We start from the raw sequence: 41,529 nt of genomic DNA, 5'->3' as shown, positions 1-41,529 counted from the left end.
ACAAAATCAAAAGACTCGCAGCCTGCGGCAGCTCCTACAGGGATTACTGCACCGGGAGGAAATTCAGGAACAGCAGGCTCTGCGCGTAGTTCAGGCCAATGCGCCGGTAGCGCTCATCAAGCATCTGCGCCAGCAGGTCGAGCCGCGCGACGATCTTGCCGAACTCGGTGGCGAAACTCAGGTTGCTGCCCTCCTCCGAGATTTCGTTGGAGAACAGCAGCGGCTGTCCCTCCTTGTTCTGCCGCTGGGCCAGAATCCACGTGGCTTTCTCGATATTGCGCGCGGCGTTGTGGACGAAGGTCGGGTTGATCGCATCAGTCATGTAGAACTCGATGCGATTGCCGTGGGCGGTGACCAACATGCTGCCGATGGCATAGATAAAGGCGCCAACCCGATCCCCGAGAAACTCCGGACTCATCGCGTAGCTGAGCGCCGCCAGATCCTTGCGCCCGCCCAGCACCGGCAATGGTTGCTGCTGTTCGACGGCCAGGCGCACCTGTTTAACGGCGGTGTTGATGTCGAGGAATCCCGATTTGCGCAGCTCTTCCGGGTTGCGCAAATACAGCTTGCCCATCAACCGATAAAGGCTGTTGAGGTTGTCGCGCATCGCCAACGTGGCCATGCGATCGACGCTGGTCTGCAGGAATTCCTGCGGTTGACCGTCACGCATCTGAGCGATGAAACCGTTGCCGGTCTGGTGCGTGCAACCGCTGGCAAACAGCAATGACAGACAGGCCAGCAACAGGCACGGGCGGCGAAAAAATCGGGCGATCGGGTGAAAAGCTCTCGGCATGAATTCTCGAACAGGCACATTCCTGTGCGGCGGGCGTCGCCGCATCCTGGCCATGGATAGAGCCGCCGAATCCGGAAAAGTGCAGCGCTGGCACGATTTCCCGACCTTCGGCAACTATTTAGTATGACTTTATATTTGCACTAAACCTTTAACCGACTATAAATTCTGACTCAATTCACAATTAGCATGACTATTACCCTGTTTTGAAAACAACAACAAAAAGGAAGGTCAACCATGCTTCAATCACGTCACCTGCTCTCCGGCCTCGGACTGTCCCTGATGATCGCCACCCTCTCCGCCAACGCGGCCGGCCTCAGCGCCGAACACAAAGCATTCGGCAAAACCAATGACGGCACGCCCGTCGAGCAATACATCCTGCGCAACAGCCACGGCATGCAGGCGACCGTCATCACCTACGGCGCCACCCTGCAATCGCTGCTGGTGCCGGACAAACACGGCAAAGCAGCCGATGTGGTGCTGGGTTTCGACGATGTTCAGGGTTACCAGAAAGGCACGGCGTATTTCGGCGCGACCATCGGCCGTTTCGGCAATCGCCTGGCCGACGGCGCGTTCGAACTCGACGGCAAACGCTATCAGGTGCCGCAGAACGACAAATCCAACGCCTTGCATGGCGGCACCCAGGGTTTCGACAAGAAGGTCTGGAAAGCGCAGGAAACCAAGGACAAGGATTCCGTCGGCGTGACCCTCACCTATCTGTCGGCAGACGGTGACATGGGCTTCCCCGGCAACCTCACCACGCAAGTGACCTACCGCCTGACCGACAGCAACGAACTGCGCATCGACTATCAGGCCAGCACCGACAAACCGACCGTGCTCAACCTGACCAACCACAGCTACTTCAACCTCGCCGGGGCCGGCAATGGCGACATCCTCAAGCAGGTTGCCACCCTGCACGCCAGCCATTACACCCCGGTCACCGGCAAACTGATCCCGACCGGCGAACTGGCACCCGTGGCCGGCACGCCGATGGATTTCACCAAACCAACGGCCATCGGCACGCACATCAAGGCCGATCATCCGCAACTGAAGTTCGCCGAACCGAAACAGGGTGGCTTCGATTTCAACTGGGTGCTGGATACCAAGGGTGATGTGAGCAAAGTCGCCGCCGAGGTCAGCGATCCGCAGTCCGGGCGGCATCTGCAGCTGTTCACCAGCGAGCCGGGGGTGCAGTTTTATACCAGCAACTTCCTCGATGGCACGGTCAAGGGCAAGGGTGGCAAGGTCTATCCGCACTGGGGTGCGTTTACCCTGGAAACGCAGCACTATCCGGATGCGCCGAATCAGCCGGATTTTCCGAGCACGCGGCTGGATCCGGGGCAGACTTACAGCCATAGCGTGGTGTTGAAGTTCTCCGCGAAATAGCACTTGCCTTGTGGTGAGGGGATTTATCCCCGATGGGTTGCGCAGCAACCCTGCTTCTTGGGGGCGCTGCGCGCCCATCGGGGATAAATCCCCTCGCCACAGGTTCATCGACCCCTGCGCTATCCTGCTGCCCACTAAGGTATCGACCATCAGCACAGGAGGTTTGAATGCGTACCCTTGAACTGGCAGGCGTGCAGGTTCCAGTGATCGGCCAGGGCACCTGGCGCATGGGCGAAGATCGCTCGGCGCACCCGCGTGAAGTGTCCGCGCTGCGCCAAGGCATCGAACTCGGCATGACTCTGATCGACACGGCGGAAATGTATGCCGAGGGCGGTGCCGAATCTGTCGTCGGCGAAGCCATCGCCGGTCTGCGCGACCAAGTGTTTCTGGTGAGCAAGGTCTACCCGCACAACGCCAGTCGCACAGGCATCCCGCAAGCCTGCGAGCGCAGTCTGCGCCGGCTCGACACCGATTACATCGACCTCTATCTGTTGCACTGGCGCGGTCAGTATCCGCTGGAAGAAACCGTCGAAGCCTTCGAACGTTTGCGCGCGGACGGCAAGATCGGCCGTTGGGGCGTGTCGAATTTCGATGTCGACGATCTCGAAGAACTGGCCTCCCCGGCCTGCGCCACCAATCAGGTGCTGTACAACCTCGAAGAGCGCGGCGTCGAATTCGATCTTCTGCCCTGGTGCCAGCAACAGCGTATGCCGTTGATGGCGTACTGCCCGATCGGCCAGGGCGGCGCGATGCTCGCCGAACCAGCGCTACAGCAGATTGCCGCTCGTCACAACGTGACCCCGGCACAGGTTTCGCTGGCGTGGATTCTGCGTCAGGATGGTGTGATTGCGATTCCCAAGGCTGTGCGACCGGAACACGTGCAACTCAATGCACAAGCGGCGCAGTTGCAACTGGATGCCGGGGATCTGGCGGCGCTGGACCAGGTATTCAAAGCGCCACAACGCAAGCAGCGGCTGGCGATGGTCTGAGTCGCTGGGCGCTGGCGAGGGCTTCGTCATGAGAAGCACTGATCAGTACGACCCGTTCAATCTGCAGCGTTTCGTCCAGGCGCAGGACCCGGTGTTCGAACGGGTTCAGCGTGAACTCGACGAGGGGCGCAAACGCAGTCACTGGATGTGGTTTGTGTTCCCGCAGTTCGCCGGGCTGGGCGGCAGCGAAATGTCCCGGCGCTTCGCCATTCAATCCGCCGACGAGGCGCGGGCCTATCTGGCCCACGATTTGCTCGGTGCGCGGCTGCGTACCTGCACGCAGTTGGTGCTGAACATCCGCCAGCGTTCGATTGCCGAGATTTTCGGCCACCCCGATGACCTGAAATTCCACTCCTCGATGACCCTGTTTGCGCAGTTCAGCGCCGAAGATTGCCCGTTCGCTCAGGCGCTGGAGCGCTACTTCCACGGCATCCTCGATGAATGGACCCTGCAACTGCTGGACTCAAAACAGGCCCAGTTGTCCCCCGATCAGGGTTGAGAAATCGTCATCGACGAACGGCAGAATCGCATCCGCCACCGGCTGCAGCTGGCGAGTGATGTAGTGGTCGTAGTCGATCGCGGCGCGGCGTACTTCCAGCGGTTCCGGCCCGGCCAGGGTGATCACGTAACTGATCCAGCCACCGTTCTGGTATTGCCGCGGGCGCCCGTGCTGCGCGTTGTAATCGTCGGCCAGCCGCGCCGCACGCACATGCGGCGGCACGTTGCGTTCGTAGTCGTCGAGGGTGCGACGCAGACGCTTGCGATAGACCAGGCGCTCATCGAACTCACCGGCCAGGGTCTTGCGCACGTAATCGCGCACATAATCCTGATACGGCTTGCGCTGGAAGATCCGCTCGTAGAGTTCCTGCTGGAACTGCCGGGCCAGCAGTGACCAGTCGGTGCGCACCGTTTCCAGGCCCTTGTAGACCATTTCTTCACTGCCGTCGGCGCGGCTCACCAGTCCGGCGTAGCGCTTTTTGCTGCCCTCCTCGGCACCGCGAATGGTCGGCATCAGAAAGCGTTTGTAGTGGGTTTCGTACTGCAATTCGAGGGCACTTTGCAGGCCGTATTCCTCACGCACGTGCTCGCGCCACCAGTCGTTGACATGCTTGACCAGCGCCTGACCGATCTGCGCTGCTTCTTCCTGCCCATGCGGCCGGCGGAGCCAGACGAAGGTCGAATCGGTGTCGCCGTAGATCACCGCGTGGCCCTGCGCTTCGATGAGCTTTCGCGTGCGCAGCATGATTTCGTGGCCGCGCAGGGTGATTGACGACGCCAGCCGCGTATCGAAAAACCGGCAACCGCTGGAACCGAGCACACCGTAGAAGGCGTTCATGATGATCTTCAGCGCTTGCGACAACGGCGCGTTGTGCTCGCGCTTGGCCGTCTCGCGGCCTTCGGCAACCCGCGCGACAATCGACGGCAGGCAATGCCGGGTGCGCGAGAACCGCGCGCCACGAAACCCCGGCACCGAATCGGCATCATCCGGGTGTTGCAGGCCTTCGATCAGCCCCACCGGGTCGATCAGAAAAGTGCGGATGATCGACGGATACAGGCTCTTGTAATCCAGCACCAGCACCGACTCGTACAGCCCCGGTTGCGAATCCATGACGAAGCCGCCGGGGCTGGCCTGTGGCGGGTTGGTGCCCAGATTCGGCGCGACGAAACCCTGACGGTGCATCAGCGGCATGTACAAATGGGTGAACGCCGCCACCGAGCCGCCGCTGCGGTCCGCTGGCAGGCCGGTGACGCTGGCGCGTTCGAGGAGAAACGTCAGCAACTCGGTCTTGGCAAAGATCCGCGTGACCAGCTCGCAGTCCTTGAGGTTGTACTTGGCCAGCGCCGGTTTGTCCTCGGCGAACATGCGGTTGATTTCGTCCATGCGCTGATACGGGTTGTCGATCGCCTTGCCCTCGCCGAGCAGAGTCTGCGCGACGTTCTCCAGGCTGAACGAAGGGAAACTCCAGGTCGCCGAACGCAGCGATTCGATGCCGTCGATGATCAAGCGCCCCGCCGCCGAGGCAAAGTAGTGCGTGCGACTGCCGTGTTCGCGCCACTGCATCTCTTCGCCGCTACGACCGATTTTCAGCGGCACACCGAGGCGTCGCGCGTGTTCGTGAAGGATGCGCAGGTCGAACTGGACAACGTTCCAGCCGATGATGGCGTCTGGGTCGTGCAGCGCGAACCAGTTGTTGAGTTTCTTCAGGATCAGCGTGCGTGAGTCGCAGTATTCGAGGTCGAAGTCGACAATGCTCGCGTCACCGTTAGGCGCGCCGAGCATGTATACCTGACGCTGGCCGCAGCCTTCGAGGGCAATGGAATACAGCTCGCCGGTTTCAGTGGTTTCGATGTCCAGCGAGACCAGGCGCAATTTCGGTCGGTATTTGGGGTCAGGTTTGAGCTGGGCGTTGAGCAGCACGCCATCAGCGTCGGCGCTACCGCCGAACAGCACCGGTGCGGTGATGAAGCGCTCCATCAGGTAGCGCTCGGGCGGGCGCACATCGGCTTCGAAGACATCGACGCCGGCGCGGGACAGCGCGGTTTCCAGGCGCATCAACTGGCCGTGTTGCTGGCAATACAGGCCCAACACCGGGCGATGTTCGAAATCCTGCAGGGCCAGTGGGCGCAGTTCGACGTTCTTTTCGTCATGCAGCACGCGTTCGGCCGCTTCACGCTGTTCGGCGGGGATAAACGCCACCGAGGTCTGCGGCGCCAGCCGCACACGGCGCGGCCCGGCGTCGGTCGCCAGCCAGAACTCGACTTCGGTGCCGGCCGAGGTATCGCGCCAATGCCGGGTCAGGACGAAGCCCTGCTGTAAATCCACCGCTGCAACCTCAGGAATTGAATCAGAGGGGCATTCTACGCGGCATCGTCCGAGATAACCCCATCCCCTGTGGCGAGGGAGCTTGCTCCCGCTCGGCTGCGCAGCAGTCGTAAAACCAGGCAATGCGGTGAATCAGGCAAGCCGAATGCTCAGGGTTTGGGCCTGCTCCGCAGTCCAGCGGGAGCAAGCTCCCTCGCCACAGGGTTGGAGACAGGCCGGAAAAACCGCCAAATGACGTTTTTTGCGTGCTATCTGCCGCTTTGCCACCTTGCCCTGCGCGCCAGCGTCTACGATGCTTGAAGAACAACGACAACACCTGAGTAACCGCCATGAAGACCGTCGCCCAACTGCTCAAGCTCAAAGATCAGAAAAATCAGGAAGTGCACCAGATCAAGCCCGATCACATGGTGCTCGAAGCGCTGATGAAGATGGCCGAAAAGAACGTCGGGGCCTTGCTGGTGGTGGATAACGACGAAGTGCTGGGCATCATCAGCGAACGCGATTACGCGCGCAAACTGGTGCTGCACGGGCGCTCGTCGGTCGGCACGCCGGTGCGCGACATCATGGTTTCACCGGTGATCACCGTGGACACCCACCAGACCGTCGACACCTGCCTGGGCATCATGTCCGACAAACGCTTGCGCCACTTGCCGGTGGTGGAGAACGGCAAGCTGATCGGCCTGCTGTCGATCGGCGACCTGGTGAAAGAGGCGATTGCCGAACAGGCTGAGCTGATCAAGCAGCTGGAGCAGTACATTCGCGGGGAATAAGTCCTTCCCTCCTTTAGGAGTGAGCCCTGTGGTGAGGGGATTTATCCCCGATGGACTGCGCAGCGGTCCCAGCTTTTTTGGGGGGGCTTCGCGCCCCATCGGGGATAAATCCCCTCACTACAGGATCTTGTGGTGGTCAAACCGGCCAATGCCGGGCGAAGACAGGCGCCAGCACCGGATGCCGATCAATACGCTGCAACCACGCATAAAACCCCGGACGGGTCTGGCGCAGATGCTCGCGGCTGCCCGCCCAACGCGTCACCACGGCCGCCAGCACGTCCAGCGCGCCGGGCGTTTCGTCGTCCAGGTACAGTTCGGCGGAAAACTGATCGGCAAACACTTCCCAACTCCAGTGCAAACGCTCCCGCGCGCCGGCCATCAGGTTCTGCCGTGAGGCTTCGTCCGGCATCACCAGCCAGCGCTCGGGGTAATCGATGACACCGATGGCCGCGTAGCAATTGCTGGCAATGTAGACCATGCCGCGAATCGCCTGATCGCGATCAGCCGCCTTGGCCGGCAACAGGCCGGACTCGGGAAAACTCAGGCCCAGATGAATCAGAATCGCCACACTTTCGGTGATCGCACTGCCATCGGGCAATTGCAGGGTTGGCACCTGTTTCAGTGGATTGAGACGCGCCAGTGCCTCGGCGGCTTCGCTTGAGGCTTCGATATCGATAAAGCGATAGGCGATCTGGCATAACTCCAGCGCCGCCTCGATGGCTGCGGCACCTGAATTGCGATGTCCGTACAGTTGATACATGCCCCCTCCTCGATCTCGACAGATCTGTGTAGCCCTATTTATAGCGGGTGTATCCGCTTTGGCACGTTTTTCCCATGCAATCGCGACTTGCGAATTCAAACCTCGCAAAACAGCGCTGGCGGTGCCCATCCCGCACCAAGAGCAATCATCGAACGCTATCCGCGTTCTTGTAAGGTGCGATACAGAGCCAAAAGTTCGCGTATCCGAGCTGGCAACAAGGAGTTCACCGCGTGAATCTTCAATCGTTCTGCAAAGCCTGTAGGTATTCATCGGTGCAAAACCGAGTTCGCCGTAACAGTCCCGGCAATCAATACCCTTACCTTATTACCTGAAGCCGACACTCATGCCCTGCGTTTGGCGCCATTGCTTGCGCCAGCGGCAGCACACTATTTATTTTTTAAATACAACCCATGAAGTTATTGCGCCAACAACAGTTCGAAGACCAATAGCAGGATTGTCGAACAATAACTTCAGATTTTTCCTTATTGCACCAAAAGCGCTCCACCGATCACAACTAACCAATATCAAGACATTGATTTCAATTGAACAAAAACAAGGAATACAACCTGTGACCCGCTAATTCATTGACCCGCACCAAATCAGTCCGCCGCGCACCAGCAAATGCCCCGGCAGACCCGAGCTCAGCGGCTCTATCCGGCGAATCTGCCCGATACAGCGCCAGGCCTGACTCGCCCGTAAAAAAGCCCCGAGATTTGGGGTCGTGGACAGTCATGCACTAAAGAAAACTCGGCCCGCCAATAAAATTTATATAAATGCGACATGGGTAACAGCCATGAAATAACCGCACTACATTTCGGCAACATTTGGCACAGCGGTTGCAAAACAAAATTTGCGTAATCAACTGTAGGAGCTGCCGCAGGCTGCGATCTTTTGATGTTGCCTATAAGGACAAAGGTCAAAAGATCGTCCGATCGCGGCCCGAGCCTGCGGCAGCTCCTACATAGAACAACACCAGGGAATGGCTAATGAACACTCGAAGTCGATGGCTCTAAGCCAGTAACTGTAAGCAAGCCCGGTTCAATAGATAGTTCAACTATCGGCCTGCGCACACCTTGAAGAAAGTTGCACCCACCCACTCGAACATCACCCCTATGTTCGGACGGCACCTTATTGCCCTTCATCAACCCGAGGGAGCTTTAATGAACGATGCGGTAAAGCACAGAACCCTGCCAGGGCCGTTACGGGAAGCGCCAATCCCGCCGCCGCCGGACAGGCCGGCCTTCACGGCCAACACTTCGCAGCCTGGCGGGTTGAGCAAGCAACAGATGCTGTTGCTGGTGGCGGTGTCAGCGCTGATACACGGCGGCGCCTGGTGGTTTTTCCAGCAGACCCGGCCCGAGCCACTGCCGACTCCGCCGCAGATTCCGGAAATGACCGTCGAGTTGACCAGCCCGACGCCGCCAGCACCGCCCACACCGGAACCGCCGCCTCCACCGCCACCGCCGCCCCCTCCGGAACCTGAACAACCGGTGGAAGACGAAGACGCGGTCAAGCCACCGCCAAAACCGGTAGAGAAACCCAAGCCGATCGAAAAACCGAAACCGGTCGAGAAGCCCAAACCGGTGAAGAAAGTCGAGCCGCCGAAAGCTCCGCCCGCCCCGGCACAACCGGCCGCTCCCGCTGCGCCGGCGACACCGAGCGCGCCACCGGCCCCGGCCGCCGCGCCTGGCCCGGTCAAGGAATCGGCCGCGATTTCCGGCCTCGCCAGCCTCGGCAACCCGCCGCCGGAATACCCGTCGCTGGCGCTGCGGCGCAATTGGGAAGGCAGCGTGGTGCTGCGCATTCAGGTGTTGGCCAACGGTCGCGCAGGCTCGGTGACAGTGACCAAGTCCAGCGGCAAGCCGCAACTGGATGACGCCGCCGTCGCGGCGGTAAAGAACTGGAAGTTCATTCCGGCCAAACGCGGTGACACGCCGATTGACGGCTTCGCCACCCAGACCATCGATTTCAAATTGCCGCAATAACGGCACAACCCGACGAACTCACAACCGACTTAATGCAAGCGAGGTGTAGCGATGAACAATTCACTGTCTTCGATGATTGTCCCCGGTGTGCTCTGGGGCCTGGTGCTGTTTTCCGTGGTCAGCTGGGCGATCCTGCTGGTCAAGTCGGCGCAATACCTGCGCCAGAAAGCCCAGAACAAACAGTTCAGCAAAGCCTTCTGGGGCGCACCGGATCTGCTCACTGCGGCCGAACACGCCAGCCAGTATCCGGGCTCGCTGGCACGCATCGCCAGCAGCGGTTTCGAAGCCTTGCTGGTGGAAGAATCGCCGCGCACCACGCAACAACTGGCGCACACCATCAACCGTTCCGATCGCCTGGAGCGCAACCTGCGCCAGCAGATCCAGAAAGAACGCCGCTCGCTGGAAAACGGTCAGGCGATCCTCGCCAGTATCGGCAGCACCGCGCCGTTCATTGGTCTGTTCGGCACGGTGTGGGGGATCATGGAAGCCCTGCAAAGCATTGGCGAAACCGGCTCGGCCAGCCTTGAAGCGGTCGCCGGACCGATCGGTCATGCACTGATCGCCACCGGCGTAGGGATCGCCGTCGCGGTTCCGGCAGTGCTGATTTACAACTTCTTCCTGCGCCGCCTGAAACTCGCCTCGGCAGACATGGATGACTTCGCCCACGACTTCGACGCCCTCGCCTCGCGCAGCGCGTTTTCCATCAGCCGTCAGGCCATCGCCAGTAAAACCACAGCCGCCGTGCGGGAGGCCAGCTGATGTCCTTTTCCACGCAAGACAGCGATGAAGTGCTCAGCGAAATGAACGTCACGCCGCTGGTGGACGTGATGCTCGTGCTGCTGGTGGTGTTCATCGTCACCGCACCGCTGATGACCAACGCGATCAAGGTCAACCTGCCGAAAACCGATGCCGTCGCCCCCGCCGAAAAGAAAGACCCAGTGGTGGTCAGCGTCGATCAGGACGGCAAGTTCTATCTGGCGAAAACCGAACTGGCGCCGGAGTCTTTGGAGGCCAGCCTCAAGGAGGTCAAGGCCAAGGACGCCGAAGTGCGCGTGCAGCTGCAGGCCGACGCCAACGTCAACTACGGTCAGGTGGCCAAGGCCATGGCGTCCATCGAACGTTCGGGCATCAGCAAGATTTCGGTGATGACCACCCACTGAGTGCGGTGCCGGGCGCGCGTTGAGAAGCGCGCCCGGCACCGCTGAAGCATCCCGTCGCAATCAGCCGACCGAAAAAACGCCAGGCGTCTTCGGAGGGGATCGGCTTGCTTGAAGAAAGTGGTTTTCCGCACGCGGTATCACCGAAAGCGGAGCAATGAGGGGCTCACAAGGCCATTTCGATAACGTCTGACAAGTCGGAAACAACCATGCTGATGAACACTCCACGCTTCACGCTCAAACCTTTGGTGGCAACGATCTCTCGTCACCGTTTTGTCCCGTTGTATCTGGTGGCCATGGGCATGGGCGCCGGGACTGTGCAAGCCGAGGATGACAACGCCGCCGTGCCCGCTGCGGCAGCGGTGGTGGCGCCGACCACGCAACTGCAACGGGTGGAAGTGACCGGTTCGGCGATTCGCCGGGTCGATGCGGAAACGGCGGTGCCGATCACCATTCTCAAGGCCGATGAGCTGCGCAAACAGGGCGTGACCACCACCGCCGAACTGGTGCAGCGGATCACCGGCAGCCAGTCGATCAACAACAGTGCCGGCTCGGTCGGCGCCGCCACCGGTGGCGCTTCGTTTGCCGACATGCGCGGCATCGGCGCGAACAAAACGCTGGTGCTGCTCAACGGTCGACGCCTGGCGAACAACGCCTTGTCGGGCACCAACTCGGCCGGCGGCGCGGTGGATCTGAACATGATCCCGTTTGCCGCGATCGAGCGCGTGGAGGTTCTGCGCGACGGCGCATCAGCCCTGTACGGCACCGACGCCATCGGCGGCGTGATCAACTTCATCACCAAGAAATCCCTGACCGACGGCCAGCTCACCCTCGGTGGCGAAACCCCGACCCACAGCGGCGGCGGTGCCAGCAAAGACATGAGCGCAAGTTGGGGCTACGGAGATCTGGAGCAAGACCGCTTCAACGTGCTCGGTGTATTCAACTACAACAAGCAGCAGAACCTCGATGCCAACGACCGCTCCTTCGCCCGCGACTATGTGCCCGGACGTGGTCTGGACCAGACCTCCGGCACCGCGTTCCCCGGCAACTACAGCCAGAACGGCAACGCCACCAACCCGTTGGCCAACAGCAATTGCAACGGCCCCAACCTGGTGGCCCGCGACGGCTTGTGCCGCTTCAGTACCCGTGAATACATCGACCTGATTCCGCAAACCGAAAAGACGTCGTTCTTCGGCAAGACCACCGGCAAGCTGGCGGATGACCACAACGTCAACCTCGAATACTTCTGGTCGCGCAACAACAACGCCACGGCGGTCGGCCCGGCCCCGCTCACCGGTTTGAGCCTGGACTCGTCGTCGCCCTACTACCCCGGCAACGGCATCACCCCCGGCCCGACCGGCTTCGCCCTCGACCCGACGCAACCGGTCGATGTCAACTGGCGCGAGACTGCTGCCGGCCCGCGTGAATCGAAAGACCAGAACACCAGTCAGCGCTTTCTGCTGAGCTTCGACGGTCTGGTCGGCGGTTGGGATTACAACGTCGGCGCCTCGTACAACCAGAACAAAATCGTCTCCAGCGTCACCAGCGGATATGTCAGCGATCAGGCGATGATCAACGGTCTGGCCAGTGGTCTGCTCAACCCGTTCGGCCCGCAATCGGCCGCCGGTCAGCAGTACATCGACCAGGCCATGTACCACGGCGCCTACTCCACCGCCGTCGGACGCGTCGCCGGGTTTGACGGGCGGGTCAGCCGCGAGATCGGTGACTGGTTCGGTGCCGGCCCCGCCGGTCTGGCGCTGGGCGGCGAGTACCGCAAAGAGAAATTCCATCAGGATTTCGAGCAGTTTGCCGGCGACATTCAGAGCCTCGGCATCGACCCGGCCGGCAGCGTCGAAGGTGACCGCAGCGTGAAAGCCGCGTACGCCGAAATCAACGTGCCGGTGCTCGACAGCCTCGAACTGTCCGCCGCTGTGCGTCACGACAAATACAGCGACTTCGGCAGCACCACCAACCCGAAATATTCGTTCCGTTATCAGCCGCTCAAGGAGCTGGTGGTGCGCGGCGCCTACAGTGAGGGCTTCCGTGCGCCGTCGCTCTACGAGCTGTATTCGCCGCGCAGCATCACCTACACCCAGGGCTACTACAACGACCCGGTGCTGTGTACCGGTGGCGTGGTGCAACCGGGTGGCAACGGCGGGCGCGATTGCGGTCAGCAGTTCCTCAACCAGATTGGCGGCAACGAAGATCTGGCCCCGGAGAAAGCGCGCAACGTGACCCTCGGCTTCGTCTATCAACCGGTCAGCAACCTGTCGGTGGGTCTGGACTTCTGGTGGATTCACATTTCCAACCAGATCCAGCCGTTCCCTGAATCCACCGTGTTCGATCAGGCCGGTAGCTACCCGGATCGCTTCGTGCGCAACGCCGACGGCACGCTCAACTACATCGTCACCGGCAATGCCAACCTCGGCATCGTCGAGACCAACGGTGTCGATGTGTCGCTGGACTACCGCTTCCCGAACACCCCTTACGGCCAGTTCGGTCTCGGACTGCAAGGCACCTACGTCGACAGTTACGACTTCCAGAGCACCATCAAAGGCCCGTTTACCGACAAGGTCGGCGACTTCGAAGGGGACGGCGTGATTGCGCGCTGGAAGCACAACCTCACCGGCAGTTGGACCTTCGGCGCGGCTCGCGCGTCGCTGACCAACCGCTTCACCACCGGTTACAACGACTACGACCGCGATACCCACGCACGCGTGGCGTCGTATTCGGTGTGGGACCTGTCGGCCGGCTACACCTTCAACAAGGTGCTCGATGTCGATGCCGGGATGAAGAACATGTTCGACCGCAACCCGCCGTTCTCCAACCAGGCCTACAACTTCCAGAGCGGCTATGACCCGCGCTACACCGACCCGCTGGGCCGCACGCTGTTTGCGCGCATGACGTATCACTTCTGACCGGAAACACCACAACCCCAATGTGGGAGCGAGCTTGCTCGCGAAGGCGTCGTATCAGTCAACACATCCTTCACTGAAACACCGCATTCGCGAGCAAGCTCGCTCCCACAGGGGGCCGGGTTCTTTCAGGGATTTTTGAGGAGTTACTTCATGAGTTTTTTGCGCAACATGGCTGGCCTGCTTTTGGGCAGTGCGCTGCTGTGCACTGGCACTTCGGCGCTGGCGGGCGGCGGTTATGCGTTGACGGTGTACGGCGAGGCGCCGAAGTATCCGGCGGGTTTCGAGCATTTCGATTTCGTCGATCCCGACGCGCCCAAGGGCGGTTCGCTCAGCCGGGCGTCGATGGAAATCGGCCAGTACAACTACATCACCCCGTATGCCGATCAAGGCATTTCCGTGGTGCAGGTCAACGACTGGGTGTATGCGCCGCTGGCGTTCCGTTCGCTCGACGAGCCCTACACCGTTTACGGGCTGGTCGCGCAACAGATGGAACGCGATTCCGCGGGCCTCTGGGTACGCTTCACCCTGAACCCCAAGGCGCGCTTCGCCGACGGCACGCCGATCACCGCCGAAGACGTGCGCTACACCTTCAACCTGCTGATGACCAAAGGCAGCCTCAGTTATCGCCAGCAATACGCCGACGTGCAGGACGTACTGATTGAAGGCCCACGGCAGGTGCGCTTCACCTTCAAGAACAACCTCAACCGCACCCTGGCGCTGGATCTGGCGACGCTGCGCGTGGTGCCCGAACACTGGTGGAAGACTCGCGATTTCGCCAACGGCGGCGGCTTCGAGCCACCGCTGGGTAGCGGCCCGTATCGGGTCAGCAAGGTCGATGCCGGGCGCAGCATCAGTTTCCAGCGCGACCCGGACTGGTGGGGCAAGGACCTGCCGGTCAGTCGCGGCATGTACAACTTCGACACGCTCACGGTGAATTTTTACGGCGACACCGACGTCGCGCGCCAACTGTTGCAGGCCGGCGCTTTCGACTACAACCGCGAGTTTTCCTCGTCCGGCTACGTGGTCGGCTACGACAGCCCGGCACTGCGTGACGGTCGCTTGCAACAGGCGATCCTCGCCCCGCAGAAACCGACGGCGGCCCAAGGCTTCGTGTTCAACCTGCAAAACCCGATTTTTCAGGATCGCCGCGTGCGTCAGGCGATCAGCCTGCTGTGGGATTTCGAATGGACCAACAAGCAGATGATGCGCGGCTTCTACGTGCGCCAGAACAGCTTCTGGCCGAAGAGTGAAATGGCCGCGACCGCCCTGCCCGACGCCGAGGAACTGAAGATCCTCGAACCGTTGCGCGGGCAGATTCCCGACGAGGTGTTCACCACGGTGTATCAGGCGCCGAAAACCGATGGCAGCGGTTACATCCGCGACAAGCAACTACAAGCCCTCAAGCTGCTCGCCGAGGCCGGCTGGACGCCGCAACACAGCCGACTGGTCAACGCCGCCGGTGAGCCTCTGGAGTTCACCTTCCTCGACGGCCAGGGCGGTTTTGATCGCATGCTGCTGCCGTTCAAACGCACCCTCGCGCAGATCGGTATCACCCTGAATCTACGGCGGATCGACTCGGCGCAATACGTCAATCGGCTCAACGCCCGCGACTACGACATGATCGTCACCAGTTTCCCGCGCAGTGGCGATCCGATCGTCTCTCCCGGCCGCGAGTTGTACAGCCTGTATGCCTCACAAAGTGCCACGCAAGTCGGCAGTTCGAACTCGATGGTGCTGGCCAACCCGGCGGTCGATCAACTGATCGACGGGCTGGTCAAGGCCGATACCCGCGACGCCATGGTGCATTACGCCCGCGCCCTCGACCGGGTGCTGCAATGGGGTTACTACATGATTCCCAACTACTACTCCAAAGGCACGCCGACGGTGTATCAGAACCGCTTCGGCACGCCGCCGGTGCAACCGGCGTACGACGAAGGCCTCAACACCTGGTGGGAGGTCTCGGCCAAACCGTTGACCACGCAACAGATGCACGCCCAGCTCGCGGGGGGCCAGTGACATGCTGCGTTATCTGAGTCGACGTCTGTTGCTGATCATTCCCACGCTGCTGTGCATTCTGGTGGTCAATTTCGTGATTGTGCAGGCCGCACCGGGCGGCCCGGTCGAGCAAGCCATTGCCCGCCTGCAAGGTTTCGGCGGGCACGGCATGGGCGGTGGTGGCGAAGTGGCCGCGATTGGCGGTGCCGGGCGCAGCAGCCGCGGCCTCGACCCGGCGCTGATCAAGGAAATCAAGCATCACTACGGTTTCGACAAACCGATGCACGAACGCCTGTGGCTGATGCTGAAAAACTACGCACAGCTGGATCTGGGCAGCAGTTTCTTTCGCGGCGCCAAGGTCACCGATCTGATCCTGCAGAAACTGCCGGTGTCGCTGTCGCTTGGCCTGTGGGCGACGCTGATCACCTACCTGATTTCGATCCCGCTGGGCATCCGCAAGGCGATCAGCAACGGCAGCGCGTTCGATGTCTGGAGCAGCACGGCGATCATCATCGGCTACGCGATGCCGGCGTTTCTGTTTGCGATGCTGCTGATCGTGGTGTTCGCCGGCGGCAGCTACGTCAACTGGTTTCCGGTGCAGGGCCTGGTGTCGGATAACTTCGACAGCCTCAGCACCCTGGGCAAGGTCGGCGACTACCTCTGGCACCTGGTGTTGCCGGTAAGCGCACTGGTGATCGGTGGGTTCGCCACCCTGACCATCCTCACCAAAAACAGCTTTCTCAACGAGATCAGCCGCCAGTACGTGATCACCGCGCGGGCCAAGGGTTTGACCGAGCGCCGCGTGCTCTACGGCCACGTGTTTCGCAACGCGATGCTGCTGGTGGTGGCCGGGGTGCCCTCGGCGCTGATCGAGGTGTTTTTCGCCGGTTCCTTGCTGATCGAAACCATCTTCAACCTCGACGGCCTCGGGCGCATGAGTTACGAGGCGGCGGTGTCGCGTGACTACCCGGTGGTGTTCGGCGCGCTGTTTCTGTTCACCCTGTTTGGCCTGCTGATCAAGCTGATCGGTGATCTCTGCTACACCCTGCTGGACCCGCGCATCGACTTCTCGGCGAGGACTGCCTGATGTTCACACTTTCTCCTCTGGGTCAGCGCCGGGTCGCGCAGTTCAAGGCCAACCGCCGTGGGCGCTGGTCGTTTTGGCTGTTCCTCGGGCTGTGCCTGATCTGCCTCGGTGGCGAACTGATCGCCAACGACAAACCGTTAGTGATCCGCTACCACGGCGCCTTGTACTTCCCGATCCTCAGCGAATACCTGGAAACCGATTTCGGCGGCGAACTGCCGTTCCAGCCGGATTACGCCAGCGCTTACGTGCACTCGCTGATCGAGGATCAGGGCGGCTGGATGCTGTTTCCGCCGATCCCGTTCAGCTACGACACGGTCAATTACGACTTGACTGAACCGGCCCCCAGCCCTCCCTCATCGAGCAATTGGCTGGGCACCGACGATCAGGCGCGGGACGTGTTGGCACGGGTGATTTTCGGCACGCGGATTTCAATTCTGTTCGCGCTGATCCTCACCGGCATCAGTGCGTTGGTCGGCATCGTTGCCGGAGCCTTGCAGGGTTATTACGGTGGCTGGGTCGACCTGCTCGGGCAACGGGTGCTGGAGATCTGGTCGGGGCTGCCGGTGCTGTATCTGCTGATCATTCTGTCCGGGTTTGTCTCGCCGAGTTTCTGGTGGTTGCTGGGGATCATGGCGCTGTTTTCCTGGCTGGCATTGGTGGATGTGGTGCGCGCGGAGTTTCTGCGTGGCCGCAATCTGGAATACGTCAAAGCCGCGCGGGCGCTGGGGCTGACCGACAGCGAACTGATGTTGCGGCACATCCTGCCTAACGCGATGACCTCCACCCTGACCTACCTGCCGTTCATTCTGACCGGCGCCATCGCCACCCTCACCGCGCTGGATTTCCTCGGTTTCGGCATGCCGGCGGGCACTGCTTCGCTGGGCGAATTGATCGGCCAGGCCAAGCGCAATCTGCAGGCGCCGTGGCTGGGGCTGACGGCGTTTTTTGCCTTGGCGCTGATTTTGTCGTTGTTGGTGTTCATCGGTGAGGCTTGCCGAGATGCGTTTGATCCACGATCTTGATCCGAGGAGCTGAGATGAGCGACAACCTGATTGAAATCCGCGACCTGCGTGTCGCCTTCGCCGGGCAGGAAGTGGTGCACGGTTTGCACCTCGATATCCGCCGAGGCGAATGCCTGGCGCTGGTCGGCGAGTCCGGCTCGGGCAAGTCGGTGACGGCGCATTCGATTTTGCGTTTGTTGCCGGGTAAAACTGTCAGCAGCAGCGGTTCGATCGCTTATAACGGGGTGAACTTGCTGCACGCCAGCGAGCAGCAGATGCGTGGTTTGCGCGGCAACGGGATCGCGATGATTTTCCAGGAGCCGATGACCTCGCTCAATCCCCTGCACACCGTGGAACGACAGGTCAGCGAAGTGCTGGAGATCCACAAGGGCCTCAAGGGCCGCGCCGCCCGTGAGCGCACGTTGGAGCTGCTGGAACTGGTGGGCATTCGCGAGCCGTTGCAGCGCTTGAAAGCCTATCCGCATCAGCTCTCCGGCGGTCAGCGGCAACGGGTGATGATTGCGATGGCGCTGGCCAATGAGCCGGAACTGCTGATCGCTGATGAGCCGACCACGGCACTGGACGTGACCGTGCAGCAGAAGATTCTCGAGCTGCTGATCGAGCTGCAACAGCGGCTCGGCATGTCGATGCTGCTGATCAGTCACGATCTCAATCTGGTGCGGCGCATCGCGCAACGGGTGTGCGTGATGCGCCACGGCGAAATTGTCGAACAGGCTGACTGCGAAACGCTGTTTCGCGCGCCGCAACATCCTTACAGCCGCTTGCTGATCGAAGCTGAACCGAGCGGTGCGCCGGTGCCGAGTCCGTACCAGCACAACCTGCTGGAAGTCGATGATCTGAAGGTCTGGTTTGCCCTGCCCAAGGCGCTGTTCAGTCGTTCGCAGGATTACATCAAAGCGGTGGACGGGGTCAGTTTCCGCCTGCAACGCGGCAAGACGTTGGGGATTGTCGGCGAGTCCGGTTCGGGCAAATCGACGCTGGGCCAGGCGATCCTGCGGCTGGTGGAATCCGAGGGCGATATCCGCTTCGGCAACAAGCAGCTGAGCCTGCTCAATCAGCGCTTGATGCGGCCCTTGCGGCGGCAGATTCAGGTGGTGTTCCAGGATCCGTTCGGCAGCCTGAGCCCGCGGATGTCGGTGCAGCAGATCATTGCCGAAGGGTTGCTGACCCACGGCATCGGCACTGAGGCGGAGCGCGAAGCAGCGGTGATTCGCGTGCTGGAGGAAGTCGGCCTCGACCCCAAGAGTCGTCATCGCTACCCCCACGAGTTTTCCGGCGGCCAGCGCCAGCGCATCTCCATCGCCCGCGCACTGGTGCTGGAGCCGGCGCTGATCCTGCTCGATGAACCGACCTCGGCGCTGGATCGCACGGTGCAGAAACAAGTGGTGGACTTGTTGCGGCAACTGCAGATCAAGCATGGGCTGACGTATCTGTTTATCAGCCATGACCTGGCGGTGGTGCATGCGCTGGCCCACGACCTGATGGTGATCAAGGATGGCAAGGTGGTGGAACAGGGTTCGTCGCGGGAGATTTTTGCTGCACCGCAACATCCCTACACTCAGGAACTGCTGAAAGCCTCCGGCCTCACGCTCGACACAAATCCCTGTGGGAGCGAGCTTGCTCGCGAATGCGATATACCTGTGACATGAATATCGACTGACATGACGCCTTCGCGAGCAAGCTCGCTCCCACAGGTTGATTGGGGCAGCCCGACCGGGCCGATTCAGGCGATTGGTCGCGCAGTCAGAGTGCTGTAACGTCGGCTCACCCAGCCTTGGCCATACAGCGCTTGTAGCGCTCATCCACGCGTTTGGCGAACCACGCCGTGGTCAGTTTGCGCGTGATCTTCGGGCTCTGCAAAACGATCCCCGGCAGCACTGCACGGGGCAGCGTCCTGCCTTCGGCCTGCTCGGCGAGTTCGAACACGCGCTGGTAGAGTTTGGTTTCTTCGAATTCCAGGGTCTTGCCCTTCTCCAGTTGATCGCGAATGGTCGGGTTGCGCATGCCCAGCGACTTGCCGAGGGTGCGCACCGCCAGTTCGGTCGTGCCGGGCATGATCGAGTCGTAGCGGATCAAGTCGCCATCCAGCGCCAGCGGGATGCCCGAAGCTCGGCTGACGGCGTTCTGGAACGCGGCATTGCGGCTGGCGTACCAGCCGGCGTTGAAATCAGCGAAGCGGTACAGCGGCTCGCGGTAACTCACCGGATAACCGAGCAGATGCGCGATGCCGAAGTACATGCCGCCACGGCGGGTGAACACTTCGTGGCGGATCGTGCCGTTGACCGGGTACGGATAATCCTTGGCGTGCTGCTCGGCGAATTCGATGCTGACCTGCATCGGTCCGGCGGTATGTACCGGGTTGAAGCCGCCGAACAAGGTGCGGCCCATCGGCACCATGCCAATGAAATCGTCGAAGATCGCGCTCAACTCTTTCTCGCTGCGTGCCGCGTTGAGGCGTTCGCTGTAGGTTTTGCCGCTGGGCGAACGCACAGCCAGCGCGGCGCTGACCAGCATTCCGGGGATGTGCGCCTTGCCGGCGCGGCGGTCGATTTCGTCGCGAGCGATCTTGCCCAGCCCCGGCACCGTCGGGTCGACCTGATAGGTTGATTCCTGCTCGGCCACGGCCAGCACCGAACAGAGGTTTTGCGTGGTCGGGCTGATGCCTTGCGCGGCGAACGCGGCGTAGATGTCGGTGGCCCAGCCTTGGCGGTCGGGCACTTTTGTCGGCATCAGCCTTACGATTTCGGCCTTTACTTCGGCGGGCGCACGTGGCGCTGGCTCCTGGCTGCGCTGGCCGGCGCAACCGGCGAGCGCCAGCAGCGCGGCGAGGGTAATGAGTAATCGAGAGGTGTGCATGGCGCTCCTTGGCGTGCATTGAGGCGGGTTCACCATACGATCAAAGGAGTGACGCAGGCTAGGACTGTGACCTTTGTGGTGAGGGGATTTATCCCCGATGGACTGCGCAGCAGCCCTCCAATATTGAAGCGGCCCGCTCCGCGCGCCATCGGGGATGAATCCCCTCGCCACAGGTTTTCATTCGGATCTGGAATTTCAGCAAGATAAACAGTTTGCAAAACGTTACTGCGAACTAATATCATTTGCGCCTGGAGTCGTATTTGCGCAAGGAGTTCCCCGCGCCGTTCTAATTTTCTCACCGGCCGCACGCCTCCAGGTATCGACATGCCCGTTCCAGTTCGACTCGCCGTCCCGTTTCGCCCGACGCTTCTCGCCCTGCTGTGCTCCCTGACTGTCACCGCTCACGCTGCCGATGAAAACGGCAAGGAGCTGGTGCTCGACAACGTCAACATCAACGCCCAAGCGCCAACGTCCAACGCCCTGCCCCCGGTCTACGCCGGTGGTCAGGTCGCCCGTGGCGGTCAGCTCGGCGTGCTCGGCAATCAGGACATGATGGACGTGCCGTTCAGCGCCGCGTCGTACACCGAACAGCTGATTCAGGACCAGCAAGCGGAAAACGTTGCCGACGTGTTGCTCAATGATTCGTCGGTGCGTCAGGCCTCGGGCTTCTCCAACCAGGCGCAGGTGTTCATGATTCGCGGCTTGCCGCTCAACGGCGACGACATTTCCTATAACGGCCTGTACGGCGTGCTGCCGCGGCAGATCATTTCCACCGACGCCCTGGAGCGCGTGGAAGTGTTCAAAGGCCCCAACGCTTTCATCAACGGCGTGACCCCGACCGGTTCCGGCATCGGTGGCGGCGTCAACCTGCAGCCCAAGCGTGCCGGCGACGAGCCGCTGCGCCGCTACACCACCGATATCAACAGCGAAGGTCGCATCGGTCAGCACTTTGATATCGGCCAGCGCTTCGGCGAAGACAACCGCTTCGGCGCGCGGATCAACCTGTCGCAGCGCGAAGGCGACACCGGCATCGATCACGAAAACCAGCGCTCGAAACTGTTCAGCATCGGCCTCGATTATCGCGGTGACGCGCTGCGTATTTCCGGCGACTTCGCCTATCAGAAGGAACGCGTCAACGGTGGCCGCAACTCGGTCAACCTCGGCACCGCCACGCACATTCCGGACGCGCCGTCGGCAGACACGAATTATGCGCCGAAGTGGGGTTACACCGACATCGAAGACACCTTCGGCATGCTCCGCGCCGAATACGACCTCAACGACAACTGGACCGCGTACGTCGCCGGCGGCGCCAAGCACACCCGCGAAGTCGGGCGCTACAATTCGACCACGCTGGTGGGCAACAACGGCGCCTCCTACACCACCGGCTCGTTCATCCCCCACGATGAGGACAACACCAGCCTGATGGCCGGCCTCAACGGCAAGTTCAACACCGGCGCCGTCAGCCACAAGCTCAATTTCGGCCTCAGCGGTCTGTGGGCCGAACAACGCAGCGCCTATGATTTCGACCTGACCAAGTACGCCAACAACATCTACCACCCGGTGGAAACGCCGTCGCCGGTCGGTAATTTTTCCGGCGGCGACGTCAGCGATCCGGGCATCGTCGGCAAGACCTTCAACCGCAGCCTCGCGCTCTCCGACACCCTCGGATTCTTCGACGACCGCCTGCTGATCACCGCCGGCCTGCGTCGTCAGCAACTGGTGGTGCAAGGCTACAACTACGCCAGTTACGGCAGCGGCAGCCGCAAGTCGAGCTACGACGAATCGATCACCACGCCGGTCTACGGCATCGTGTTCAAGCCGTGGGAGCACGTGTCGTTCTACGCCAACCACATCGAAGGCCTGGCCCAAGGCCCGACTTCGCCAGCCAGCACTGGCGGCTTGCGCGTGACCAACGGCAACGAAGTCTACGCACCGGCGCGCTCCAAGCAAACCGAGGCCGGGGTCAAGGTCGACATGGGCACTTACGGCGCAAGCCTGGGCGTGTATCGCATCGAGCAGCCAAGCGACGGTTACTGCGAAATCAACAGCGCCACCACCTGCACCTACGTGCGTGAAGGCGAGCAGATCAACAAAGGCGTGGAAATGAACGTGTTCGGCGAGCCGATCAATGGCCTGCGCCTGATCAGCGGCCTGACCCTGATGGACACCGAACTGCGCAACACCCAGAACGGCGCCAACGACGGCAACCGCGCCATCGGCGTGCCGAGCTTCCAGTTCAACGCTGGCGCCGACTGGGATGTACCGGGCCTGCAAGGTGTAGCGTTGAATGCGCGGATGCTGCGCACCGGCGGCCAGTACGCCGACGCGGCCAACAACCTCAGCCTGCCGACCTGGAACCGCTTCGACGCCGGTGCGCGTTACGCCTTCAAGGTTTCGCAGAAAGACGTGACCCTGCGTTTGGGCGTCGAGAACCTGGCGAACAAGAAATACTGGGAATCGGCGCAGGGCGGCTATCTGACCCAGGGTGAGCCGCGGGTGGCGAAGCTGTCGGGCACCATCGATTTCTAACCCGCTGTTGTGAGCAAAGCGGACTGCTGCGCAGTGCAGCGGGAGCAAGCTCCCTCGCCACAGAATCTCAGCCAAAAATGAAAAAGGCCCCGCAGCTTTACCGTTGCGGGGCCTTTTTGGTTTTTGGGTGCCTGAAAAGGCCTTTTCGCGAGCAGGCTCGCTCCCACATTGGAATGCGTTCGACTGTGGGAGCGAGCTTGCTCGCGAAGGGGCCGGCACTGGCTAGCCTTTCCATCTGATCCATACTTGCTGCACAGCCAACGGAGGACAGGCCCATGAACCGCAGCGACGTACTGATCATCGGTGCCGGCCCGACCGGTCTGGTGCTGGCCCTGTGGCTGAGCAAACTGGGCGTGCGCGTGCGCATCATTGACAAGACCTCCGCCCCCGGCACCACCTCGCGGGCGCTGGCGGTGCAGGCGCGCACCCTGGAGTTGTATCGCCAGCTGGACCTGGCCGACACCGTGGTGCGCAAAGGCCACAAGGTCGCGGCGGCGAATTTCTGGGTCAAGGGCAAACCGGTCGCGCAGTTGCCGTTGCAGCGCATCGGCGAAGGCCTGACGCCCTACTCCTTCATCGAAATCTTTCCCCAGGATCAGCACGAACGGCTCCTGCTCGAACGCCTCGAAGACTATGACGTGACGGTTGAGCACAACACTGAACTCGAGAGTTTCGAAGAAACCGGCGATGGGCTCAGCGCGCATCTGCGCTTGCCCGACGGGCAACAGGAAATCTGTCAGGCATGCTATCTGGCAGGCTGCGATGGCGCCCGCTCGGTGGTGCGCAAAGCCCTCGACAGCGGTTTTCCGGGCGGCACCTATCAGCAGATTTTCTACGTCGCGGATGTGCAGGCCAGCGGCCCGGCACTGAATGGCGAACTGCATCTGGATCTGGACGAAGCGGATTTTCTCGCGGTGTTCCCGCTGGCCGGTGAAGGCCGCGCCCGACTGATCGGCACGGTGCGTGACGAACGTGCCGACCGCGCCGAAACCCTGCAATTTGCCGACGTCAGCAGCCGCGCCATCGAGCACCTGAAAGTGCACATCGACGAGGTCAACTGGTTCTCCACCTACCGCGTGCATCACCGCGTGGCCGAGCACTTTCGCAGCGGTCGGGCGTTTCTGCTTGGCGACGCGGCGCACGTGCACAGCCCCGCCGGCGGCCAGGGCATGAACACCGGCATCGGCGATGCGATCAATCTGGCGTGGAAACTCGCCGCCGTGCTCAACGGCAGCGCCACGACGAAGCTGCTCGACACTTACGAAACCGAGCGCATCGCCTTCGCCCGGCGGCTGGTGTCGACCACCGACAAGGTGTTCAGTTTCGTCACCGCCGAGGGGCGCATCGCCGACCTGCTGCGCACGCGCCTGGCACCGTTTCTGATCCCGAAAATGGCTTCATTCGAGGCCAGCCGCGAGTTCCTCTTTCGCACCGTCTCACAAGTCACCCTCAACTATCGCGGCATGCCGCTGAGCCAGGGCACGGCCGGCCACGTCCACGGCGGCGACCGCTTGCCCTGGGCGCATGATGGTGAGGGGGATAACTATGAACCGCTGCGCCAGCCTTGCTGGCAGGTGCACGTATACGGCGACACCAGCGACGAAATGATTGCCTGGTGCAACGAACACCATCTGTCGCTGCACGTGTTCGACTGGCGACCGGCGTTTGACACGGCGGGGTTGGGGCGTAACGGCTTTTATCTGTTGCGCCCGGATACCTATGTGGCGATTGCCGATAACAGTGCGGATCCGAAGGTGATCGAGCGGTACTTCAGGGATCACGGGATAAGGCCGTTCTTCCCTGCCCCTGACCCAAGAACACCCTGAATTCCTGTGGGAGCTGGCTTGCCAGCGATAGCGGTGGATCAGCCAACATTGATTTTGACTGTACCGACGCAATCGCTGGCAAGCCAGCTCCCACAGGGGTATTTCGGTGTCTGTCAGATCCCGGCCAGCGCCAGATCCATCGCAAAGTAGGTGAAGATCAGATCCGCACCCGCACGCTTGATCGCGCCCAGGCTTTCGCGCACCACGCGGTCCTCGTCGATCGCTCCGGCCTGCGCGCCGAACTTGATCATCGCGTACTCGCCGCTGACCTGATACGCCGACAGCGGCAGGTTCGAGGCTTCACGAATGTCGCGGATGATGTCCAGGTACGCACCGGCCGGCTTGACCATCAGCGCATCGGCGCCTTCCTGTTCGTCGAGCAGCGATTCGCGCAGGGCTTCGCGGCGGTTCATCGGGTTCATCTGATAGCTTTTGCGGTCGCCCTTCAGCGCGCTGCCACCGGCTTCGCGGAACGGGCCATACAGCGCCGAGGCGAATTTGGTCGAGTAGGCCATGATCGGAATCTGGGTGAAACCTGCCTCATCCAGTGCGCGGCGAATCGCCCGCACCTGGCCGTCCATCGCCGCCGACGGCGCGATCACGTCCGCACCGGCACGCGCCGCCGCCACCGCTTGCTTGCCGAGGTTGATCAGAGTCTGGTCGTTGTCGACTTCATGGTTGTGCATTACGCCGCAGTGGCCGTGATCGGTGTATTCGCAGAAGCAGGTGTCGGACATCACGATCATTTCCGGCACCGCGTCTTTGGCAATCCGCGACATGCGCGAGACCAGGCCGTTTTCGCGCCAGGTGTCGCTGCCGTTGGCGTCCAGATGATGGGACACACCGAAGGTCATCACCGACTTGATCCCGGCACGGGCATAACGCTCGATTTCACTGGCCAGCTTGCGCTCGGGAATGCGCATCACCCCGGGCATGCTTTTGATCGGCACGAAGTCGTCGATCTCTTCTTCGACGAAAATCGGCAGCACCAGATCATTCAGGCTGAACTCGGTTTCCTGGAACAGACTGCGCAGGCTCGCATTGCGGCGCAGACGGCGGGGACGTGCTTCGGGGAACTGGCTGGACATGGATCTTCCTGAAACGGCAGATGAGACGAAAGTCGTAGGGGGCGAAGCTTATGCCTTCGTTGGGCGCAGGTACAAACCTGGATCAATCAAGACAGCATTACCGGGGGTGCAATAATCCTCGGAACAATCCGATTACCTGTGGGAGCTGGCTTGCCAGCGATAGCGGTGGGTCAGGCAACATAGATATTGACTGTGCCGGCTTCATCGCTGGCAAGCCAGCTCCCACAGGGTCGGGTGAAGGTCAGGAAGGAATGGTCAACCCGCGCACCACAGCCGGGCGCGCCAGAAAGCGCTCCAGCACCCGGGTCACGTTGGGGAAATTGCTGATCCCGACCAGATCGCCCGCCTCATAGAAGCCGATCAGGTTACGCACCCACGGAAACGTGGCGATGTCGGCGATGGTGTAGCGCTCGCCCATGATCCAGTCGCGCCCTTCCAGACGTTTGTCGAGCACGCTGAGCAGGCGCTTGCTTTCTTCGACGTAGCGATCACGGGGACGCTTGTCCTCGTAATCCTTGCCGGCGAATTTGTTGAAGAAGCCGAGCTGGCCGAACATCGGGCCGATACCGCCCATCTGGAACATCAGCCACTGAATCGTTTCGTAGCGCAGCGCGCCTTCCTGGGCCAGCAACTGGCCGCTCTTGTCAGCGAGGTAGATCAGGATCGCGCCGGACTCGAACAGCGGCAGCGGCTGATCCTCGGGGCCGTGGGGATCGAGGATCGCCGGGATCTTGTTGTTGGGGTTCAGCGACAGGAACTCGGGAGACAGCTGATCCTGGGTGTCGAAGCCCACACGGTGCGCCTCGTAGGGCAGGCCGATCTCTTCGAGCATGATCGAGACCTTGACGCCGTTGGGGGTCGGCAGGGAATAGAGTTGAATCCAGTCGGGGTACTGCGCCGGCCATTTCTGGGTGATGGGGAACGCGGACAGATCGGTCATGGGAAACATCCAGTCACAAGGAAAACACTGATCATAATGTAGGCGCTGCTGCAGGCTGCGATCTTTTGATTTGGTTTCTAAAAGCTGGATCAAAAGATCGCAGCCTGCGGCAGCTCCTACACGAACCGTAACATCCTGCGGGTAATGTGCCTGAACCAAACCGGCCTCAGAGGACTCTGAGCTATGCCTTTCGTAAAGGAAGCGCGACACACGACATGGACAACACCCGGTGCTGGGAGCCCGTGGTGTAAGGGTTGGTCAGCCCCAACCGAATTTGCTGAAGAATCCTATATTCAATGACGAACCTCATGAGTTTCGCCAAACGCTTCAAACACCGCGCCTACGTGGCCCTGCCCTCCCTGTTGGCGGTCAGTGCGCTGACCTTGTCGCTCGAGTCGAGCCAGATTCGCGCGCAACCGGTGGATGGCACGCAGACGCTGGTCTTCCTGCGCCACGCGGAAAAACCCGAGGGCGGTCTCGGCCAGCTCAACTGTCAGGGTCTGAACCGGGCGATCGAGCTGTCGAGCCTGCTGCCGGAAAAATTCGGCAAGGCCGACTACGTGTTCGCCGCCAACCCGACGCGCAATGTCGAGGAAGGCGAGCTGGACAACTCCTACAGCTACATCCGCCCGCTGATGACCATCAGCCCCGCCGCGATCAAGCTCGGCCTGCCGGTGAACATCGAGTTCTCCGCCAACGACACCAGTGACCTGGCGCGCGAGCTGACCGAGGACAAGTACCACAACGCGACGATCTACACCGCGTGGTCGCACGGTTATCTGCCGGAGCTGATCAACAAGGTTGCCGGCAAGGCAGTCGGCGAAAAGCAGACCATCACCGATGACTGGGCCTCAGGCGATTTCGATTCGCTGTACGTGCTGACTCTGACCTGGCACAACGGCAAGGCCAGTTTGCAGAGCCACAGTTACAAGCAGGGGCTGGATAACGGCAAGGTGACTTGTCCGACTTGAGTGTTGTGTGGCCTGACCCGGCCCCTTCGCGAGCAAGCTCGCTCCCACATTCGATCTGCGGTGAATACAAATACCCTGTGGGAGCGAGCTTGCTCGCGAAGAGGCCAGCCGCTACAACCTCAATCTTTCTGGCTGGCTCGCTCACGCAGATACTCCAGCACCGCCCCGCGCTCCCCGGCAAACTCGATCCGCCCGCCCTTCTTCTCACGCTGAAACGCATACATCGGGTCGTAATATTCCCGTAGCAACACGCTGATCCAGTCACGGAACGCCTCGACCGATCCGCTGCGCGCCTGCTCGGCCAAGGCCTCTTCCATCTGCAGGAACATCCGCTGATGGCGCTCGCCGCCCAGCCGGCGCTGGATATTGTTCAAACTCGCAATCAGCCGCTCGGCATACAGCGCAAAGCCCTGCTCGCCATGCACCGCGACAAACTCGGCGTGCAGGTTGATCACGTAATCCTGCAGAATCCGCTCGACCCGCTGCTCCAGGCTGTCTTCGAGCCAGACCATCGGCGCCACTTGCATGCCTCGGTACAGCGGCAGTGGCAAGGCACAACTGCCGACTACCCGGCTCTCGTCTTCCAGCACAAACTGCTGGATCCCTCCGGCGCGTTTTTTCAGCAGATCAACGGCCAGACGGTTTTCGAAATCGATATTGGTCGGTTGCCCGGTGGCGCGCTTGCCGAAACTCGATCCTCGATGATTGGCGTGGCCTTCCAGATCCAGACCATTGCGCAACTGCACCAGCAATTCGGTCTTGCCGGTGCCGGTCATGCCGCCCAGCAGCACCAGATCGCACTCGGCCACGGCCTGATCGACGGTCTCCAGCAGGAACGTGCGCATCGCCTTGTAGCCACCGCCGACCCGCGGGTAATCGATCCCGCCCTGCTCCTTGATCCATTGCTGGACGATCTGCGAACGCAGGCCGCCGCGAAAGCAATACAGGTAGCCGTCAGGATGTGCCCGGGCAAACTCGACCCAGCCCTGAATGCGCTGCTCACGCACGTCGGCAGACACCAACCGCTCACCGAGGGCGATGGCCGCTTGTTGTCCATGCTGCTTGTAGCAAGTTCCGACCTGCTCGCGCTCGCAGTCGTTCATCAGCGGCAGGTTGACCACGCCGGGAAACGCGCCGTGGGCAAACTCGATCGGCGCACGCGCATCCATCATTGGCCGGTCGTTGAGGAAAATATCGCGGTAATCGGTGCAGTCGCGTGACATCAGATCACCTCGACTGCGTGGGTCTGTCGCTCGACCAGCTCGCCGATCGGCGCCAGGTTCAAGCCCAGTTCGGCGGCGACGGCGAGGAACTCGTCGTTACCTTCGGGAGTGACCGCAATCAGCAGGCCGCCGCTGGTCTGCGGGTCGCACAGCACGCGCTTGTGCAACTCCTGCAGACGGCCGAGCTTGCTCGAATAGCTGTCGAAGTTACGCAAGGTACCACCGGGGACACAGCCCTGTTCGAGGTAGTACTCGACGCTGTCCAGACGCGGCACATGGTTGTAGCCGATACGAGCGGTCAGGTGGCTGCCATCGGCCATTTCCACCAGATGCCCGAGCAGGCCGAAACCGGTGACATCGGTCATTGCGGTGACGCCGGCCAGTTTGCCGAAACGGCTGCCGGGCTTGTTCAGGGTGCACATCCAGTCGCGGGCCACACCGACATCGCCGGGACGCAATTTGCCCTTTTTCTCGGCGGTGGTGAGGATGCCAATGCCCAGCGGCTTGGTCAGATACAGCAGGCAGCCGGCGGTGGCGGTGTCGTTGCGCTTCATGTGGCGCTTTTCCACCAGACCGGTCACGGCCAGGCCGAAGATCGGCTCCGGCGCATCGATCGAATGCCCGCCGGCCAGCGGAATGCCGGCGGCGTCACACACCGCACGCCCGCCGCGAATCACTTCCCGCGCCACTTCCGGCGCCAGCACATTCACCGGCCAGCCGAGGATCGCAATCGCCATCAACGGATCGCCGCCCATCGCATAGATGTCGCTGATCGCGTTGGTCGCGGCGATACGGCCGAAGTCGAACGGGTCGTCGACGATCGGCATGAAGAAGTCGGTGGTCGACACCACCCCGCGCTCGGCATCGATCTCGTACACCGCCGCGTCATCACGCGAGGCATTGCCGACCCACAGTTTCGGGTCAAGGTTCTGCGCTCCGCTGCCGGCCAGAATCACTTCCAGCACCTGCGGGGAAATCTTGCAGCCACAACCGGCACCGTGGCTGTATTGGGTCAGACGAATCGGCTCGCTCATGGGAGAGTCTCTGGCAGTTGATGGGGCGGATTCTAGCAGAGCGCGGGCCAGCAGATTTTTGCGCTGAGTGTTCGGCCCCCTTCGCGAGCAAGTTCGCTCCCACATTTTGTTCACTGCCAGCCACAAATGCTGCTTTCACTGAAGATCCCCTGTGGGAGCGAGCTTGCTCGCGAAAGCTATCGACGGGTCACCACTGTTTCACGGCCGGGCACAAAAGGTGCCCTGATGAAAAACCATCTGCCACTGCTCCCCCTGCCGCCGCCATACCGAACTGCGCAGGCTGTCCGCCGGCACCCGCTGGCCGACAGCGACGGTATGGCAGTGATACGTCACCAGCGCCGAATCTTCCGACAACAGCTTGAACGTGAACTGACTGACGGTACGTTGGGCGAACGCTTGCTGCGGCAGCGCTTCCAGCACAGCGGATTTGTTCCAGATGCCGCCGCTGGCGCCGAATTCGACAAAGTCGTCCGCGATCAGTCTCGCCAGTTCAGCAGGGTCCTCGCGCACGGCGCGCGACAGCAGGCGGTTTTCCAGATGTAACAAATGCTTCGACAGATCCATCTCGTTCCTACCTCAGTGCAGAAATCACTCGCCACAAAGGCTTTTGATTGTGCAAAAAAAACCGCCCTTTCGGGCGGCTAAAGTACTTCGACCATGATTCAGAAGCTTTGACTGAAGCTGATGTTGAACGCGCTGTCGTTGTTGTCGCTCGACACCTGGCCTGAGTAGCCGATGCCCAGCTTGCCGGTCGGGGTGACCTGGAAGTCGATGCCGGCTTCGAGCAGTGCGCTGTCCTTGGCAATCGGCACGCCCTGGGTGCTGAACGAGGCGCCGCCGTCGATGAAGGTCAGGTCAGCGTCAGGCTTGGTATCGCCGTAGGCATGCCGCCAGCCGATGGCCGCGCGTGGCGTCAGTTGACTGCCATTGGCCAGGGTCACCAATTTGCCGATGCGCACCCCGAGGGTCGAGTAGGTGATGTCCTGATCGGCGTCGGCCTTCAGGCGCCCCACTCCACCTTTTTCCTTGCCGGTATCGCTGTCGTAGTTGACGTAGGCAAGCGCTGCGAACGGTTCGATGGCAACACCGCCGGCGTTGATCGCGTAACCCACTTCACCGAACACCTGTGCACTGCGTGCGTCGTAATCGGCCTTCAGGCGATCGTTGTAGCTGCCGACGCTGACATCGCGTTTGGTCTCGATGCTGTGCCAGCTGTAAGCCGCGCCGAGGCGCACTGCCAGTGCATCGAATTGCGAGTTCAGATAACCGGCCAGGTGGTAGCTGTCGACCTTGGCATCGGAGTTGCGATCATGCGCATTGAGATTGCTGCGGGTATAGCCGGCCGCCATCCCGGCACGCCAGGTGTCATCCAGCGCCTTGTCGGTGCCGAGCATGAAACCGCCGAGGTTGCGATCGACCTTCGCCGTGTTGCTGTCGCCGCCCATGTCACCCCAGGCACCGATGGCCCGGATCCAGCCGACCATTTCCCCATGGCAGCCGTTGCTGCTCAGTTGCGTGTCGCTCGGTGCCAGGGTTCTGCGCGGATCGTCCGCAGCGCTGCACGATGGCTGACGCATGCGGTCATTCACCGCTTCACGGATGAAGCGCGAATCCTCAAGCATGGCGCTGGCGGTACTGGCGTGGATTTCCCCGGAGAGGCTGTCGAACGCATTACGCGCACCGGCCACGCTGAGGTTGACGATCTGGTTCTGCAACGCCGCACCGGCCGCACCGTTATTGGACAGTGCCGTGGCGGTGCCGCGCTGGTTGCCCGTGGTAGCGACATCGGCGAACGAGTTGTCGTTGCGGCTCACAGCCAGGGTGACCGAGTCGGCACCGTAGACCAGCGAGCTGTCGAGGAACGCGTACTGCGGCAGGTCGGCGGTACTGAAGGTGCCAGTCACACCACCGCCCGCGGTGATCAACGAGTAAGTGGTATTGCCGGTGAACGGCGCCAGGCTGTTGACCACCAGACCGCCGCCCAATGCCGCCGTACCGCCCACCGCCAACGGTGTCGCGGTTGGCGAACTGACCGTCAGCGCCAGCACACCATCACTGCTGTTGGTCAGGTTGCCGGCCACGCTCAAGGTGCCGTCAGCCCCCCCGGAAGCCACCACACCATGGTTGACCACCGAACCGACGCTGCCATTACCACTCAGGCCTGCGCCATTGGCGACCATGACTTGTGCGCCCAACGAAGCCCGGGCCGCACGGCTGCCGACTTGCAACACGCCTTGATCGACCGAGACCGTGCCACTGAACGGTTGATTACCGGTCAGCAACAACGTGCCGGCGCCGCGTTTGGCCATCGCCCCGAGTCCGCTGAGGATGCCGTTGAACTGACCATTGGCATTCTGCTGGAACACCAGTGTGGCGTTGTCGGTGATGTTGCCTTGCAGGCTGGTGGTGTTACCGATCAGCGTACCGCCACTGACGGTGGTGCCACCGCTGTAGGTGTTGGCACCCGTCAGCACAAGGGTGCCGGAATCGAGTTTCTCGATACCGCCGGTGCCGATCAGCGGCACGTCGATTTCAGCACTGGCCCCGGCATTGACCCGCACCGGCGCCAGGCTGCCGTCCGCACCGTTGACTGGCGTCAGCGTACCGCCAGCGCCCGGCACCAGGCTGTAGCCGCCGGTGAGGAACTGCAGACCGGTGAAGTTCTGATTGCCCTGCACAGTGACGGTACCGGCCTGGCCACCAAACACTGCGAATTGACCATTGGACGCCAGCGCCTGCGTGCCGCTCGGATCGGTCCAGTTGGTGCCCGGACCCCACACGCCACTGCCGCCACCGATACTGCCGTCAGGATTGGTGGTGCCACCGTTCCAGAACTGCACTTCACCCGGACTGCCCTGCACCAGCAGGTTGACCTGATTGGCAATCGCGGTTTGCAGGGTCAGATTGGCCGCCGATACCGGCAGGCTGCCGTAGACCAGACCATTGTCGGTCAGGCTGCCGCCGTAACGGAACAGTTGATAAACCCCGGTGCCGAAGCCGCCGGCGTTGCTGACATTCAGCGTACCGTCGAGGGTCAGATTGCCGGCGACGTTGACCACTGTGGTGGAGCTGGCGGCCGAGCCGAGGCTGAAGTCCAGGTTGGTGCCCGAGGACAGCGCCAGCGAGCCGACCGACAACGGTGTAGCCGAGCCGCCACCGCTCAGCGTCGCACCGCTGGCCAGTTGCACGTTGCCGCCCAGTTGCCCGCTGCCACCGATTTTCGCGCCGCTGGCGACGTTGACGTTGGCGCTGTTGAGCACGCCGTTGACGATCAGGTTGCCGGCCTGCACTGAAGTGTCACCGGTGAAGGTGTTGTTGCCGGTCAGCAGCAACTGGCCGGTGCCGGTCTTGTTCAGCGTGCCGGCGCCGGTGAGGTTGCCGGTGTAGCTGCCGTCGGCGTTCTGCGCGAAGGTCAGCGCTGCGTTGTTGACGATGGCGCCTTGCAGGCTGCTGGTGTCGCCAGTGGTAGTGCCAGCGTTCAGCGTGGTGCCGCCGCTGTAGGTATTGGCACCACTCAGCACGAGGTCAGCGCTGCCGTTTTTCACCAGACTGCCGGTGCCGGTGATGGCGCCGAGCAGCGTGGTGTTCTGGTTGCCGGCCAGGGTCAGTTGCGACCCCAGATTGATCGCGTTGGCCAGTTGCAGCGCCGAGCTGCTGTCGAGGCTACCGTTGCCGGTCACGCTCAATGCACCGCTGCTGATCGCGCTGTTATTGCCCAGCACCAATGTGCCGCCAGCGAGCTGCGTACCACCACTGTAATTGTTGCTGCCGTTGAGGGTCAGGCTCGAAGCACCGGACTTGATCAGGCTGCCCGCCCCGCTGACCGCACCATCGAGCGTCAAGGCGTTGGAGCCGGCGACGGTCAAGCCGCCATTGAGCACCACAGCGTTGGCGAGACTGACCGCTGCGTTGCTGTCCAGTGCAGTGCCGTCCGCAGCGGTCAACACACCGCTGCCGAGCGCGGCGTTGTTGCCGACCACGATTTTGCCGCCGTTGAGTGCGGTGCCGCCGGTGTAGCCGTTGGCGGCGTTGAGCACCAGCGTACCGCTGTCGTATTTGCCGAGGGTGCCGCTGCCGTTAAGCGCAACGCCGACGGTCGCGGTGGCGTTCGGATCGACCCGTACCGAGGCGTTGCCCAGCGAACCGTTGACCAGATTCAGCGAACCCGCCGTGCCGTTCACCAGGCTGTAGCCATCGGTGACGAACTGCATGCCGGTGATGGATTGTGCGCCGTTGACAGTCACAGTGCCCGCCGCACCCTGGAACACCGCGAAGTTGTTGGTCCAGGCCTGATTGGTAGTGCCGTTGACGTCAGTCCAGTTGGTGGTGCCGGTGCCCCAGGTACCGCTGCCGCCATCGACCGAACCGTTGGCGACGAGTTGATTGCCGTCCCAGAACTGCACGGTGACGCCCGGTGCGGTGACCAGCAGGTTGATCTGGTTGGCCAGCGCGGTTTGCAGGGTCAGATCGCCAGGGGTGACGCTGCCCGGCACCGTGCCGATCAGCATGCCGTTGTCGGTCAGGCCGCCGGTGTAGTTGATCAGGCGATACACGCCGCTGCCAAAACCACCGATGTCGCTGACATTGAGGGTACCGTCGAGGGTCAGGTTACCGCCGACATTCACCAGTGCGTTCCCACCACCGGAGACCGGCGTGCCGAGGCCGACATCGAAGTTGGAGTTGCCGTTGAACACCAGCGAGTTCACCGACAGGGTGCTGCCAGTGGCGCCGGCCAGATGCCCGCCATCGGCCACCGTCACCGCACCGGTCAGGGTGCCGCTGCCACCCAGAGTGCCGCCGCTGTTGACCAGCACGTTGCCGCTGGCCAGCGAGCCGTTGACCTGCAGGGTGCCGGCGTTGACGTTGGTATCGCCGGTCAGGTCGTTGATGCCGCTGAGGGTCAGCGTACCCGTGCCGAGTTTGGTCAGTCCGCCGTCACCGCTGAGGATGCCGGCGAAGGTGCTGCTGACGTTGTTGCCACCCAGGCTCAGGGTGTTGCCGGTGCCGACCAGCGCGGTACCGCTGCCGGTCAGGCTGGCGAGGCTGCCCGAAGCACCGAGATTCAGCGCCGCGCCGCCCGCGAGATTGACCGTGGCGTTGTTGCCCAATGCCGCGCCGCTGAGGGTGGTCAGGCTGCCGGAGAGCACATCGAAAGTGCCGCTGAAGGTGTTGTTGCCGGACAGCGTCACGTCGGCCAGACCGTTTTTGGTCAGAGTGCCGGCCCCGGCGATCACGCCGCCAAGGGTCAGGTTGTTGTTACCGCTCAGACCGAGGTTGGCGTTGAGGTTGATGTTGTTGGCCAGCACCAGCGGCGCGCTGCTGTCGAGACTCGAAGCACCGGCAACGGTCAGAGCACCGCTGCCCAGTGCCGAGCCAGTGCCAAGGTTCAGCGTACCGGCATTCAGCGTGGTGCCACCGGTGTAAGTGTTGATGCCGTTGAGCGTCAGGTTCGACGCGCCGTTCTTGATCAGCCCGCCCGCGCCACTGATCACGCCTGCGAGGGCCAGGTCGTTGCTGCCGGTATTGGTCAGATTGGCGTTGAGCACCACGTTGTTGCCCAGCGACACCGAGGTGTTGCTGTCCAGCGCCGAGGCACCGGCCACGGTCAGGTTGCCCAGACCGAGTGCGCCGTTGCTGCCGGCAGTCAGGGTGCCGGCGTTGAGGGTGACACCGCCGAGGAAGTTGTTGGCCCCGCTCAGGATCAGGTTGGCCGCGCCATTCTTGGTCAGGCTGCCGGCGCCATTGATCGCGCCGCTCAGTGTCAGATCGTTGCTGCCGACGATACCCAGGTTGCCCGCCAGGTTGATCGCGTTACCCGCCGTGAAGGCGCCGCTGGCATCCAGTGTGGTGCCATTCGCCGCGTTCAGGGTGGCCGAGCCCAGCGCGCTGTTCGACGCCAGAATCAGACCGCCCGCGTTCAGTGCCACCGGCCCGAGGAAGGCGTTGTTGCCACCGAGGGTCAGGTTGGCCGCGCCATTCTTGATCAGGCCACCCGTGCCGCCAACGACCCCGTTGAGAGTCAGCGCGTTGCTGCCGACCACGGTCAGGTTGCCGTTGAGTGTGGCGGCGTTGCCGAGGGTTACGGCGGTGTTGCTGTCCAGTTGCGTACCGGCGTTGGCGGTCAGTGTGCCGCTGCCCAGCGCGGTGTTGCTGCCGACAATGATCTTGCCACCGTCCAGCTGCGTGCCGCCGCTGTAGGTGTTGGCGCCGTTGAGCACCAGCGTGCCGGTGTCGAGTTTGTTGAGGATGCCGCTACCATCGATATTGACGCCGACGGTCGCGGTCACGCCCGGATCGACCCGCACTGCCGTGGTCCCGCCGGTGCCATTGACGGCGGTCAGTTGCCCCGCCGCACCGTTGACCAGGCTGTAGCCATCAGTAAGGAATTGCATGCCGGTGAACGCTTGCGTGCCGTTCACCGTCACAGTGCCCGCAGCACCCTGGAACACCGCGAAGTCACCGGCCCATGGCTGGTTGACCAGACCGTTGGCATCGGTCCAGTTGGTGCCGACCGCGCTCCACGTGCCGCTGCCGCCATCGACCACGCCGTTGGCAATGGTCTGGCTGCCGTCCCAGTAACGGATATTGACGTTCGGTGCCGACACCTGAATGTTGATCTGATTGGCCACACCGGTCTGCACCACCAGATCGCCGAGGCCATAGCCGACCGGCACGCTGGCGACGTCCAGGCCCAGATTGGTCAGGGCACCGGTGTAGTTGAACAGGCGATACACACCGACGCCGAAACCGCCGGCATCGCTGACGTTGAGATTGCCGTCCAGTGTCAGGTTGCCGCCGACGTTCATCAGCGAGGTGGTCGACGGTGTCGCCAGGGCGACGTCAACATTACTGCCGGCACCAAGGGTCAGGCCACTGGCCGACAAGGTATTGCCCGAGGACAGCGCCAGATGACCGCCGTTGTTGATGTTCACCGTGCCAAGCGCCGAGCCGCTACCGGTCAGGGTACCGCCGGTGTTGACGTTGACCTGCGCACTGCCCAGCGAACCGGACAGATCCACGGTACCGCCATTGATCGCAGTGTTGCCGGTGATGCCGTTGATTCCGGTGAGGTTCAAGGTGCCGGTGCCGACCTTGGTCAGGCCACCGCTGCCACTGAGATCTCCATCAAAGGTGCTGGTGACGTTGCCGCCACCGACGGTCAACGTGTTGCTGCCGGTCAGTTGCACACTGCCGCTGCCGGTCAGCGCGCCGAGGCTGGCATCGCTACCGAGATTCAGGCCGGCACCGGCACTGATGTTGACGCCGGAAGTGTTGCCCAGCGCGTTGGTGTTGAGGGTGGTGACGCTGCCGGAGACGATGTTCACGGCGCCGGTAAAGGTGTTGTTGCCGGCCAGGGTCAGATCCGACAGACCGTTCTTGGTCAGGCTGCCGGCGCCGTCGATGATGCCGTTGAGGCTCAGGTCGTTATTGCCGGCCACCGTCAGCCCGGCATTGAGGGTGATCGCGTTGCCGATGCCGAACGAGGCACTGTTATCCAGGGTCGCCGCGCCGCCGACGGTCAAGCCACCACTGCCCAGGCCGTTGGCATTGCCCAGGGTCAGGGTGCCCGCGTTGAGAGTAGTGCCACCACTGAAAGTGTTGTTGCCATTGAGCGTCAGATTCGCTGCGCCATTCTTGATCAATTGGCCGCTGCCGCTGGTGACGCCACCGAGGGTCAGATTCTGCGTGCCGCCGACGGTCAATCCAGCGTTGAGAGTGACGCCGTTATTGAGGCTGACCAGCGGCGAATTGCTGTCCAGTGTGGCAGCGCCAGCGACGGTCAGTGCGCCGGAACCCAGCGCCGAACTGTTGCCGACGGTCAGCGTACCGGCGTTCAACGTGGTGCCGCCGAGGTAGTTGTTGGCCGCATTGAGAATCAGATTGGCCGCGCCGTCTTTCACCAGACTGCCGGCGCCGCTGACCAGACCGGTCAAGGTCAGATCTGCCGTGCCACCGATATTCAAGGCACCGGCGAGTGCCACGGCATTGTTCAGGCTGACCGCCGTGTTTGCGTCCAGCGTGGTGTTGGCCGCCGCGTTCAACGTGCCGGAGCCCAGCGCGCTGTTGCTGCCGACAATCAGTTTGCCGGTGTTCAGTGCAGTGTTGCCGAAATAGGTGTTGGCGCCGTTGAGGGTCAAGTCGGCCGCGCCGTTCTTGGTCAGCCCACCGATGCCGGCGACCACCCCGCCGAGGGTCAGCGCATTGCTGCCGCCGACAGTCAGCGTGCCGCCGAGGTTGACGTTGTTGGCCAGGGTCGCAGCGGTACTGGCATCCAGCGTGGTGCCGTTCGCAGCGTTCAGTGCCCCCGTACCCAGAGCGGTGTTGGAGCCGACCACCAGCGAACCGGCATTCAGCGCGGTGGTGCCGGTGTAAGTGTTGTTGCCGGTCAGGGTCAGGCTTGATGCGCCGGTCTTGATCAATCCGTTGACGCCGCTGATCACCCCGCCAAGGGTCAGCGCATTGGCGCCACCGGTGGTGAGGTTGGCATTGAGAATCAAGTTGTTGTTCAAGGTTACAGCGGAACTGCTGTTGAGGGTGCCCGCACCTTCCACCGACAAGGCGCCGGTGCCCAGTGCCGCGCCGTTGCCGACGGTCAGGCTGCCGCCATTCAGGGTGGTGCCGCCGCTGTAGGTGTTGGTGCCGTTGAGGGTGAGATTGGCGGTGCCGTTTTTCACCAGTTGACTGGTACCGCTGATCACGCCGCCGAGCGTCAGCGCGTTGCTGCCGCCGATCCCCAGGCTGTTGTTGAGAATGACGTTGTTGTTCAACGTCACCGCCGCATTGCTGTCGAGCGTCGCCACGCCGCCGACGGTGATGTTGCCGCTGCCGAGCGCCGCATTCGCGCCCGCCGTAATGGTGCCGGCGTTCAACGCAACGGGACCGAGGAAGGTGTTGGCGCCATTGAGAATCAGATTGGCCGCGCCGTTCTTGGTCAGCCCGCCACTGCCGCTGACGATGCCGCCCAGGGTCAGGTCGGCGCTGCCGCCGATGTTCAGGTTGCCGCCGAGGCTGACCGCATTGGTCAGGGCCACAGCGGTGCTGGCGTCGAGGGTGGTGCCTGCCGCCGTGGTCAATGCGCCGGTGCCCAGCGCGGTGTTGCTGCCGACAATCAGCGTGCCGGCGTTGAGCGCCGTGCCGCCGGTGAAGGTGTTGTTGCCGCTGAGACTCAGGTTCGCGGTGCCGTTCTTGATCAGGTTGCCGGCGCCGCTGATCACGCCGCTCAGGCCCAGTGCCTGAGTACCGCCGATGGTCACTCCGCCCGCCAGCGCGACTGCGTTGGCCAGGGTCACAGCGGTGGTCGCATCCAGCGTAGTGCCGGCTGCCGCGCTCAGCGCACCGGTCCCCAGCGCGGTGTTGCTGCCAACGAACAGGCTACCGGCGTTAAGCGCCGTACTGCCGCTGTTGGTGTTGTTGCCGCTCAGGGTCAGGTTCGCGGTGCCAGACTTGGTGATGCCACCAGTGCCGGACAACACGCCACCCAGGGTCAGGGCATTGCTGCCGAGCACGTTGAGCGCACCGGTCATGCCGATGTTGTTGGCCAGCGTGACGTTGGCGGTGCTGTCCAGACTGGTGCCGGCGGCGGTGTTGAGCGCGCCGCTGCCCAGCGAGTTGTTGTTGGTCACCAGCAGGCTGCCGGCGCTCAAAGTGGTAGTGCCGGTATAACCGCTGTTGGCGCCGCTGAGGGTCAGGCTGCCGCTGCCGGTCTTGGTCAGGCCGCTGCTGCCAGTGATCAAGCCGCCGAGAGTGAGTGCGCCGGTACCGCCGGCCGTCAATGTGCCGCCGAGGCTGATGGCGTTGTTCAGGTTGATCGTGCCGGGCGCGCTCAAGGTGGTCGCGCCGGTGACGTTGACGGTACCGGTGCTCAGCGCCAGGTTGTTGCCCAACTGCACGGTGCCGCCGTTGAGCGTGGTGTTGCCCAGGTAGGTGTTGGCAGCGCTGAGGCTCAGTTGCCCGGCACCGACTTTGCTCAAGCCGCCACTGCCGGAAATCACCCCGCTCAGGGTGGTGGCGTTGGTGCCCTGCACGGTCAGGCCACCGGCGCCGAGGGAGATCAGATTGCTGAGGTTCAACCCGGCGTTGCTGGCCTGGAGGATCCCGCCGTTGGAGGTCAGTACCCCGCTGCCGAACGTGGCGTTGTTGTTGAACTGCGCGACACCGCCATTGAGCGTGGTCGCGCCGCTGACCAGTGGCCCCTGCAAGGTCCAGGTGCCGCTGTTGATGGTCAGGTTGTTGAAGTTGACGTAAGTGGCGCTCGACGCCGTGCCGACCCCGGTGGTGCCGCCGCCGACACCGGCCGGGTTTTGCAGGATCAGGCTGTTGGTACCGCCCGCGCCGCCGTCGACGGTACCGGTGGGGGCGAAGGTCAGGTTGATGCCGATCAGTCCGCCGAGGCCGACGCTGACCTGCACGCCGTCACCCACGTTGACGCTGGAGCCGGTTACCGCCGTGAAGGTGTTGGTACTGCTCGCCCCCATCGACACGCCGCCGGTGATTGCACCGGCGTTGGTGAAGGTGTTGCCCGCCGCCGAGGTCTCGAAGGCGATCCGGCCGTTGATGACGCCGGTGCTGCTGTTGGTCATATTGACCTGCGAACCACCGTACACGCCGACCACCGGGGTGTCGGCCAGGGTGATGCCGCCGACCGAGAGTCCGGTCGAGGTGATAGTGCCGTTGTTGGTGATGCTGGTGGTGCCGGCTGCAGCGTTGTTCACCGCAATACCCAGACCGTCGAGGCTGGTCAGGTTGAGCCCGAGCAGCATGCCGGTACCGCGAATGATCCCGCTGGCATTGTTGAGCACGCTGGCCGTACTGGTTGCGCCCGTACCGATGAAGGCACCGCCGCTCAAAACAGACACCAGCCCGAGCAGCGCCGGGTCGATCGTCCCGGAGTTGTTCAGGCTGATATTGACTCCGGTCAGGTCCATCACGTGGCCGCCGAGCGTCGCGTTCATCTGCGCCCCGGAGTTTACGTTGACCGTCAGGCCGCTGGTGGCACTGGCGAAATTGTTGAGAAACAGCGGCAGCGTCGGCACCCCGGTACAGGTCACCGTGGAGCCTGCCGTGGAGCACGTGGCCAATGCAGGCGCGCTGACCCCGCCGAACAACAGTCCGGCGACGCTCAGGTGCACAGCAAGGGAAAGTGGGGAAAAACGCGAAACGAGGGCGACACCAAACCTTGCTTCCACGGGCTACTCCTTGTCGTGGCCAAATTCTTCCTTGAAGGCGTGTAGCCGTGCTTATTCCACACGCGAATCAAGACTGCGACGGTCATCACAAAACCGCGTCATGCCTGACAAGCTAGTAGACGCCCCGCGATGGAGCACTGATTAAATGGTGTTAATACTTTAATACTAGGGCGGTCTAGAACAGGGGTTTCGG

The 41,529-nt window shown here is 62.3% G+C and carries 25 protein-coding genes; 15 read left to right on the top strand and 10 right to left on the bottom strand.

Annotated features, from left to right (window positions below; genetic code table 11):
- Positions 1–43: 43 nt before the first annotated feature.
- Complete coding sequence (locus PMI25_RS06645) at positions 44–793, bottom strand: hypothetical protein (RefSeq protein WP_007966635.1); 750 nt, start codon at positions 791–793, stop codon at positions 44–46.
- Between the two features lie 234 nt (positions 794–1,027).
- Here PMI25_RS06645 and PMI25_RS06640 point away from each other — a divergent pair, with 234 nt between their 5' ends.
- The 3 genes from PMI25_RS06640 (at position 1,028) to PMI25_RS06630 (ending at position 3,664) form a co-directional block, all read left to right on the top strand.
- Positions 1,028–2,176: an aldose epimerase family protein gene (locus tag PMI25_RS06640; RefSeq protein ID WP_007966636.1), complete on the top strand. Its 1,149-nt coding sequence runs from the start codon at positions 1,028–1,030 to the stop codon at positions 2,174–2,176.
- Between the two features lie 167 nt (positions 2,177–2,343).
- A complete protein-coding gene (locus PMI25_RS06635; protein ID WP_007966637.1) occupies positions 2,344–3,165 on the top strand; it encodes an aldo/keto reductase in 822 nt (273 codons plus the stop codon).
- 28 nt (positions 3,166–3,193) lie between these two features.
- The gene (locus tag PMI25_RS06630; RefSeq protein ID WP_007966638.1) at positions 3,194–3,664 is read left to right on the top strand and encodes a DUF1810 domain-containing protein; all 471 of its coding nucleotides are present in this window, start codon (positions 3,194–3,196) and stop codon (positions 3,662–3,664) included.
- On the opposite strand, the gene PMI25_RS06625 is transcribed toward PMI25_RS06630, so the two are convergent.
- Complete coding sequence (locus tag PMI25_RS06625; RefSeq protein WP_007966639.1) at positions 3,629–5,989, bottom strand: DNA polymerase II; 2,361 nt, start codon at positions 5,987–5,989, stop codon at positions 3,629–3,631. The genes PMI25_RS06630 and PMI25_RS06625 overlap by 36 nt on opposite strands.
- Before the next feature lie 329 nt (positions 5,990–6,318).
- On the opposite strand from PMI25_RS06625, the gene PMI25_RS06620 reads away from it, so the two are divergent.
- Positions 6,319–6,759, top strand: coding sequence for a CBS domain-containing protein (locus PMI25_RS06620; RefSeq protein ID WP_007966640.1), 441 nt, complete (start codon positions 6,319–6,321; stop codon positions 6,757–6,759).
- A gap of 136 nt (positions 6,760–6,895) precedes the next feature.
- Here PMI25_RS06620 and PMI25_RS06615 read toward each other — a convergent pair whose 3' ends face one another.
- Entirely contained in the window at positions 6,896–7,519 is a 624-nt protein-coding gene (locus PMI25_RS06615; RefSeq protein ID WP_007966641.1) for a glutathione S-transferase N-terminal domain-containing protein, read from the bottom strand.
- A gap of 1,160 nt (positions 7,520–8,679) precedes the next feature.
- Between PMI25_RS06615 and PMI25_RS06610 the strand changes: the two genes are divergently transcribed.
- From PMI25_RS06610 to PMI25_RS06575, 8 genes are all read left to right on the top strand, one after another.
- On the top strand, positions 8,680–9,504 hold the full coding sequence (locus PMI25_RS06610; RefSeq protein ID WP_007966643.1) for an energy transducer TonB: 825 nt from the start codon (positions 8,680–8,682) through the stop codon (positions 9,502–9,504).
- Positions 9,505–9,555: 51 nt separating this feature from the next.
- Positions 9,556–10,263, top strand: coding sequence for a MotA/TolQ/ExbB proton channel family protein (locus tag PMI25_RS06605; protein ID WP_007966644.1), 708 nt, complete (start codon positions 9,556–9,558; stop codon positions 10,261–10,263).
- Complete coding sequence (locus tag PMI25_RS06600) at positions 10,263–10,664, top strand: ExbD/TolR family protein (RefSeq protein WP_003223575.1); 402 nt, start codon at positions 10,263–10,265, stop codon at positions 10,662–10,664. The genes PMI25_RS06605 and PMI25_RS06600 overlap by 1 nt, the downstream gene beginning before the upstream one ends.
- A gap of 206 nt (positions 10,665–10,870) precedes the next feature.
- Positions 10,871–13,579, top strand: a complete 2,709-nt coding sequence (locus PMI25_RS06595) for a TonB-dependent receptor (RefSeq protein WP_007966647.1) — start codon at positions 10,871–10,873, stop codon at positions 13,577–13,579.
- A gap of 150 nt (positions 13,580–13,729) precedes the next feature.
- The gene (locus PMI25_RS06590; RefSeq protein ID WP_007966649.1) at positions 13,730–15,595 is read left to right on the top strand and encodes an extracellular solute-binding protein; all 1,866 of its coding nucleotides are present in this window, start codon (positions 13,730–13,732) and stop codon (positions 15,593–15,595) included.
- Between the two features lies 1 nt (position 15,596).
- Positions 15,597–16,661: a microcin C ABC transporter permease YejB gene (locus PMI25_RS06585; protein ID WP_007966651.1), complete on the top strand. Its 1,065-nt coding sequence runs from the start codon at positions 15,597–15,599 to the stop codon at positions 16,659–16,661.
- A complete protein-coding gene (locus PMI25_RS06580) occupies positions 16,661–17,683 on the top strand; it encodes an ABC transporter permease (protein ID WP_007966653.1) in 1,023 nt (340 codons plus the stop codon). Before PMI25_RS06585 ends, PMI25_RS06580 begins: the two co-directional genes overlap by 1 nt.
- A gap of 14 nt (positions 17,684–17,697) precedes the next feature.
- Positions 17,698–19,332, top strand: a complete 1,635-nt coding sequence (locus PMI25_RS06575; protein ID WP_007966655.1) for an ABC transporter ATP-binding protein — start codon at positions 17,698–17,700, stop codon at positions 19,330–19,332.
- A 115-nt stretch (positions 19,333–19,447) separates the two neighbouring features.
- Here the strand turns inward: PMI25_RS06575 and PMI25_RS06570 are convergent, their stop codons facing one another.
- A complete protein-coding gene (locus PMI25_RS06570; RefSeq protein ID WP_007966658.1) occupies positions 19,448–20,539 on the bottom strand; it encodes a DUF1615 domain-containing protein in 1,092 nt (363 codons plus the stop codon).
- 324 nt (positions 20,540–20,863) lie between these two features.
- Here PMI25_RS06570 and PMI25_RS06565 point away from each other — a divergent pair, with 324 nt between their 5' ends.
- Positions 20,864–23,068 carry a TonB-dependent receptor gene (locus tag PMI25_RS06565; protein WP_024164437.1) on the top strand — a complete coding sequence of 735 codons (2,205 nt, stop codon included), beginning with the start codon at positions 20,864–20,866 and terminating at the stop codon, positions 23,066–23,068.
- A gap of 275 nt (positions 23,069–23,343) precedes the next feature.
- Entirely contained in the window at positions 23,344–24,894 is a 1,551-nt protein-coding gene (locus PMI25_RS06560; RefSeq protein ID WP_007966628.1) for an FAD-dependent oxidoreductase, read from the top strand.
- A 113-nt stretch (positions 24,895–25,007) separates the two neighbouring features.
- Here the strand turns inward: PMI25_RS06560 and hemB are convergent, their stop codons facing one another.
- Positions 25,008–25,982, bottom strand: a complete 975-nt coding sequence (gene hemB / locus PMI25_RS06555) for a porphobilinogen synthase (RefSeq protein ID WP_007966626.1) — start codon at positions 25,980–25,982, stop codon at positions 25,008–25,010.
- 241 nt (positions 25,983–26,223) lie between these two features.
- Complete coding sequence (locus PMI25_RS06550) at positions 26,224–26,922, bottom strand: glutathione binding-like protein (RefSeq protein ID WP_007966624.1); 699 nt, start codon at positions 26,920–26,922, stop codon at positions 26,224–26,226.
- Between the two features lie 296 nt (positions 26,923–27,218).
- On the opposite strand from PMI25_RS06550, the gene PMI25_RS06545 reads away from it, so the two are divergent.
- Entirely contained in the window at positions 27,219–27,893 is a 675-nt protein-coding gene (locus tag PMI25_RS06545; RefSeq protein WP_045122006.1) for a hypothetical protein, read from the top strand.
- A gap of 119 nt (positions 27,894–28,012) precedes the next feature.
- On the opposite strand, the gene mnmH is transcribed toward PMI25_RS06545, so the two are convergent.
- The 4 genes from mnmH to PMI25_RS06525 all read right to left on the bottom strand — a co-directional run bounded on the left by mnmH (position 28,013) and on the right by PMI25_RS06525 (position 41,336).
- A complete protein-coding gene (gene mnmH / locus PMI25_RS06540) occupies positions 28,013–29,116 on the bottom strand; it encodes a tRNA 2-selenouridine(34) synthase MnmH (RefSeq protein WP_007966621.1) in 1,104 nt (367 codons plus the stop codon).
- Positions 29,116–30,150 carry a selenide, water dikinase SelD gene (gene selD, locus PMI25_RS06535; RefSeq protein WP_007966620.1) on the bottom strand — a complete coding sequence of 345 codons (1,035 nt, stop codon included), beginning with the start codon at positions 30,148–30,150 and terminating at the stop codon, positions 29,116–29,118. The genes mnmH and selD overlap by 1 nt, the downstream gene beginning before the upstream one ends.
- 198 nt (positions 30,151–30,348) lie before the next feature.
- The gene (locus PMI25_RS06530; protein WP_007966619.1) at positions 30,349–30,714 is read right to left on the bottom strand and encodes a nuclear transport factor 2 family protein; all 366 of its coding nucleotides are present in this window, start codon (positions 30,712–30,714) and stop codon (positions 30,349–30,351) included.
- A gap of 98 nt (positions 30,715–30,812) precedes the next feature.
- A complete protein-coding gene (locus PMI25_RS06525) occupies positions 30,813–41,336 on the bottom strand; it encodes an autotransporter-associated beta strand repeat-containing protein (RefSeq protein ID WP_024164436.1) in 10,524 nt (3,507 codons plus the stop codon).
- Positions 41,337–41,529 lie beyond the last annotated feature (193 nt).

This window comes from Pseudomonas sp. GM30, assembly GCF_000282275.2.
GTDB lineage: Bacteria > Pseudomonadota > Gammaproteobacteria > Pseudomonadales > Pseudomonadaceae > Aquipseudomonas.
Note: the sequence above shows the minus strand (reverse complement) of the source record. Positions and strands in the feature narration are given on the sequence as shown.

What these genes read in the sequence shown, in the direction of transcription:
- PMI25_RS06585 (WP_007966651.1), top strand. Translation starts at nt 15,597, where the DNA reads ATGCTGCGTTATCTGAGTCGACGTCTGTTGCTGATCATTCCCACGCTG.
- PMI25_RS06590 (WP_007966649.1), top strand. Translation starts at nt 13,730, where the DNA reads ATGAGTTTTTTGCGCAACATGGCTGGCCTGCTTTTGGGCAGTGCGCTG.
- hemB (WP_007966626.1), bottom strand. Translation starts at nt 25,982, where the DNA reads ATGTCCAGCCAGTTCCCCGAAGCACGTCCCCGCCGTCTGCGCCGCAAT.
- PMI25_RS06560 (WP_007966628.1), top strand. Translation starts at nt 23,344, where the DNA reads ATGAACCGCAGCGACGTACTGATCATCGGTGCCGGCCCGACCGGTCTG.
- PMI25_RS06620 (WP_007966640.1), top strand. Translation starts at nt 6,319, where the DNA reads ATGAAGACCGTCGCCCAACTGCTCAAGCTCAAAGATCAGAAAAATCAG.
- PMI25_RS06610 (WP_007966643.1), top strand. Translation starts at nt 8,680, where the DNA reads ATGAACGATGCGGTAAAGCACAGAACCCTGCCAGGGCCGTTACGGGAA.
- selD (WP_007966620.1), bottom strand. Translation starts at nt 30,150, where the DNA reads ATGAGCGAGCCGATTCGTCTGACCCAATACAGCCACGGTGCCGGTTGT.
- PMI25_RS06640 (WP_007966636.1), top strand. Translation starts at nt 1,028, where the DNA reads ATGCTTCAATCACGTCACCTGCTCTCCGGCCTCGGACTGTCCCTGATG.
- PMI25_RS06615 (WP_007966641.1), bottom strand. Translation starts at nt 7,519, where the DNA reads ATGTATCAACTGTACGGACATCGCAATTCAGGTGCCGCAGCCATCGAG.
- PMI25_RS06550 (WP_007966624.1), bottom strand. Translation starts at nt 26,922, where the DNA reads ATGACCGATCTGTCCGCGTTCCCCATCACCCAGAAATGGCCGGCGCAG.
- mnmH (WP_007966621.1), bottom strand. Translation starts at nt 29,116, where the DNA reads ATGTCACGCGACTGCACCGATTACCGCGATATTTTCCTCAACGACCGG.
- PMI25_RS06635 (WP_007966637.1), top strand. Translation starts at nt 2,344, where the DNA reads ATGCGTACCCTTGAACTGGCAGGCGTGCAGGTTCCAGTGATCGGCCAG.
- PMI25_RS06595 (WP_007966647.1), top strand. Translation starts at nt 10,871, where the DNA reads ATGCTGATGAACACTCCACGCTTCACGCTCAAACCTTTGGTGGCAACG.
- PMI25_RS06605 (WP_007966644.1), top strand. Translation starts at nt 9,556, where the DNA reads ATGAACAATTCACTGTCTTCGATGATTGTCCCCGGTGTGCTCTGGGGC.
- PMI25_RS06645 (WP_007966635.1), bottom strand. Translation starts at nt 793, where the DNA reads ATGCCGAGAGCTTTTCACCCGATCGCCCGATTTTTTCGCCGCCCGTGC.
- PMI25_RS06575 (WP_007966655.1), top strand. Translation starts at nt 17,698, where the DNA reads ATGAGCGACAACCTGATTGAAATCCGCGACCTGCGTGTCGCCTTCGCC.
- PMI25_RS06565 (WP_024164437.1), top strand. Translation starts at nt 20,864, where the DNA reads ATGCCCGTTCCAGTTCGACTCGCCGTCCCGTTTCGCCCGACGCTTCTC.
- PMI25_RS06545 (WP_045122006.1), top strand. Translation starts at nt 27,219, where the DNA reads ATGACGAACCTCATGAGTTTCGCCAAACGCTTCAAACACCGCGCCTAC.
- PMI25_RS06570 (WP_007966658.1), bottom strand. Translation starts at nt 20,539, where the DNA reads ATGCACACCTCTCGATTACTCATTACCCTCGCCGCGCTGCTGGCGCTC.
- PMI25_RS06580 (WP_007966653.1), top strand. Translation starts at nt 16,661, where the DNA reads ATGTTCACACTTTCTCCTCTGGGTCAGCGCCGGGTCGCGCAGTTCAAG.
- PMI25_RS06530 (WP_007966619.1), bottom strand. Translation starts at nt 30,714, where the DNA reads ATGGATCTGTCGAAGCATTTGTTACATCTGGAAAACCGCCTGCTGTCG.
- PMI25_RS06600 (WP_003223575.1), top strand. Translation starts at nt 10,263, where the DNA reads ATGTCCTTTTCCACGCAAGACAGCGATGAAGTGCTCAGCGAAATGAAC.
- PMI25_RS06630 (WP_007966638.1), top strand. Translation starts at nt 3,194, where the DNA reads ATGAGAAGCACTGATCAGTACGACCCGTTCAATCTGCAGCGTTTCGTC.